The organism is Pseudomonas sp. GL-RE-26 (genome assembly GCF_019956275.1).
Taxonomy (GTDB): domain Bacteria; phylum Pseudomonadota; class Gammaproteobacteria; order Pseudomonadales; family Pseudomonadaceae; genus Aquipseudomonas; species Aquipseudomonas grandcourensis.
Window position 1 is genome coordinate 114,162 of record NZ_JAHBDI010000083.1, and the last position, 55,736, is coordinate 169,897.

Here is a 55,736-nt window from a genome sequence, read left to right on the forward strand (position 1 = left end):
CTGCCGAGGCTTGAGTGAATATTCGAGATCGGCCAGGGCCGGCAGACTGACGCTCAGCACCATCAACAGGATCCAGCGCATGCCACGCTCCTTGGGGTCACGCTCCTTGGGGTCAGAGGATCGACGCATCGAACTCATTGCCGCTGTTGTCCCGTAGCAGCAGGCGCGTTTGCCCTGCCCCCTCTATGTCGAAAGCCAGGTTGGGGTTTTCGCTGACCGCGGGAAACAGCTCCAGCCGGGCCAGCACTTGCTCGTTGTGGTCGCGCAGCTCGGCATGGTTGATGAAGAATTCCGGAATGCCGCTGACCATGCCGTTGTCCATGGGATGGGCTACCTGCAAACGCAAGCGGCTGAACTCGCCCCGGGGATAGCGACCGCCGAGCACCTCGCCGATGTGCTCCTCCCAGCCTGGTTGCGTACGTACCACGCTCGGCGCGGTGCAACCACCACCCGCGGCGTCAATCAGGGTCGAACCGACATGCCACACTCCGTCGCGGGTCAACACCGCCGCGCGCAAGGGCGTGGCCTGTTCGATGCGAATGCGCAACGACAGCCACGGCAAAACCGAATTCAGCGGCTGGAAGTCGACGATTTTCGGCAACGGGTTCAGCTCTGCCCAGGCGAGGATTTTCACCACATCGCCCTTGAACGCCCGGGCGTCGATTTCCAGCGGCACCTGCCGGGCATCTTCGGCAAACGGCGGCGCCAGCAGCTTGACCCGATCATCGAAAACGAACGGCGCATTACCCAGAAACTGCTGGTGATAGAAGGCCCACATCACCGATGGCACCGGGTCTTTGCCGGGATTGATAGCGCCAGCATGTGCCGCCAGGCTTAACCAGCAGGCCAACAGACAACTCCCTCGCCATTTCATCGCCTGCTCCTTATTGATACATCTCGGGCACGTCGTATTGCAGGCCGTAATGGCCGTAGATGGTCTTCACCGAGCCCTCGCGGATCAGGCTTTCCAGTGCCTCTTCCACGGCATAGGCCAGTTGCCGGTTGCTTTCGTGCACCGCCATGCCGATTTCCCAGAGCTGCTTGCCCATGTTCGGATAGGCATTCTCCGCCAGTGCCACTTGCGGGTCGGCCGCTTCATGGACCTGCCAGTCGATTTCGCCGCGCATGGCCATCACCGCATCGACCTCACCGGCCTTCATCGCGGCAAATGCCTGGGGCACGCCCGGATAGTGATGGGTCTTGCCGGCGAGCATGCCGTTGAACACCGAAGTCAGGTAGAACGACGGCACGCTGTCGACTTCGACACCAATCGGGTGATGCTCGAACACTGCGACGCTGGCGACCTTGTCCAGCCGCCGGCGATCATAGGCCACCTGCCATTGTTCGTTCTGGTACGGCCCGAACATCACTACATGGCCATTTTCCAGTTCGCCTAGTTCGTTACGCTTCTGCGCGTAGTCACGGTCATAAGGCACGCGCATCATCAGGTCGGCCAGTTGCTGGTTGTGCAAGGCACTGGCACGCCAGATGTAATCGCGCAGATCGTCATCGAGCTTTTCCCCGGCCGGTGCCCAGATCAGTGTCAGGCGCACGCCGAGCGCCTTGGCCAGGGCCTCGGCGAGTTCGACATCGACACCCTGAGGCTTTCCGGCGCTTTCAAAGCTGTAGGGGGCGAAGTCCTTGTAGACCGCCACCTTCAGCTCCCCGGCGGCGATCATTTCGTCGTAGTTGCGAACCTGCGCCTGCGCCGCCTGGCAGCACAGCCACAGAGCGCTGATCAACACCGCGAGCAGGCGCATGGGTCACTCCTCGACGTGCACAGTGTCCAGATAAGTGCGCACCGCCCACAGGGCCTCCTGGCTCAGGTAGTCGGCCATCTTCGGCATGTACACCCGACCGTCGCGCACCGCGCCATGGCGCACCCGTTCGGCGAACCACTCATCGCCCGCCTCGCCGACATCGAGCATGCGCAAGTCGGGGGCGATACCGCCGGACTTGGCTTCCAGGCCATGACAGGCCGCGCAGTTCTGGGTGTAGGCCGAGGTGCCGATCTCCACTGCCTTGTCATGTTCCGGGGCGGTGCGATACGGGTTCACCGCGGCCCAGCCATCGGCATCGAGCTGCACACCGGCGTCCTTGATCGGGGTCAGCCCCGGGGTGGCCACGGCTTGTGGGACCACGTTGCCGTGGGCCCATACGGAACCTGCGCTGATCAAACTGACCAATAGCCCGGTCACGAGCAAGGCGTTGCGTTTTGTTTTCATTGTTATGCCCTCTGGATTGCACGCAAAACCTCTTGGCAGAGGCTATGGCAGCCATCTTAGAAACGGCATCGCACTCACCCCATGCTGCTTTGGTGGTCGCTACCTAGTCCCTTGGTAGTAAGGCGCTGGATGGACACCACCGGTACTTTCTGCATATTTCCTCAGCTTCACGGGCTACCTAAGCTGGCGCTACCTGTAATGGAGTGCCCTATGCGCCCGCTCATCCCTTACGCCCTGTTCTACCTGCTGGCGATTGCCTGCGCCGCCGGCCTGGCCACCCAGAGCCAGGCCGCCGATGCGCCCTTGCAGGTGCGGATCGGCTACCTGGGTTATCACCCCGACCCCGGCCCGCTGCTGTCCAACGTCATCCCCGAGCCCACCGATGCCGGGCTGCGCGGCGCCGAACTGGCGATCACCGACAGCAACAGCACCGGACGCTTTCTCAACCACGGCTACAGCCTGGTCAGCGCCAGCGTCGACAGTCCCGAAGCCTTGCTCGAAGCGGCAAAGGCGCAGCATGAACAGGGCCTGCGCCTGTTTGTGGTGAATGCCCCCGCGAGCAGCCTGCGCCAATTGAGTGCAGCACTGCCCGACAGCTTGCTGTTCAACGCCGGTAGCCCCGATGACAGCCTGCGCACCACCGATTGCCTGGCGAACGTGCTGCACACCTTGCCGAGCCGGGCGATGCTTGCCGATGCACTGGCGCAGTTTCTGGTGCTGCGCAAATGGCAGCGGGTGCTGCTGATTGTCGGCCCGACGCCGGACGATCAAGCCTATGCCGCCGCCCTGCGCCGCGGGGCCAAGCGCTTCGGCTTGCAACTGGTGGCGGAAAAAACCTGGAGTTTCGATAACGACCAACGCCGCAGCGCCCAGGCGGATATGCCGCTGTTCACCCAGACCGCCGAGTACGACGTGGTACTGGTGGCCGATGAACGCGGCGACTTCGGTGAATACGTGCCCTACCAGACCTGGTACCCGCGCCCGGTCGCCGGCACCCAGGGCCTGACCCCGGTGGGCTGGCACAAGACCGTGGAAACCTACGGCGCCGCGCAGCTGCAAAAACGCTTCGAAGCCCTGACCGGACGCTGGATGAATGACCGCGATTTCGCCGCCTGGATGGCCGTGCGCAGTATCGCCAGCGCCGTGAGCAAACTGCGCCAGGCCGAGCCGATGGCGATCCGTACGCTGGAAATCAGCGACCAGTTGCCCCTCGACGGTTTCAAGGGCCGCAAGCTCAGCTACCGGCCGTGGAACGGTCAGTTGCGCCAGCCGATTCCCATCGTCCAGCCCCGGGCGCTGGTCAGCACCTCACCCCAGGACGGCTTTCTGCACCCGTTCAACGAGATGGACAGCCTGGGCTACGACAAACCCGAGGTCAGCTGCCGTTTTCCCTGATCCGATAATCACAACAACAAGGAATCCGCCATGCGCCGCACCCTGCTCTCTTGCACTTTGCTGCTCGCCGCTGGCCATGCCGTTGCCAGCACTGCCTGGGTCTCCAACGAAAAGGACAACAGCCTGAGCCTGATCGACCTGCAGACCCTGCAAGTCACCGACACCCTGCCCGTCGGCCAGCGCCCCCGCGGCCTGCTGCTGTCCCATGACAACAAGCTGCTGTACATCTGCGCCAGCGACTCTGACCGGGTCCAGGTGATGGACGTGGCCACGCGCAAGATCATCAAGGAACTGCCCTCGGGTAAAGACCCCGAGCAATTTGCCCTGCACCCCAACAACCGCTGGTTGTACGTTTCCAACGAAGACGATGCGCTGGTCACGGTGATCGACACCGAGACCTCCAAGGTACTCGGCCAGATCAACGTCGGCGTCGAACCTGAAGGCATGGCCGTCAGCCCTGACGGCAAGTGGGCGGTCAACACCAGCGAGACCACCAACATGCTGCACTGGATCGACACCAGCACCCAGACCCTGGCCGACAGCACCCTGGTGGACCAGCGCCCGCGCTTCGTCGAGTTCTCCCCCGATGGCGCCCAGCTCTGGGCCTCGGCGGAAATCGGCGGCACCGTGACCATTCTCGATGTGGCCAGCCGCACCGTGCTCAAGACCCTGAACTTCCAGATCAAGGGTGTGCACCCGGACAAGGTCCAGCCGGTGGGCATCAAGCTCAGCGCCGATGGCAAGTACGGCTTCGTCGCACTCGGCCCGGCCAACCATGTGGCCGTGATCGATGCCAAGACCTTCGAGACTCTCGATTACCTGCTGGTGGGTCGACGGGTCTGGCAGATGGCGTTCACCCCGGATCAGAAGCAATTGCTGGCCACCAACGGCGTCAGCGGCGATGTCTCGGTGATCGATGTCGACAGCCTCAAGGTCAGCAAGTCGGTGAAGGTCGGGCGCTATCCCTGGGGTGTGGTGGTGACGCCATGAACGCCCTTGAAGTCAGTGATCTGAGTTTTGCCTACGGCGCCCGAGAGGCCTTGCGCAAGGTGAGTTTCAGCCTGGAGCCCGGGCGTTTCGCCGCGCTGCTGGGGCCCAACGGCGCGGGCAAGTCGACCCTGATTGCCCTGCTGACCCGGCTCTATGATCTGCAGCAAGGCGAGATCCGCATCGGTGGCTGCTCATTGCGCAGCGCGGCACGCCCGGCACTCAAGCAGATGGGTGTGGTGTTCCAGCAAAGCACCCTGGACCTGGACCTCAGCGTCGAACAGAACCTGCGTTATCACGCGGCATTGCATGGCCTGTCCCGGCGTCAGACCGACCTTCGGGTCGACGCCGAACTGGCCCGCCAGACCCTGACCGACCGCCGCCGCGAACGGGTACGCGAACTCAATGGCGGCCATCGTCGCCGGGTGGAAATTGCCCGCGCCCTGCTCCATGAGCCGCGCCTGTTGCTGCTCGATGAAGCCAGTGTCGGCCTCGACCCGGCGAGTCGCCTGGCGCTCAACCAGCACATCCGCAGCCTGTGTCGCGAGGAGAGCATCAGCGTGCTCTGGACCACCCACCTGCTCGACGAGGTGCAGCCTAGCGATGACTTGTTGATCCTGCATCAAGGCCGGCTGGTGGCCAGTGGGCAGGCCGATGCCCTGAGCCTGGAACACGGCGGTGACCTCGGTTCGGCCTTCACCCGCCTGACAACATCAGGAGCTGCCCAATGAACGCTTACTGGCAATGCTTTAGCGGTATCGTGCTGCGCGAGTGGCTGCGCTTTGTGCTGCAACGCACGCGGTTTCTCAGCGCCCTGGTGCGGCCGTTGCTGTGGTTGCTGGTGTTCGCCGCCGGTTTTCGCGCAGCGCTGGGAATCGCGATCATCGAGCCCTACGACACCTACATCCCGTACGAGGTCTACATCATTCCCGGGCTGGCCTGCATGATCCTGCTGTTCAACGGCATGCAGGGCTCACTGTCGATGGTCTACGACCGCGAGATGGGCAGCATGCGCGTGCTGCTGACCAGCCCCCTGCCCCGCACCTTTCTGCTGTGCAGCAAACTGTTGGCCACGTCGCTGATTTCGCTGTTGCAGGTGTATGCGTTCCTGGCGATTGCCTGGGTCTACGGCGTGCGGCCACCAGCCATGGGGCTGTTGCTGGCGTTGCCGGCCTTGCTGCTGGTGGCGTTGATGCTCAGCGCACTGGGCCTGTTGCTGTCGAACGCAATCCGCCAGCTGGAGAACTTTGCCGGGGTAATGAATTTCGTGATCTTCCCGCTGTTTTTCCTGTCATCGGCGCTGTATCCGCTGTGGAAGATGCGCGAAGCCAGCGAGTGGCTGTACTGGCTGTGCGCGGTGAATCCGTTTACCCATGCGGTGGAGCTGGTGCGTTTTGCCCTGTATGAACGCTTCAATCCGCTGGCACTGGCGGTGTGCACGGGGCTGACACTGCTGTTCGCGTTGCTCGCGGTACTGACCTTCAACCCGCAGCATGCGGCCTTGCGCAAGGCCGGGTAACAGGATGAAATTACTACTTTAGTACTGGTTTCCCTGTCTATCGTCGCATTCCCAAAGCCCCCCCGACTGGCATGTAATAGGTCCATAACTATAAGGACTGAACCCATGCCACGCGCCCGACGTTGCCTGTTGCGCCCTGCTTTCGCCGCCCTGTCGCTGAATCTGCTGCTGAGCACCGCGCAGGCCGACACAGCGCTGTTCTCCGCAGATGGCTATCGCATCGGCCTGTACCGCAGCCCGACGCCCGACCAGCTGCAAGGCGCAACCATCATCGACACCCCCGCCCTGCAAACCCTGCTCAATCAAACTCCGCACCCGGTGCTGATCGACGTCTACCGCCGTCAGTGGCTGCAAGGGCAATTCATCGAAGACCAGCCCCATGAAAACCTGCCCGGCAGCCATTGGCTGGCCAATACCGGGGATGGCGACCTGACGCCGCAATGGCAGGACTATTTCGCCACCAACCTGAAAAAGCTGACCGCCGGCGACCCGACGCAACCGCTGGTCTTCTACTGCCGCTCCGACTGCTGGTTGAGCTGGAATGCGGTCAAGCGCGCAGCCACCATGGGCTATAAGACTCTGTATTGGTATCGCGATGGCCTGGATGCCTGGCAAGCGGCCAATCTGCCGGTTTCGCCAGCCCGGCCCGAACCCTTTCCCTGAGCTTTACGCGTGCGTGTTGTTGCCACACCATAATCAAAATAATGAGGTGAAAGGCCATGTACAAAATCCTGATTGCCGACGATCACCCGCTGTTTCGCGAAGCCATTCACAACGTCATCAGCGACGGTTTTGCCGGCAGCGAAGTGATGGAAACCGCCGACCTGGACAGCGCCCTGGCCCTGACCCAGGAACACGATGACCTGGACCTGATCCTGCTCGACCTGAACATGCCCGGCATGCACGGGCTCAATGGCCTGATCAACCTGCGTAACGAAGCGCCGACCATTCCCGTGGTGATCGTCTCCGCCGAGCAAGACAAGCAGATCGTGCTGCAAGCCATCACCTATGGTGCGGTGGGTTTCATCACCAAGTCGTCACCCCGCACCCAGATGACCGATGCGATCCAGCAGATTCTCAATGGCAATGTCTACCTGCCTCCGGACATCATCCGCACCGGCAAAAGCAGCACCCACCGGCGGATGAACGACACCCCGAGCTTCCCGCCCGAACTGCTCCAGGCCCTGACCCGCAAGCAACTGCAGGTGCTGGAACGCATGACCAAGGGCGAATCGAACAAGCAGATCGCCTACACCCTGGAAATCGCCGAGACCACGGTCAAGGCCCACGTCTCGGCGATCCTGCGCAAGCTCAACGTGCACAACCGGGTGCAGGCGATCCTGAGTGCCGGGGATATTGATTTCGGGTCTTATCTGCGGCGTTGATTCAAGACCGCGGCGCCTCCATCGCGAGCAGGCTCACTCCTACAGGGACAGCGATGTACCTGTAGGAGTGAGCCTGCTCGCGATAGCGGTGGTGAAAACGTCGAGATATCAAGGCCGGTCGAGTAGATGACTCATCGCCGTCTTCAGCTTCATCGGCCGCACCGGCTTGTGCATCAGGGTGTGGCCCAGTTCGCGGATCTGCAGCTTGAGTTCATTGCTGTAGTTGGCGGTGATCATCATCGCCGGAATCGGTGAAGCACGACGGGCATTGATTCTTGCCACCGCATCGACACCGTTCTGATCGTTGTCCAGGTGGTAGTCGGCGATCAGCAGGTCGGCCTCGGCGTGGTAGTTGTCCACTTGCCGCGCCAGGTCCTCCTCCGACAGCGCCGTCACCACCCGACACCCCCATCCCTCCAGCAAGGTGCGCATGCCGGCACAGATGGTCGCGTCGTTGTCCAGCACCCATATCCGCGCACCCCGCAGGCGCTCAAGCATCGGCTCGCTCATCTGCAACGCCGGCGGCGGTGTCGGCGCGGTGGCGCTCAAAGGCACTTCGACCGAAAACATCGAGCCCCGGCCCGGCCACGAGCGCACATGAATGGGATGCCCGAGGATGCCGGCGATCTTCTCGACAATCGCCAGGCCCAGGCCCAGACCGCGATCCTGATCGGGGCGCTGCACATCGCCGCGCTTGAACTCCTGGAAAATCTCCTCCAGGCGATGCTCGGCAATGCCCATGCCGCTGTCCCAGACTTCGATCGTCAGGCACTGATGATGCCGCCGGCAACCGAGCACCACGCGACCACTGTAGGTATAGCGAATCGCATTGCTCAGCAGATTGCGCAGAATCCGCGCCAGCAGCTGGATGTCGCTGCGCACCAGCGCCGAACAGCCGATGAAGTGCAGTTGCAGGCCTTCACTGCGCGCCACCTGGGTGTATTCGGCGGCCAGGTTGTCCAGCAGTTCACTGAGGGCGAACGGCGCAATGTCGGCCTTGATCACCCCCGCATCGAGCTTGGAAATGTCCACCAGGGTGCCAAGCAGGTTCTCCACGTCTTCCAGGGAATTGCTCACGTTGCGCACCAGAATCTCGCTGGACATCGGCTCGCGCCGTTCCAGCAAGGCACTGGTAAACAGGCGCGCGGCATTCAACGGTTGCAGCAGGTCGTGGCTGACGGCGGCGAGGAACTTGGTCTTCGACAGGTTGGCCTGCTCGGCTTCCTGCTTGGCTTCGCGCAAGCGTGACTCGACCAGCCGACGCTCATCGATCTCGCGCAACAACTGATCGTTGAGGGTGGTCAGTTCCGCCGTGCGCTCGCGTACCCGCAGCTCAAGGTTCTGATACGCCTGATGCAGCGCCTCGGCGGTGCGGCGGCGTTCAGTGATGTCGCGGATCAGCACGAAAATCCCCACCACCTCGCCACTGGCCAGACGGTTGGGCACATAGGAGCGCAGCATGTAGCGCTCCTGGTTGTTGACGTTGGTTTCGGCGAACTCGAAGGTCACGCTCTCGCCGGCCAGCGCCCTGGCCACGTAGGACTCCAGGCGCTGGTAATGCTGCTCGCTGTGCACTTCGCGCAGGCTCTGGCCGAGCATCACGCCGCGGGGCCAGCAGTACCATTCTTCGTAGACCTTGTTGGTGAACTCGTAGACCAGGTCGGCATTGAGGTAGGCAATCAATGCCGGTACGTGATCGGTGATCAGGCGAATCCAGTGTTCGCTTTCACTCAGCGCTTCGGCGTGCTGGTAGCGTTCGGTGATGTCGGTGAAGGTGTTGACGAAACCGCCGGTGGGTAACGGATGGGTGCGGATTTCCAGGACCCGGCCATCGTACAGGCGCTGTTCGCACTCGCGGACCGGTCGCCCGTTGCTATCGCGGCTGGCCGGGGTCAGCAGGTTCAACTCGCTGTCGGCGATCACTTCGGCAAACGGGCGATGGGCAGCCACCGGCGCCAGACCGCTCAACTCCAGGAAACGCCGGTTCCACAACTCCAGGATGCCTTCGGCGCTGACCATCGCCACCCCTTGGGACAGGTTGTCGACCGCCCGTTGCAACAGGTGCGACTTCTGCGCCACCGCCTGCTCACGGCGCATGGTTTCGCTGAGTTTGACGTCGGTAATGTCGGTGAACAGGATCACCCGCCCCCCTTCCTGGGTCGGCCGCTCGCTGACCTGCAGCCAGCGCCCGTTCTGCAGGCGGTACAGCAGGTTTTCGTCGGCATGCCCCCGAGGCTCTTCGGTGAACAGGCCGTTGTTCATCATCAATCGCTTGACCTCGGTCAGGCGCATGCCGGCATTGATCCGCACCCGGCTGTTGCTCCAGAACGCCTTGAAGCGACTGTTGAACAGTACGATGCGCTGCTCTGCATCGAACAGCACGAAGGCGTCGGAAATGCTTTCGATGGCATCGATCAGGTGTTGATGCGCCGTTTCCGCGCGCAGGCGGGCTTCGCTGAGCAGATGATTACCGGCCTTGAGTTCGGCCATGGCCTGGTTCAGGGCATCGGTGCGTTCGCGCACTTGCTCGGCCAGCACCACCGAATGCTGGAATGCCGCGTACGGATCGTTGCCGCGGGTCCCCCCGGACTCGACCCGTTCGATCAGCGCGCCATTGATGCGTTGCAGTTTATGGTTTTCCAGGCGCAGCCTGGCCAGTTCGGCCTGCAGCTCAGCGATGTCCTGGGGCACGGCCTCGGGCAATGGCAACGCCGGTGAAGGTCTGGTTGATGTGCATGCCATTGAACTGTTCTCCATAGGTGTTGAAACCCATCACCCGTTGCTCACGCAAAAACGTGCCGATCTGATCAAGACTGCCGTCGTCTTCGAGTTCCAGACGCCGCAGGAAACAGTCACAACCGATGGTCAGCAGCAAATCGCCCAGGCGTTCCTGCAACCCCTCGAACAGGCTCTGCAGGTTCGGCAGCATCGGCCCCGGGGTCATGGCGGTGAGGACGATGCCGTTTTCCACGGCGCAGTAGAAACTCAGGCTCAGGTCTGGATGCACCTGCTGGATGGCCCGCACGTAGTACTGCTGGTTGATCCGCACCGCCAACGGGTGCGCGGCGAAGACCCGGTGATCGAGCTGCGCCACCGGCACGCCGATGTGCCGGGCGTACTCGGCGGCGGCCGGCTCGGCATTGAGTTCGAAGACCCGGCGCAAGGTGCTGTCGGCCCCGGTGACCACCAGCTTTTCGGCGCGGGGCAGCACGTGGTGGGTGGTGAACACTTCGAAATCCAGCCAGGTATTGACCAGCACCACCACGGCCGCGCCGCTGTGGAACTCGCCATCGAAGTACACATGGGTATGGGTCAGGTAGTTATCGTCGCCGGCCGAGCCGCCGAAATGCGGAATGTCGCCCAATGCCGCGCTCAAGGCGGCCAGGACCATTTCTTCGCGGCTGGACAGGCCATCGAGCAGGGTCAGGGCAAAGCTGTTGCCCTTGATCGGTGCCAGGGTGTTGCTGCGACAGCCACTGACCAGGCGCTCGACCATTTGCTGGGCGTCGATCAGGCTGAAGTGCTCCATCTGGTCGATCAGCTCGACCGCGATGGAAAAGTGCCGATGATCAAAGCCGACCGCTGTCACGCAATTGCGTCCGTAGCCCAGCGGGGTTATTTCTCCGGCGCTGGTGCAACCCGCCAGGCGAATGCCGCCGAAGCTTTGCTCCAAGGCCTGGCCCAGCGCCTGCAAGTCGTACTCGGCGGAACAGAAGAACAGCACGAACCCCAGGTGCGGATGCAACAACTGTCGTGCCAGTTCCTGCGCGACCTGCCGGGCATCGGTGGCCTGGGACATTGCGCTGACGACGCCATTGCTCTGCTGCATCCTTACCTCCCGCAGGTGCGTGTGTATGAGGCACGAGTGTACGAAGTCTGCGGGGTGCGACGAATGCTACTTGGGTAGCGGGTAGCCGCTTCGATGGGATGAGACGGTTGGCGACCCTCGCCGCGATGCGCACGGCCAGGGCCACCTCCCGGGGTTACCAGGTCAGCACCGCGCCCACGGCAAAGGTGTCGGTGTTTTCGTTCTGCTCGTTGGTGTCGTGGCCGTTGATTTCGAACTGGTTGTACTCGGCCACCAGCTTGAGGTTGTCGTTCACGTCATGGAACAACGCGATGCCGCGGGTCTCGTAGTCCGCGCCGCTGCCGACCACGCCGTTGCCATCGTCATTGGTCTTGCCGTAGGACAAGGCCAGGCGGTTCTTGCCCAGTTTGTAGGAGCCCTGCAACAGGTAGCCGTCGCTGTCGACGTTGCGCAGGGTCGGCTCGCCGGCATTGTTGGTGAAAAACGGGTTGATGCCCTTGGCCTGGAAGCCGGACCCGGTGAGGGACAAGCCGCCCATCTTCGCCTGCACGCCATAACCGACACCTTTGGAGGTGACGGTCTCGACCGTGGAATCGGTGTTGTCCGAGGTCTGGTAGCTGCCGTTGACCCAGCTGTAGATCTTTGCCCCGGCCAGGTCGAACTGATAGGTGACTTCGCTCTCGGTACGCGGGTTTTCCTGATAGGCCTTGCCCGTCGGGCTGCTGTCGTTGGTGTCCACCGGGTCCATGATGCCGACCGCCACGCGCAGTCCGTCCATCACCGGGGTGCGATAGGTGATCTGCGAGGTCGGGAACGGGTACGGGTAACCGGTGCCGATGTTGCCGAACGACACCCCGCCGCCATCCACCAGCCCCAACGTATCGCTGACCTGACCGTAACCGGCGAGCATTTCGTCGAGCAGGATGTTGGAGCGGGCGAACAGCCCGAAGTCCTTGCCGATCAGCACTTCGCCCCATTCCGGGTTGGCCACGGTGCCGTAGAACTGCCGCACATCAATGGCGGTGTCGGTGCCGTTGGTTTGGCTGTCGTTGATGGTGACCCAGAACGAGGCACGGGCGCCGAGCTTGAGATCGTCTACCTGCTTGCCCATGTTGAACCCCAGGTAGTTGGGCAGGAACCCCATCTTGACCCGGGCCTGTCGACGGTCGAACTGATCGCCGGCGCGGTCGACATCGCTGTTCACGTAGAAGGCGTTGATGTAGCCGTCGGTGGAGAACGTGGTCTGGTCCTTGTCGTACAGCATGATATCCGCCTCGGCCACCTGGCTCAGGCCAAAGGCAGACAGGCTGGCGATAATGGCAGGCAGAAAACGATGCGTGACGTTCTTATTGTTGTGCATGGCGCGCTCCGAAACGGGGGACTGAGTGTCGGAGGCGATTATCGAAACCAGACCGGCGGCGCCATACGCTGCCTTGGGGCTGGTTTTCAGGTGCTTTGGATGGGCCGGCGGTGCGCGACCACTATGGCGTAAGACCGCTGGTCGGCGAGGCTCGCCACTTAGGGTGTAGGCCTGTGGACCCCAGTGGCGTCCACAGGAACCGGTACCGGCTAGGCGTTGGCCCGAAACAGCATGTAGGCGGCGACCACGACGCAGATGCTGGCGAACCCGACCTGCAACGCCCGCGCCGGCACCCGGGCGCAGAGCTTGCGACCGATGATCATGCCGACGATGCTGGAGACGATGAAGGCAATGCCCGAACCGTCGATGCGCACCCCGGCATGGAAGGCGCCGATCACACCGATGGCAGAAATCAGGCTGATCACCATCAGCGACGTGGCAACGATCCCACGCATCTGCACGTCGGTCAGCTGCTTGAAGGCCGGGACGATCAGAAAACCACCGCCCACCCCCAGCAATCCTGAGACTACGCCAGTCACCGCCCCGAGCGCGGCGAGGGTCGCGGTGCATTTGGCGGTCCAGGAAAAGCGCCCGGTCTGTTGATCGAGCATGCAGTTCTTCTGGCCCCAGTTGGCCTGACCGTGATCGCTGGGGCCCCCGTCCTTGCGCTCGCGGCGCAACATCCGCCCGGCCACCACGACCATCAGCAGGCTGAACAGGATCATCAGGATTTTTTCCGGCAACTGGTGGGCAAAGTAGATGCCCACCGGCGAAAACACCGCTCCGAGCGCGGCGATCAGCAGCGCCGCGCGATAACGCACCAGGCCATGGCGCAAGCCGTCGATGGCACCCACCGCTGCCGCACTGCCCACTGCAAACAACGCCACCGGAGCGGCCTGGGTCATGCTCCAGCCCAACCCCAACACCAGCGCCGGGACCGCAAGGATACCGCCGCCGGCGCCAGTCAAGCCGAGCACCAACCCCATCACTACACCAAACAGACTTGCCAGCAACATAGGGAGTTCTCAGTCGACCTTGGTCACACGTGTCAGCCACTCGCGGCCCTTGAGCATGCCGTTCCAGTAGAACCACGGTAGCAGTGTCGCCTTCAGCCACCACGCCGAGCGGCGCGGGATCGTCGGGTCAAGGGGAAAGGTCGGCAGCAACTTGCCCGCGTACCCGAACTCGGCAAGGATCACCTTGCCCTTCTCCACCGTCAGCGGGCAGGAGCCATAGCCGTCGTACTTCAACGGCAGCGGCTGTTGCTTGCGCAAGGCCAGCAGGTTTTCGGCCACCACCACGATCTGCTTGCGCACCGCCGCGGCGGTTTTCGCATTGGTGGTGCCGCAGATATCACCCAGCGCGAAGACGCCGGGATAACGCGGATGCTGCAGGCTGTGGGGGTCGACTTCGCACCAGCCGGCGGCGTCGGCCAGCGGACTGCGGGCAACGAAATCCGGGGCCACCTGAGGCGGCACGACATGCAGCAGGTCAAAGGACTTTGCCTGGCGCGTGACATTGCCATCGGCATCCCTGACGTCGAACCACGCGGTTTTCGCCGGGCCGTCGACCTTGACCAGGTTCGAGTTGAACGCCAACCGGGCTTTGTACTTCTCGATGTACTTCATCAGTGGCGGGACAAAGGTCGCCACCCCAAACAGCGCCGCGCCCGCGAGATTGAATTCGACGTCGATGTTGTCCAGCACACCGGTCTTGCGCCAGTGATCGCAGGACAGATACAGCGCCTTTTGTGGCGCTCCGGCACATTTGATCGGCATGGCCGGCTGGGTGAACAGCACCTTGCCGCCGCGCAATTTCTGCACCTGATCCCAGGTGTAGGTCGCGTGCCGGTAGCTGTAATTGGAAGTCACGCCGTGCTGGCCGAGGGTGTCCTCCAGTCCTTCGATTTTCTCCCAGGCCAGGCGCAGGCCGGGGCAGACCACCAGGTTTTGATAGCTGACCGTGCGCGCGTCACCGAGGGTGAGTTGGCGCTTGTCGGGATCGATGCCCGTCACGGCAGCCTGCAGCCAATGAGCCCCGCGCGGCATCACCGACGCCATCGGCCGCACGGTGTTTTCCACGTTGTAGGCACCACCGCCGACCAGTGTCCAGGCCGGTTGATAGTAGTGCCGGGAGTCGGGTTCGATCACGGTGATGTTCAGATGCGGGCTACGCTTGAGCAGGCTGGCGACAAAGCCGATGCCCGCCGTGCCGCCGCCGATGACCACGATATCTGCACTGATGGATGGGCCCCAGTGTTGATCGTTCATTGCTTGTTCCTTTTGCTGCACGCAAGGATTGATGCTAGTCGAAACGAAATCTCATTGGATTGGTGTGCTGGCTTGCATTCAGGGTTGAATCCAGCTTTTTAGCACCGCCCCGCAATAAAGCCCGGAGAGGGTTTTCATCACCTGGATCACTTCGTGACTGGCGAGACCGTAAAAAATGTACTTGCCTTCACGACGGGTGGCGACCAGTCCTTCATCGCGCAGGATCCCCAATTGCTGGGACAGGGTCGGTTGGCGCACGCCGGTCATTTTTTCCAGCTCGCCTACGTTGCGTTCGCCCTGAGTCAGCTGGCACAGGATCAACAGGCGATCCTCATTGGCCAGGGCCTTGAGCAGCGCACAGGCCTTGGAGGCCGAGGCGCGCAGTTGGGCGACTTCACATTCGGTCAGAATGGATTGCATTTGCAGGATGCCTTCAATGTCACTTAAGCTGTAAACATTATGTTTAAATATATAATGTTGCAACCCACGGCTGAAATTTCGCCGTCTTGCTTTTCCTACCCTGCACAGGTTCGTGTCCATGCCCGCGCTGATTGAAGCTTTCCTCGACCCCGCCTCCTCGACCTACAGCTACGTGGTCTACGAGGCCGATGGCGGGCAGTGTGCGATTGTCGATCCGGTGCTCGACTACGACGCCGCCGCCGGGCGTACCGCGACCACCCAGGCCGACAGGATCATCGCCTTCGTCCGCGCCCGTCAGTTGCAAGTGCAATGGCTGCTGGAAACCCACGCCCATGCCGATCACCTGTCCGCCGCGCCGTATCTGCGTAGGGAGCTTGGCGGCAAAATCGCCATTGGCGAGTCCATCAGCAAGGTCCAGGACGTGTTCAAGGCGCTGTTCAATCTGGAGCCATCCTTTCGCGTCGACGGTTCCCAGTTCGATCAGCTGTTCGCCCCCAACGAATCGTTCATGATCGGCAACCTCAAGGCGACCGCCCTGCACGTGCCCGGCCATACCCCGGCGGACATGGCCTACCTGATCGACGCAGATGTAATTCTGGTGGGCGATACGATGTTCATGCCCGACGTCGGCTCTGCCCGTTGTGACTTCCCCGGCGGCAATGCCAACCAGATGTTTGCCTCGATCCAGAAACTGCTGGCCTTCCCCGCCAGCGTGCGCCTGTACGTCTGCCACGACTACCCGCCCGAGGGACGCGCGTCCGAATGCATGACCACCGTCGGTGAACAGCGCAAACACAACATTCACGTACGCGACGGTATCGACGAAAACGCCTTCGTGGAAATGCGCACCCGGCGCGATGCAGGGTTGGGGATGCCGACACTGTTGCTGCCGGCGATCCAGGTGAACGTACGGGCGGGGAATTTGCCGCCAGCCGAGGACAACGGCGTGACCTACCTGAAAATCCCGATCAACAAGCTCTAAAGGCTGCGATCTTTTGACCTTCAATTACCCAGGGTCAACCCATTGGCCGGCAACGGCAGCGCGGTCTTGTATCGCACCTGCTTGAGCGCAAAGCTCGACCGGATGTTCGCCACCCCCGGCACCTTGGTCAGAAAGTCCATCATGAAGCGTTCCAGCGACTGGATGGTCGGCACCAGCACCCGGATCAGATAGTCCGGGTCGCCGGCCATCAGGTAGCACTCCATCACTTCGGGGCGATCGGAAATCGCCTCTTCGAAATGCTGCAACGCCTCCTCCACCTGTTTCTCCAGGCTGACGTGAATGAACACGTTCACATGCAGCCCCAGCAGGTCGGCATCAAGCAGCGTCACTTGCTCGCGAATCACCCCCAGTTCTTCCATGGCCTTGACCCGGTTGAAGCACGGGGTCGGCGACAGGTTCACCGAACGCGCGAGGTCGGCGTTGGTGATGCGCGCATTCTCCTGAAGGCTGTTGAGAATGCCGATGTCGGTACGGTCCAGTTTGCGCATGAGACAAAACCACCTGTTTTTTGTGTTTATGCAGGTTTTTTATCTGCAAATGATCTTTAGCGCAACGAAACAGAGAGAAATATTCTTCTTGGCCGGGCCTATGATTGTTGTAGGACAAGATTTCTTCTACCGAACGAAATCTGTCAGCTCACTACAAGAAATTCACAAGATCGAGCGTAGAAGCCATGACCCAAGCGTATGAACCGCTGCGCCTGCACGTCCCCGAACCCTCGGGCCGTCCCGGCTGTAAAACCGACTTCTCCTACCTGCATCTGACCGATGCCGGCACGGTGCGCAAACCCCAAATCGACGTTGAACCGGCTGACACGGCTGACCTGGCCCGTGGCCTGATTCGCGTGCTCGACGACCAGGGCAATGCCCTCGGTCCCTGGGCCGAAGGCGTCTCTAGCGAGATCCTGCGCAAGGGCATGCGTGCCATGCTCAAGACCCGCATCTACGATAACCGCATGGTGGTCGCCCAGCGTCAGAAAAAGATGTCGTTCTACATGCAGAGCCTTGGCGAAGAAGCCATCGGCAGCGCCCAGGCCCTGGCCCTGAACATCGACGACATGTGTTTCCCGACCTACCGCCAGCAAAGCATCCTGATGGCCCGCGACGTTCCGTTGGTCGGCCTGATCTGCCAGCTGCTGTCCAACGAGCGCGATCCGCTCAAGGGGCGTCAGTTGCCAATCATGTACTCGGTCAAGGAATCCGGTTTTTTCACCATCTCCGGCAACCTCGCCACCCAGTTCGTGCAAGCCGTGGGCTGGGGCATGGCCTCGGCGATCAAGGGCGACACCAAAATCGCTTCGGCGTGGATCGGCGACGGCGCCACCGCCGAGTCGGACTTCCACACCGCCCTGACGTTCGCCCACGTGTACCGCGCGCCGGTGATCCTCAACGTGGTCAATAACCAGTGGGCGATCTCCACCTTCCAGGCGATTGCCGGTGGTGAAGCGACCACCTTCGCCGGTCGTGGCGTCGGTTGCGGCATTGCCTCCCTGCGGGTTGATGGCAACGATTTCTACGCGGTCTACGCCGCCTCTGCCTGGGCCGCCGAACGCGCACGCCGCGGCCTCGGCCCGACCATGATCGAATGGGTCACCTACCGCGCCGGCCCGCATTCGACCTCCGATGATCCGTCGAAATACCGTCCGGCCGATGACTGGAGCCACTTTCCGCTGGGTGATCCGATCGCGCGCCTCAAGCAGCACCTGATCAAGACCGGTCACTGGTCCGAAGAGGAACACACCGCGGTCAGCGCCGAGCTCGAAGCCGAAGTGATCGCAGCACAGAAAGAAGCCGAACAGTACGGCACCCTCGCCGGCGGCCAGATTCCGAGCGCCGCGACCATGTTCGAAGACGTCTACAAAGAGATGCCGGAGCACTTGAAGCGCCAGCGTCAAGAGTTGGGGATCTGACATGAACGATCACAACAACAATATCGAGCTGGAAACCGCCATGACCACGACCACCATGACCATGATCCAGGCCCTGCGCTCGGCCATGGATGTGATGCTTGAACGTGACGACAACGTCGTGGTCTTCGGCCAGGACGTGGGCTACTTCGGCGGCGTGTTCCGCTGCACCGAAGGCCTGCAGAACAAGTACGGCACCTCCCGGGTGTTCGACGCGCCGATCTCCGAAAGCGGCATCGTCGGTGTCGCCGTGGGCATGGGCGCCTACGGTCTGCGTCCGGTGGCCGAAATCCAGTTCGCCGACTACGTGTACCCGGCCTCCGACCAGATCATTTCCGAAGCCGCCCGCCTGCGTTATCGCTCGGCTGGCGAATTCACCGCACCGATGACCCTGCGCATGCCATGCGGCGGCGGCATCTACGGCGGCCAGACCCACAGCCAGAGCATCGAGGCAATGTTCACCCAGGTCTGCGGCTTGCGCACGGTGATGCCGTCCAACCCGTACGACGCCAAGGGCTTGCTGATTGCCTCCATCGAAAACGATGACCCGGTGATCTTCCTCGAGCCGAAACGCCTGTACAACGGCCCGTTCGACGGCCACCACGACCGCCCGGTAACCCCGTGGTCGAAGCACCCCGCCGCGCAAGTGCCGGACGGTTACTACACCGTACCGCTGGACGTCGCTGCGATCACCCGTCCGGGCAAGGACGTCACCGTGCTGACCTACGGCACCACCGTGTACGTATCGCAAGTCGCTGCTGAAGAAAGCGGCGTTGACGCCGAAGTCATCGACCTGCGCAGCCTGTGGCCGCTGGACCTGGAAACCATCGTCAAATCGGTGAAAAAGACCGGCCGTTGCGTGGTGGTGCACGAAGCGACCCGTACCTGCGGCTTTGGCGCCGAACTGGTGTCGCTGGTGCAAGAGCATTGCTTCCACCACCTGGAAGCGCCGATCGAACGCGTCACCGGTTGGGACACCCCCTACCCGCACGCGCAAGAGTGGGCGTATTTCCCAGGCCCGTCCCGAGTGGGCGCGGCGTTGAAACGGGTCATGGAGGTCTGAATGGGCACGCACGTCATTAAAATGCCGGACATTGGTGAAGGCATTGCAGAAGTTGAATTGTCGGTATGGCACGTCAAGGTCGGCGACATGGTCGTCGAAGATCAGGTGCTGGCCGATGTCATGACCGACAAGGCGATGGTCGATATCCCGTCGCCGGTGCATGGCAAGGTCATCGCCCTTGGCGGCCAGCCGGGCGAAGTCATGGCGGTTGGCAGTGTGCTGATCAGCATTGAAGTCGAAGGCGCGGGTAACGTTAAGGAGTCGGCGCAACCGGCTCCCGTTAAAGAAGCCCAGGTGGCCACACCTAAAGTTGAAGCCGTGGCTGAAAGCAAACCGGTTGCTGCCCCGGCGCCGAAAGCTGCCGTCTGCCAGGGCCCGATGGTTGCTCGCCAGGCCGATGAGCGCCCGCTGGCCTCCCCGGCCGTGCGCAAGCATGCGCTGGACCTCGGCATTCAATTGCGCCTGGTGCGTGGCAGCGGCCCCGCCGGCCGTGTACTGCATGAAGACCTCGACGCCTACCTGGCCCAGGGTCAGTCGAACGCTTCGGCACCGGTGGCGGCTGCTTACGCCCAACGTACCGATGAACAGCAGATCCCGGTGATCGGCATGCGCCGCAAGATCGCCCAGCGCATGCAGGACGCCACCCAGCGTGCTGCCCACTTCAGTTATGTCGAAGAAATCGACGTCACCGCCGTGGAAGAACTGCGCGCGCACCTCAACGAAAAACACGGCGCGACCCGCGGCAAGCTGACTTTGCTGCCGTTCCTGGTCCGTGCCATGGTCGTCGCCCTGCGCGACTTCCCGCAGATGAACGCCCGCTACGACGACGAAGCCCAGGTCATCACCCGCCTTGGCGCGGTGCATGTGGGCGTCGCGACCCAGAGCGACGTTGGCCTGATGGTGCCGGTGGTGCGTCACGCCGAAGCCCGCAGCCTGTGGGACAGCGCAGCGGAAATCGCTCGCCTGGCCACTGCCGCGCGCAACGGCAAGGCCAGCCGCGACGAGTTGTCCGGCTCGACCATCACTCTGACCAGCCTTGGCGCCTTGGGCGGCATCGTCAGCACGCCGGTGCTGAACCTGCCGGAAGTGGCGATTGTCGGCGTGAACAAGATCGTCGAACGGCCAATGGTGATCAAAGGCCAGATCGTGATCCGCAAGATGATGAACCTCTCCAGCTCCTTCGATCACCGCGTGGTCGACGGCATGGACGCGGCGCTATTCATCCAGGCCATCCGTGGCTTGCTCGAACAACCCGCTACCTTGTTTGTGGACTGATTTTTGTTGGAGAGCACCATGCAAACTTTGAACACCACTCTGCTGATCATCGGCGGCGGTCCTGGCGGTTATGTGACAGCGATCCGTGCCGGCCAGTTGGGCATCCCGACCATTCTGGTGGAAGGCCAATCGTTGGGCGGCACCTGCCTGAACATCGGCTGCATTCCGTCGAAGGCACTGATTCACGTCGCCGAGCAGTTTCACCAGACGCAGCACCACCATCAGCTTTCGGCCCTGGGCATCAGCGTTTCGGCGCCTTCCCTCGATATCACCAAGAGCATTGAGTGGAAGGACGGCATTGTCGATCGCCTGACCACCGGCGTTGCCGCGTTGCTGAAAAAGAACAAGGTCCAGGTCGTTCAAGGCTGGGCCAAAGTGGTTGACGGAAAAACCGTGGATGTCGGCGACACGCGCATCCAGTGCGAGCACCTGGTGCTGGCCACCGGTTCGAAAAGCGTGAACCTGCCGATGTTGCCGATTGGCGGGCCGATCATCTCGTCCACCGAGGCCCTGGCGCCGACGTCCGTACCCAAGCGCTTGATCGTGGTCGGCGGTGGCTACATCGGTCTGGAGCTGGGCATTGCCTATCGCAAGCTCGGCGCCGAGGTCAGCGTGGTGGAGGCGCAGGAACGCATCCTGCCGGCCTACGACGCCGAACTGACCCAGCCTGTGCACGACGAACTGAGAAAACTCGGCATAAAGCTTTACTTGAAACACAGCGTGCAAGGCTTTGATTCAAAAGAAAATACATTGCAGGTATTGGCCCCGAACGGCGCGACCCTGAACCTAGAGACCGATCAGGTGCTGGTGGCCGTCGGTCGCAAGCCGAACACCCAGGGCTGGAACCTCGAAGCGCTGAACCTGGACATGAACGGTTCGTCGATCAAGATCGACCACCGCTGCCAGACCAGCATGCGCAACGTGCATGCCATCGGTGACCTGAGCGGCGAACCGATGCTCGCCCACCGGGCCATGGCCCAGGGCGAGATGGTCGCCGAGCTGATCAGCGGTAAATCCCGCGAGTTCAACCCGACCGCCATCGCCGCCGTGTGCTTCACCGACCCGGAACTGGTGGTGGTCGGCAAGACCCCGGACGAAGCCAACGCCGCAGGTTGGGACTGCATCGTGTCGAGCTTCCCGTTCACCGCCAATGGCCGGGCGATGACATTGGAGTCGAAAAGCGGCTTCGTGCGGGTGGTCGCCCGTCGGGACAATCATGTGATTGTCGGCTGGCAGGCGGTGGGCGTTGGCGTGTCGGAGTTGTCCACGGCGTTTGCCCAGAGCCTGGAGATGGGCGCACGCCTGGAAGACATCGGCGGCACCATCCATGCGCATCCGACGCTGGGTGAGGCGGTGCAGGAAGCAGCGTTGCGGGCGTTGGGGCATGCGTTGCATCTGTAAGCAGATCGACCGGAGGCCAATTGTGGCGAGGGAGCTTGCTCCCGCTGGGCGGCGAAGCCGTCCCAACCGGACCACCGCGGTCTTTCAGAAGTACCGCGATGTCTGGTTTTACCAGTGCTACGCACTGGAACGGGAGCAAGCTCCCTCGCCACAGGATTTCGAACGATGAGGGATCGGCGGCTTTTTTCATGAGCAGGCTAAGAAATCTGTCCGTCACCCGATAGTCTGGGCTGCGATTTAGCCCAAGAATGAAGTATTGTTGTCCCCATCCAAAAAACGTCAGAAGCCTTGAACCGTTTCGGCGGTTGTTCAGTGATAGAGGGTGTCATGGGTAACGAAAGCATCAATTGGGACAAGCTGGGTTTTGACTACATCAAGACCGACAAGCGCTATCTGTCGTACTTTCGCAATGGCGAGTGGGACAAAGGCACCCTGACCGAAGATAACGTGCTGCACATCAGCGAAGGCTCTACTGCCCTTCACTATGGCCAGCAATGCTTCGAAGGGATGAAGGCCTATCGTTGCAAGGACGGCTCGATCAACCTGTTCCGCCCGGACCAGAACGCCCTGCGCATGCAGCGCAGCTGCGCCCGCCTGCTGATGCCGCAGGTGGAAACCGAGCAGTTCATCGAAGCCTGCAAGGAAGTGGTCCGCGCCAACGAGCGTTTCATTCCGCCGTACGGCACTGGCGGCGCGCTGTACCTGCGTCCGTTCGTGATCGGCGTGGGTGACAACATCGGCGTGCGTACCGCCCCCGAGTTCATCTTCTCGATCTTCTGCATTCCGGTTGGCGCCTACTTCAAGGGCGGCCTGACCCCGCACAACTTCCTGATCTCCAGCTACGACCGCGCCGCGCCACAAGGCACCGGTGCCGCCAAGGTCGGTGGCAACTACGCCGCCAGCCTGATGCCGGGCTCCCAGGCCAAGAAAGCGCATTTCGCCGACTGTATCTACCTGGATCCGCTGACCCATACCAAGATCGAGGAAGTCGGTTCGGCCAACTTCTTCGGGATCACCCACGACAACAAGTTCGTGACCCCGAACTCGCCATCGGTACTGCCGGGCATCACCCGTCTGTCGCTGATCGAGCTGGCCAGGTCCCGCCTGGGTCTGGACGTGGTCGAAGGTGACGTGTTCATCGACAAGCTCTCCGACTTCAAGGAAGCCGGTGCTTGCGGTACCGCTGCGGTGATCACGCCGATTGGCGGCATCAACTACAACGACCACCTGCACGTGTTCCACAGCGAAACCGAAGTCGGCCCGATCACCCAGAAGCTCTACAAAGAGCTGACCGGCGTGCAAACCGGCGACATCGAAGCGCCAGCGGGCTGGATCGTCAAGGTTTGACCTGACGCCAGACGCACAAAAGCCCCCCATCGGGTGACCGATGGGGGGCTTTTTGTTTGCATTGTACTGACAAACCCACCACTCCCCCCCCTGTGGGAGCGAGCTTGCTCGCGATGACGGCATTGCATTCAATACAGAAGCATCCGGAATACACCTATTGTCAGTCAGCGAATGTTCCCGAACTCCACCGAACCTGCCGTCATTTGCGAAACTTTGACATTACCCTCAACCACCAACGGCAATTCGATTCCAAACCGCCTTCCAAACTCTTTGCGCCCCAACCCCGTCAACGCCAACGCCCGACTGTCCAGATCCTGGGTCACCCACTTGCGCTTGAGCGCCGTTTGCAGCAACGCCGCGCCCAGCGACCCGCCCAGATGTGGCCGGCGCATGCTCCAGTCCAGGCACGGGCAGGCAAAGCGGCGGCGCAAGGTGCTCAAGTCCTGTACCTCGATCCCGAGCCCTTGAAACATTGCCGTACCACTGTCGCTCAAGCGATAGGCCTGTTCATCGGTTTCCTCCAGCCAGCCCGCTTCAAGCAACCGGTCATGCAACAGCACCGCCAGGGTTCCCGCCATGTGGTCGTAGCAGGTGCGGGCAAATTGCAGGCGATCCGGGGTCCGCGCCCGGAAGCCCGGCGCGGTGTTCTGGCCGATCACCATCAGTACCTCCAGGGCCTGGGCCACGCGTTTGTCCGCCAGGCTGTAATAGCGATGACGTCCCTGGACGTGCAGCCGCACCAGCGCCAGCTCCTTGAGTTTGGCCAAGTGGGCACTGGCGGTCGACGCGCTGACTTCGGCCACCGCCGCCAGTTCGGTGCTGGTCCGGGCGTGGCCGTCCATCAGCGAACAGAGGATTTTCGTCCGCGCCGGCTCAGCGATGGCTGCCGCCACCTGCGAGACACCGATGTCGTGATGTTCTGCGCTCATATTTCGCTCCCGGACGAATCAAAGCCCTTTCGGACTGGAGATAGTAGCAACTCTTTCCAACAACAAAAGGCTGTGACCCATGGACCCGATCATCGCTGCGACCCATGCCGATCCTTATCCCTACTACGCACAACTGCGTGCCAACGGTGGACTGGCTTTTCATCCGGGGCTGAACCTGTGGGTGGCCAGCAGCGCCCGGGCGGTGGCCGCCGTGCTGGCGCACCCCGATTGCCACGTTCGACCGGCGCAGGAGCCAGTCCCCAAGGCGATCGCCGACGGCATGGCCGGCCAGGTGTTCAGCCAATTGATGCGCATGAATGAAGGTGAACGCCAGCGTTGCCCACGGTCGGCGATTGCGCCGGGGCTGGAGTTGATCGATGCGCGGGAAGTCGAGGCCCTGGTCAGCGCCCGATTGATCACCGCGGATGCCGCTGGCCTGTACAACGCCATGTTTCGCGGACCGGTGTGCGTGGTGGCGGCGTTGTTGGGGTTCACCCCGGCCCAGGGCCGCGCCATCAGCGAGTTGACGGCGGATTTCGTCGCCTGCCTGTCGCCCTTGAGCGACGCGGCACAATTGACCGCCGCCAACGCTGCCGCCGAACAATTGAGCGGTTACTTCATCGAATTGCTCGACGATCCGCACAACCACAGCCCTTTGCTGGCAGGCATCCGCCAACGTTTCGCAACCGGCGCGCCGCAAACCCTGATCGCCAACCTGATCGGCCTGCTCTCCCAGACCTTCGAGGCCACTGCCGGGCTGATCGGCAACGCCGTGCTGGCATTGATTCAACATCCGTTGTTACGCGGCGAATCAATCCCTGTCGAAGACCTGATGGCCGAAGTGCAGCGCTTCGACCCGCCGGTACAGAACACCCGCCGCTTCGTCACCGCCCCCTGCGAGATTGACGGCGTGAGGCTGAACGCCACCGACGTGATCCTGGTGCTGCTGGCCTCGGCCAATCGCGACCCGCAGCTCAACGACAACCCCGACACCTTCCTGCTCGACCGCCCGAACCGGCGCAGCTTCACCTTCGGTGCAGGGCGCCATCAATGCCCGGGGCAACGCCTGGCGTTGAGCATTGCCGGCGCCACGCTCAGGCAGTTTCTGGCGATGAGGCCGGCACTGGAGCAGCTGAAGTGGCAATACCGCCCATCCACGAATGGACGGATTCCGCTGGTCAGTGACTGACCGCAAGCCGCTCAAGCCGTGCGGTATTCAACGGTCAAATGAGACAGTTCATGGACCGGCGCCAGGCGTTCGCGAATGCTGTCGGCACTGACATTGGCCGCGGCCACAACGCTGACAATCGCGGCCCGCGCCTGGGGGCCAACCTGCCAGACATGCAGATCGCTGATGCGCACATCGTCCGATGACTCCAGCAGTTCACGAATTTCATCGGCAACGTGCTCATCCGTGACATCGAGCAACACCGCAGCGCTGTCACGCATCAATCCAACGGCCCACTTCGCGATCACGATGGCGCCCACGATGCCCATCACCGGGTCCAGCCACACCCACCCCAGATAGCGCCCGGCCAGTAACGCGGCAATCGCCAGCACCGAGGTCAAGGCGTCGGCCAACACATGGACATACGCCGAGCGCAGGTTGTTGTCGTGATGGTGATGATGGCCGTGGTCATGGCTATGTCCGTGATCGTGGCCATGATGGCCGTGGTCGCCAGCCAGCAAAAAGGCACTGGCGATGTTCACCGCCAGCCCCACCACCGCAATCACCGTCGCTTCGGTGAATGCCACGGTCGTTGGCTGAAACAGGCGATAAACGGACTCACCGGCAATGCCGATCGCCACTAGCCCCAGCACCATGGCCGAGGCAAAACCGGCGAGATCCCCGACCTTGCCGGTGCCGAAGCTGTAGCGCGCGTTGTTGGCATTGCGTCGTGCGAATCCATAGGCCGCCGCCGCGATGCCCAAGGCCCCGGCATGGGTGGCCATGTGAAAACCATCGGCCAGCAGGGCCATGGAACCAGTGATGTAACCGGCAGCAATTTCACCAATCATCATCACGAACGTCAGCGCCACCACCCATAAGGTGCGTCGGGCGTTTTCATCATGGGATGCGCCGAGAAACACATGATCATGGGCAAAACGCGAAGCCTGGGGTGTCTGTTTCATGGAATTCAGGCCTCTATTTGGCATAACGGCGGATGGCCAGCAACAAGTCTTCCACGCCCTGGGCGCGCTCTTCATCGCTCAAGTCCGGATGGGCCACGTGCTCGCGGGCATGGGCGTCGATGAACTGCTCCAGCAGACCATTGACCGCGCCCCGGATGGCGGCGACCAGGTGCAGGGTCTTGGCGCAATCGGCATCGGACTCAAGCGCTCGCTCTACGGCCTCCACCTGCCCGGCAATCCGTCTGACCCGCTTGATCAAGTCATCTTTATGTTCGTGAATGTGCGACATACCTATACCCCCTACCCCTATATGGCGCGTATGTTCGCCGATAGAGCGCAGCCTGGCAAGTCACAACCCGATGACAGGTCGGGTTGATATCGATATTCGCCAGCCGGTCGGCAGGCCGTCCGCTAAAGGTTGGGGCTCAACACCCCAACTGCCCGACCCGCTCTGCATCCGGCCAGAACAACGCCGCCTGCCCCACGCGCAACCCCTGTTGATCGATCAGCGTCCACACCTTGCCTTCATGAATCATGAAGGCACTACCCTGCCGATCCACCCGATAGCCGCTGTAACCGTGGGCAATGCCATGGGCCGTGACCTGCTCCAGCAGGGTCTGGCGCACCGCGCGGTCCAGTGGCGAGGCGCTGAAGCGTGACGGCATGCCCAGAAATTCCGGGCGCGGGTACTTGAAGCAGGTCAGCGCCTGTTCATTGGCGTAGAAGAACAGAGGGTCGTCCTCCGTGCCGTGGGCCAGCAAGCTGTAGGGCGCGTGGGCGTGCAGCCAGAGCAGGCGTTCAGGCCCGCTCAGCGCCTGCGGTGCTGGCAGGGGTTCACCGGTCCAATGCCGATAAGACTCGTCCAGCAGTTCGATGGCCGTGGCGTATTCGTTGATTGGCAACCCGCCTTCTCCTCTTCAGATCGTGGTTTCAAGTCCGGTTCAGCCTATCCAAAGCGACCTGGAAAGTCCCGCCGCCCGGCCGATTAGTTACACCGTGTTAAAACAGTCATGACCGGCAGTGCGTTTATCCCACCGACCTTTCTCCATAAAGTCAGCCTGATCATGGTGAACAACGAGGCTCGATCGATGCAGACCCAACTGGACAAGTCCCTGAGTGTTTTTGCGCGGGCAGACCTGCTGCAAGGTCCCACCCCCATCCAGCGGGCTGCGCGACTCGAACAGCAGCTGGGCCTGGACAAGCAGGGTATCGGCCTGTTTCTCAAACGCGACGACCATATGTTGATCGGCGCGGGCGGCAACAAGCTGCGCAAACTTGAATTCCATATTGGCGCGGCGCTGCAAGCCGGGGTCGATACGATCATTACCGTGGGAGGTATCCAGTCCAATCATGCGCGCCTGACCGCCGCGGTGTGCGCCCGGCTGGGCATCGACTGCGAGCTGTTCCTGACCCGGGCCGTCGCCAAGGCCGAGGTGGATTACGAACTCAATGGCAACGTGCTGCTCGACCAACTGTTCGGCGCACAGATGCAGGTGTTTGCCGGCGGTACCGACTCACTGGCCAAAGCCGAGGCCAGGGCGGCGCAGCTTCGGGATTGCGGGCGCAAGGTCATGGTTCTGCCGACCGGTGGCTCGACCCCTTTGGGCAGCCTCGGCTACGCTCGCTGCGCAGCGGAAATCGCCCGGCAAGAGGCGGAGCTGGATCTGACGTTCAACCAAGTGGTGGTCCCCAATGGCAGCGCCGGGACCCATGCCGGGCTCGCGGCGGGTTTCCAGTTGCTTGGACGGGGTACGTCGGTGGTCAAGTCGTTCTCGGTGTTGTCCGACCAGGACTCATCAGCGGCGAGAACCCTGCAATTGACCCGCGAGACACTGGCGCTCCTGGGCAGCAGCGCCGAGGTGCAAGCTGCCGGGATGGTGATTGATGGCAGCCAGCTGGGCGCCGGCTATGGTTTGCCAACCGCCGCCATGCAGGACGCGGTACGCCTGATGGCCCGTGCCGAAGGCCTGCTGGTCGACCCGGTGTACTCCGGCAAAGCCTTTGCGGGATTGCTGGCCGACTTGCAGCAAGGGCGATTCGCCACCGGGGACAACGTGCTGTTCGTCATGACCGGCGGCACACCTGGCCTGTACGCGTACCGGGAAACCTTTCAGGCCTGAGGGTCAATCATCCCGCGTCAGCACTTCCAGCAATTCAATTTCGAAGATCAGGTTCGAATTCGGCGTGATCTTGCCCATGGTGCGCTCGCCATAGGCAAGGTGCGCCGGCACCAACACCTTGCGCTTGCCACCGACCTGCATGCCAATGATGCCCAGGTCCCAGCCCTTGATGACCCGCCCGGTGCCGATCACGCACTGGAAGGGTTTGCCCCGGCTGTAGGAAGAGTCGAATTCGGTCCCGTCCTCCAGCCAACCACGGTACTGGGTGGTGATCAGCGCGCCTTTTACGGCGGCTTTTCCGTCACCCACCTGAAGATCGATTACCTGAAGCTCGTCATTCATTGAATTCACTCGTATGCTCTCTCGCCCTCAAGGGCCTGATGGGCGCCGTTTTCCCAGATTTGCTCGCGATTGGCAACCATTGCCGCCTCCCGCGCGGCGTTCAAAGCGGTTTGCTGAACTAAAATAATCAACAATTACCCTACGGTTCACCGCCCTGATGGCCATCCCCGAATGATCCTGCTCTGGACCAGCGTCATCCTTGGTTCAACGACGCTCACCCTGATCGTCGCGCTGGTCTGGCGCGAACGTTCGCTGCAAAAGCAACTGGCCGAATATCGCAGCATCGTCACCCGCCTGTCCGAAGGCCAGAGCATCCATCAGGACGGCGACGCCGAGCGCTTCAAACGCAGCCAGTACTTTGCCCGCATCGGCACCTGGGATTGGGATGTCGACACCGACCGGTTGTACTGGTCAGATGCGATTTTCGGCATGTTCGGCTTCAAGATCGGCGAAGTGACGCCCTCCTACGCCCTGTTCTGCTCCTGCGTGCATCCGGACGACCGGCCCAGGGTTCGGGCCGGCGAACTGCGTTGCCTGGAAACCGGCGAAAACCATGACGAGGAATACCGCGTGGTCTGGCCCGACGGAACGATCCGCTGGCTGCGCGAAACCGGCAACGTGGTCAAGAACGACCACGACGAAACGGTCAAGATGATGGGCGTGGTACGCGACATCACCGAAGAAAAGGCCTCGGCCAACTACCTCAAGCACCTGGCCCATTACGACCCGTTGACCGGCCTGCCCAATCGCCTGGTGCTCGAAGAACGCCTGTCCGAAGCGCTGGAGCTGGCGCGCACCAGTGCCACGCGGGTGGCGCTGGTGTTTGTCGACCTCAATGGTTTCAAGGCCATCAACGACCGCTATGGTCATGCGGCCGGCGACCGCGTGCTGGTCACGACCGCCACCCGGCTCAAGCGCATTCTGCGCGGCACCGACACCGTCGCCCGGATCGGCGGCGACGAATTCGTGGTCATTCTCCAGGACCTGCCCCAGGGCAATAGCCTTCAAGACGAAGCGCGCAGCATCTGCCAGAAAATCTTCGTCGAACTCTCCCCGCCCGTCACCATCGGCAACGACCAGCGCCACATCGGCACCAGCCTCGGCGTCGCGGTGTTCCCCGATCATGCGTCGAGTATCGACCGTTTGCTGCACATTGCCGACCTGGCGATGTATGAGGCCAAACGCAGCGGGAACAATCAATATCGGCTGGGCACCGAGAGCGTTGCGCGGGCGCATAGCGAATAGCGCTTCGTCGACGGGAGCCTGTACCGGTAACTGCACGAGCAAGGCCACGAATGCATTGATCCGCTTCACGCATCAATGCATGCCAACAATGCAATTAACATATCGATGCCCCTGCTCCACTATCCGCCCCAATAAGAACCGTGCGCCGCGTCCAGCCGGCGCACGTCATAAAAGCGGTGGAGTATTTATCGATGACAGCCTCAATCCCGCGCGGACGCTCTCGCGCCAGTGCCATTTTCCGGGTCACCTCGGGCAACTTCCTCGAACAGTTCGACTTCTTCCTTTTCGGTTTCTATGCCACGCAGATCGCTGCCGTGTTCTTTCCGGCCAGCAGCGAATTCGCCTCGCTGATGATGACCTTCGCCGTGTTCGGTGCAGGCTTTTTGATGCGTCCGTTGGGCGCCGTGGTGCTGGGTGCCTATATCGATGATGTGGGTCGACGCAAAGGGTTGATCGTGACCCTGTCGATCATGGCCAGCGGCACCATCCTGATTGTGCTGGTGCCCGGTTACGAAACCATCGGTCTGTTCGCCCCGGCCCTGGTGCTGATCGGGCGGCTGCTGCAGGGCTTTTCCGCCGGTGCGGAACTGGGCGGCGTGTCGGTGTATCTCGCCGAGATCGCCACACCCGGCCACAAGGGCTTTTTCACCAGTTGGCAGTCGGGCAGCCAGCAAGTGGCGATCATCGTCGCCGCCGCGCTGGGTTACGCCTTGAACCAGTGGATGGCGCCGAGCGTGATTGCCGATTGGGGCTGGCGGATTCCGTTCTTCGTCGGCTGCATGATCGTGCCGTTCATCTTCCTGCTACGCCGCAACCTGGAGGAGACCGAAGAGTTCGCCACCCGCAAACACCGCCCGAGCATGGGTGAGGTGTTCCGCACCCTGGGGCAAAACTGGCTGACCGTGTTCGCGGGCATGATGATGGTCGCCCTGACCACCACCGCGTTCTACCTGATCACGGTGTACGCGCCGACCTTTGGTAAAACCGTGCTGCACCTGAGCACGTCCGATGCGCTGCTGGTGACATTGCTGGTGGGCGTTTCGAATTTCATCTGGCTGCCGATCGGTGGCGCCCTCTCGGACCGCATCGGTCGACGTCCGGTGTTGATCGCCATGGCCTTGTTGGCCATCGCCACCACTTACCCGGTGCTGACCTATCTGGTGAACGCGCCCAGCTTCATCCACATGCTGCTGGTGCTGTTGTGGCTGTCGTTCATCTACGGCCTGTACAACGGCGCGATGATTCCGGCGCTGACGGAGATCATGCCCGTGGAAGTCCGGGTGGCCGGTTTCTCCCTCGCCTATAGCCTGGCCACGGCCGTGTTCGGCGGGTTCACCCCGGCGATGTCGACCTTGCTGATCCAGTACACCGGCGACAAGGCGGCGCCGGGTTACTGGATGAGCTTTGCAGCACTGTGCGCGCTGTGCGCCACGCTCATGCTCTATCGCCGCGCCTCGAATCATCTGCAACCGGTGGCGTCGTGAACCGGCCCTTCATCGAGAACATGACCATGAAAAAAACCTTCAATCTTGCCGCCCTCGCGTTGCTGGTCAGCCTGGGCTTGAGCAGCATTGCCCAGGCTGAAGAGATCCGCGTGATGACCTCCGGCGGCTTCACGGCAGCCTACAAGATCCTCGGCCCGAAATTCGCCGCTTCCACCGGCAACACCCTCGACACCGCGCTCGGTCCCTCCATGGGCAAGGCCCCCGAAGCGATTCCCAATCGCCTGGCCCGGGGTGAGCAAGCCGACGTGGTGATCATGGTCGGTTACGCTCTGGACGATTTGATCAAGCAGGGCAAGGTCGACCCGGCTTCCCGTGTCGAACTGGCGGATTCGCGCATTGGCCTGGTGGTGCGTGAAGGTGCGCCGAAACCGGATATCAGCAACGTCGAGGGCCTGAAAAAGACGCTGCTCGACGCCAAATCAGTGGCCTACTCCGACAGCGCCAGCGGCGTGTACATCGAGCAGCAACTGTTCAAGCGCCTGGGGATCGAAGACCAGCTCAAGCCCAAGTCGACCATGGTGGCGAAAATCCCCGTGGGTTCGGTGGTTGCCACTGGCGACTATCAACTTGGCTTCCAGCAGGTCAGCGAATTGTTGCCGGTGCCGGGGGTCAGTTTCGTGGCGAAGATTCCGGAGTCTGTGCAGTCGGTCACCCGGTTTGCCGCCGGCATCCCGGTAGGTGCCCGGCACCCGGCCGAAGCCAAGGCTTTACTGGACTACATGGCCTCGGCCCAGGCTCAACCGGACGTGAAAGCAACCGGACTGGACTCGGTCAGTCGCTGACCGACGGCTACAGGACTTTCATCTCCACCACCAGCCGTTCCAGCTCCAATGCCGCCGGGGTCAGGGTTCGCCCCCGGCGCTTGATCAGACCGACGCTGCGCATCACCTGCGGATCGGTCAACGGCACCCGCGTCAGGATCGGATGGTCCGCCGCCGGCATCGCCATCAGCGGCACCGCCGCCACGCCCAACCCGGCCTCCACCAGCCCGATCATGGTGGTCACGTGACGGGTTTCGCAGATGCTCGGCCGCTGCGGCACCACGCCGGTCAGTGCCTGATCCAGCAGAAAACGGTTGCCCGAGGTTTTATCCAGCGAGATGTAGTCCTGCTGATAGAACTCGTCCCAAGTGACACTGCTTCGCCCCGCCAGCGGATGATCGCGCCGGCACGCCACTACATACCCCTCTTGCACCAAGGGCTCGAAATCCACTTCGGCTTCCAGCGTGCCCATGAAGCTCAGGCCGAAATCCGCTTCGCCATTGACCACCGCACTCAATACGTCGTGGGCGCTGGAGTCCAGCACCTTGACCTTGATCCGTGGAAACTGCCGGTGATAGTGCGCGATCACTCGCGGCATGAAGTAGTAAGCCGCCGAGGGTACACAGGCGACCGTGACATGGCCGAGTCGGGTCGAAGCGACTTCGCTGATGCCCAGCAATGCCACGTCCAGATCATCCAGCAGGCGCTCGACGCTGGGCATGAAACCCCGTCCAGCCTGGGTCAGGCTGACCTTGCGCGTGGTGCGTTCGAACAGCCGCACGCCGAGGGCGTCTTCGAGCTTTTCGATGCGCCGGCTCAAGGCTGGCTGGGATATCCGTACCGTATCGGCGGCCTTGCGGAAGCTGCCCTGCTCGACCACGGCGCGGAAGGCCTGCAGATCGTTGAGGTCGAAGTTGATCGCCATGGGGTCTACTCGAGAGGGACAGTTTGATTGATCAGCTAATTCTATAAATGTAACCAATTAATGCAAATTGTAACATCTGAGCCCGAGCGTTTTGCTGACGCCGAAGGGCCCAGCCTTTATTCTTGTCACCCCCGCTGTACCGAGTCCGGAGTTTTCTCATGCCCCATGAAGGCAACCTGCTACAAACCGCTGTCGTGTTTCTGATGGCGGCCGTTCTCATCGTTCCCTTGGCCAAGCGCCTGCAACTGGGGGCGGTTCTGGGCTATCTGTTTGCCGGGGTGATCATCGGCCCGTCGGTGCTGGGCCTGATCGACAATCCGCAAAGCGTCGCGAACATTTCCGAACTCGGCGTGGTGTTGCTGCTGTTCATCATCGGTCTGGAACTGTCGCCGCGACGCTTGTGGGTGATGCGCAAGTCAGTGTTCGGCGTGGGCCTGGCGCAAGTGCTGCTCACTGGCACGGTGATTGGCGTGGTAGCGCTTTGGCTGTTTGGCCAGCCGTTGAACACCGCGATCGTCCTGGGCCTGGGCCTGGCGTTGTCGTCCACGGCGTTCGGCCTGCAAAGCCTGGCTGAGCGCAAGGAACTGACAAGCCCCCACGGGCGGCTGGCGTTCGCGATCCTGTTGTTTCAGGACATCGCCGCGATCCCCTTGATCGCCATGGTGCCGTTGCTTGCCGGTGGCGATCACAGCACGACCGCCAGCGAAAACCTGAACCACGGCCTGCAAGTGCTGGCCAGCATCGCCGTGGTGGTGATCGGCGGGCGTTATCTGCTGCGGCCGGTGTTTCGCGTGGTGACCAAGACCGCGCTGCCAGAGGTCTCCACCGCCACGGCGTTGCTGGTAGTGATTGGCACGGCATGGCTGATGGAGCTGGTCGGAATATCCATGGCCCTGGGCGCCTTCCTCGCCGGCCTGCTGCTGGCGGACTCCGAGTATCGCCATGAACTGGAAGCCCAGATCGAGCCGTTCAAGGGTCTGTTGCTCGGGCTGTTTTTCATCAGCGTCGGCATGGGCGCGAACCTGAGCCTGTTGCTGAGCATGCCGATGGCGGTGCTGGGCCTGACCCTGCTGCTGATCGCGATCAAACTGCCGCTGCTGTTCCTGGTCGGTCGCCTGGCCGGGGGCTTGAAAAAGGTCAGTGCGATCCGCCTGGGCATCGTGTTGGCGGCCGGTGGTGAATTTGCCTTTGTGGTGTTCAAGATTGGTCGCGACCACGGGCTGTTCGCCACGGAGCTGTATGACTTGCTGGTGCTGACCATCACCCTGTCCATGGCCGTGACGCCACTGTTGCTGCTGCTTTGCGCACGCCTGGTCAGCCCGAAAGTGCAACCGGTGGACGTACCGGAGAAGTTCCGCGAAATCGACGCCGACGCGCCACGGGTGGTGATCGCCGGCATGGGTCGCATGGGGCAGATCGTTGCGCGGATATTGCGCGCGCAGAACATCAAGTTCGTGGCCCTCGACACCTCGGTGGAAACCATCGAACTGTCCCGCAGCTTCGGTGGCGTGCCGGTGTTCTACGGCGACCCGATGCGCCCGGAAATCCTCAACGCGGCCAAGGTCGGGGAAGCCGAGTATTTCGTGATCGCCACCGACGACCCGGACACCAACATCAAGACCGCCGAACTGGTGCGCAAGCTCTACCCGCACATGAAAATCATCGCCCGAGCCCGTAACCGCCAGCATGTACACCGGTTGATGGACGTCGGCGCCCACGCCGTGCGCGAAACCTTTTATTCGAGCCTGGAAATGAGCCGGCAAACCCTGATCGGCCTGGGATTGACCCAGGCCCAGGCGGATGCGCGGATCAAACGCTTCAAGCAGCACGACGAAGAGGTGCTTGAAGCCCAGCATGCGGTGTATGACGACGCCGTGAAAGTGATGCAGACGGCGCAGGAAGCGCGGGTCGAACTGGGCAGGTTGTTCGAGTCGGATCAACTGCAGGAGCAGGCGGGCACAAAATGAGGTGAATATGAGGGCCTGCTCGCGATGAACGATAACGCGGTGTGATGGATCAACAACAATTGCCAGGGAAACACCATGACTGACCAACAATCTCCGGCCCTCAAGGAAATCTTCAACGTCGAGCGCCTCCAGCACATCGCCAGCGAAATGACCGCTGTCTATCCGCCATTCGAAGCCTGGCGCTTCCTGAAGCTGGCCCAATCCGGCCTGGCAGACCTCAGCGTCATGCAGCGCATGGCCCGGGTCAGTGAGTGCCTGCACGCCGTGCTGCCCCTGGACTACGAGGCATCGCTGCAGGTGCTGCGCGCCCTCGCCCCGCGCCTGAACAGCGGCTTTGTCGGCATGTGCCTGCCGCACTACGTCGCCAGCTACGGCGCCCATGCGTTCGATCAGTCGATGGACGCGCTGAAGTACTTCACCGCATTTGGCTCTTCGGAATTCGCAATCCGTCACTTTCTGCGCAGTGACCTCGATCGCTCGCTCAAGCTGATGCATGCCTGGTCGCTGGACGACAACGAGCATGTACGGCGCCTGGCCAGCGAAGGATGCCGGCCACGCCTGCCCTGGTCATTCCGGCTGGAGCCCATCCAGGCCGATCCGGCACTGGCCGCGAACATCCTCGACAACCTCAAGGCCGACACCAGCCTGTACGTGCGCAAATCCGTGGCCAACCACCTCAACGACATCACCAAGGATCATCCCGACTGGGTGCTCGGCCTGATCGAAGGCTGGTCGCTGGACAACCGGCATACCGCATGGATCGCCAAGCACGCCCTGCGCAGCCTGATCAAACAGGGCAACCAGCGGGCACTGGCGATCATCGGTGCGGGCGGCAAGCCCGAAGTCGAGATCGTCGATGTGAAAGTCGAACCGCCGGTGATTGGCCTGGGAGAAAAGATTACCCTGTCGTTTGCCGTCAGATCCACGGTAGAAAGCAGCCAGCGCCTGGTGATCGACTACGCCATCGATTACGTCAAGGCCAACGGCAGCACCTCGGCGAAGGTGTTCAAACTCAAGGCGCTGACGCTGCCGGGCAACGCCGTCGAAGCCGTCAGCCGTGGCCAGCAGATCAAGGAACTCACCACCCGCCGGCATTATGCGGGGCGCCATGCTGTGCATGTCATGGTCAATGGCGAACGGCTGGCCAGCACGGCGTTTGAGATTGTTGGTTAAGCCGTAGGATCAATTCTGGATGGACCGCCGCCATCGCGGGCAAGCCCGCTCCCACAGGGATCTGCTGTGCTACACAGTTGGTGTGAACAGCACAAAAACCTGTGGGAGCGGGCTTGCCCGCGATAGCGTCAGCTCAGGCACCGAGGGAAACTGCCCCCTGCAACAACCCCTGCTCCCGCTCACACAACTCCACCACATAATCCCACAACACCCGCAACCGCACCGACTTGTGCAGCTCCCGGCGGGTGCTGATCCAGTAGCTACGCTGGATGCTTTCGTCCGGCAGCAATGGCACCAGACCGGGATCGGCACTGGCCATGTAGCACGGCAGCACGGCAATCCCCAGACCTGAGCGCGCTGCCTGTTGCTGGGCGATCACGCTGGTACTGTGAAACACCACCCGCGGGTTGCGGCAGAAGCTGTTGAGGAACATCAGTTCCTGACTGAACAGCAAATCATCGACATAGCCAATCCACGCATGGCGCCCGAGGTCCTCGCGACTGCGCAACGGCGGTGAACGGTCGAGGTAGTCCTGGCTGGCATAGAGCGCCAGGCGATAGTCGGTGAGTTTACGAGTGACCAGCATGTCGGCGGCCGGGCGTTCGAGGTGGATGCTGATTTCCGCCTCGCGGTTGAGGATGCTGACAAACCGCGGCACCGCCACCAGTTCCACCTCCAGCCCCGGATAGCGCTCGAACAAGCCGTTCATGCGACTGGCCAGGAACATGATGCCCAGCCCTTCCGTCACCCCAACGCGGATCTTGCCCAGCGGCGCGGTGGACTGGGTGATTTCCTCCTGGGCCAGCAGCGCCACGTTCTCCATCGCCTCGGCGTGTTTAAGCAACGCCTCGCCTGCCGGGGTCATCTCATACCCCTGGGCATGCTGGACGAACAACGCCGTACCGAGGCTCTTTTCGATGGCCTCGATGTGCCGCGCCACGGTGGCATGGGTGGTGTTCAAGCGCCGGGCAGCCGTGAGCAAACGCCCGCTGCGCTGCAATTCGAGAAAAAACCGCAGGTCATTCCAGTCGAACATGAAGCGTCCTTGTTCTTTGCCGTTCGGGATGCTGTTTAAAAACGCACAGCGGCTGCGCAAAAACTAACATTCTTTTGACGAAAGCTAACAACTAGGATGACAGACAACAAGAACAACAACGCGAGGTCAGGGATGCAGACTTCCCTTGATGAATACGATTACATCGTGGTCGGGGCCGGGCCGGCCGGATGTCTGCTGGCCAATCGTTTGTCGGCCAATGCGCAACATCGCGTGTTGCTGCTCGAGGCCGGTGGTCGCGACAACTACGCGTGGATTCACATCCCCGTGGGCTACCTGTTTTGCATCGGCAACCCGCGCACCGACTGGTGCTTCAAGACCGAAGCGCAACCGGGCCTGCAAGGCCGCGCCCTGAGCTACCCGCGCGGCAAGGTACTGGGTGGCTGCTCCTCGATCAACGGCATGATCTACATGCGCGGCCAGGCCGGCGACTACGACCGCTGGGCCGCCGACGGCAACCCTGGCTGGAGCTGGCAAGAGGTGTTGCCGCTGTTCAAGCAGAGTGAAAACCACTTTGCCGGTGCCGCCGAATTTCATGGCGTCGCGGGCGAATGGCGAGTTGAACGCCAGCGCCTGTCATGGCCGATTCTCGACGCTTTCCGCAGTGCCGCCGAACAAAGCGGCATCGCCAGCATCGATGACTTCAACCAGGGCGACAACGAAGGTTGCGGCTATTTCCAAGTCAATCAGAAGGCCGGCATCCGCTGGAACGCGTCCAAGGCCTTTCTCAAACCCATTCGCCAGCGTCCCAATCTCACCGTGCTGACCGGTGTCGAAGTCGACCGCGTGCTGCTGGACAATGGCCGCGCCTCGGCGGTCAGTGCCCGCTGGCAAGGCCAGGCGAAAACCTTCAAGGCGCGCAAGGAGATCGTCCTGTGTGCCGGCTCGGTCGGTTCGCCCAGCATCCTGCAACGCTCCGGTATCGGCCCGCGTCCACTGCTGGAGCGGCTGGGTATTGGGGTCGCCCATGAGCTACCCGGCGTCGGTGGCAACCTGCAGGATCACCTGCAACTGCGGCTGATCTACAAGCTGGAAAATGCCCGCACCCTGAACCAGATTGCCGGCAGCCTGTGGGGCAAGATGGGCATGGGCCTGCGCTACCTGTATGACCGCAGTGGCCCGCTGTCCATGGCGCCGAGCCAGTTGGGCGCCTTTGCCCGCTCGGGGCCGGAGCAGACGTCAGCCAACCTCGAATATCACGTGCAACCGCTGTCGCTGGAGCGCTTTGGCGAACCGCTGCATGCCTTCCCGGCGTTCACCGCATCGGTCTGCGATCTGCGCCCGCAAAGCCGTGGCCGGGTGGAAATCCGCTCCGCCGATCCGCAAGAAGCCCCGCTGATCCAACCCAATTACCTGAGCCACCCGGAGGACCTGCGGGTCGCCGCCGACGCCATCCGCCTGACCCGGCGCATCGTCGCCGCCCCGGCACTGCGCGCCTTCAATCCGGTGGAATACCTGCCCGGTGACAGCCTGCAAAGCGAAGAACAACTGCACGAAGCCGCCGCACGGATCGGCACCACGATTTTCCATCCGGTGGGCACCTGCCGCATGGGCAATGACGCCGACGCCGTGGTCGATGCGCAACTCAAGGTCCACGGCATCCCCGGCCTGCGCATTGCCGATGCGTCGATCATGCCGCGCATCACCTCGGGCAACACCTGCTCGCCGACGCTGATGATTGCCGAGAAGGCTGCGCAGATGATCCTCAACCCTTCTGTAAACACATCACCTGTGGGAGCGGGCTTACTCGCGAAGGCGGTGGATCATTCACATTGATGTTGAATGACACGACGCTTTCGCGAGCAAGCCCGCTCCCGGACCGCATCAGATTCACGGACATCGAGCATCACCCCTGCAAGGAACACGCAACACCAGTGGAACAACAAAAACAATCACTGTGAGGGATACCGGTATGTCAGAGAACGTTCAAACCCTGGAAGCCGTGCGCAGCGCGGGCACCAGCCAGGAAACCCAGAAAGTCATCTTCGCCTCGTCCCTCGGGACGGTCTTCGAGTGGTACGACTTTTTCCTCTATGGCGCCCTCGCGGCGGTGATCAGCAAGCAGTTCTTCGCCGGGGTCAACGACACCACGGCGTTTATCTTTGCCCTGATGGCCTTCGCCGCCGGCTTCATCGTCCGGCCGTTCGGCGCGCTGGTGTTCGGGCGGTTGGGGGACATGATCGGGCGCAAGTACACCTTCCTCGCCACCATCATCCTCATGGGCCTGGCGACGTTCTGCGTTGGGCTGCTGCCGACCTACGCCAGCATCGGCATCGCCGCGCCGATCATCCTGGTGGTGCTGCGCATGCTCCAGGGCCTGGCCCTGGGCGGTGAATACGGCGGCGCCGCGACCTATGTCGCCGAGCACGCGCCCGTCGGCAAGCGGGGCTTCCACACCAGCTGGATTCAGTCCACCGCGACTCTGGGCCTGCTGCTGTCGCTGCTGGTGGTGTTGGGCTGCCGCTACTTCACCGGTGACCAGTTCGAAGTCTGGGGCTGGCGCATTCCGTTCCTGTTTTCCATCGTGCTGCTGGGCATCTCGACCTGGATTCGTATGAGCCTGCATGAGTCGCCGGCCTTCGTGAAAATGAAAGAAGAAGGCAAGCTGTGCAAACAACCGATTCGCGACTCCTTCGGCAAATGGGAAAACCTCAAGGTGGTGCTGATCGCGCTGTTCAGCATCAATGCCGGGCAAGCGGTGACCTTCTACGCCGCGCAATTCTATGTGCTGTTCTTCCTCACCCAGTTCCTGAAAATGGACCCGGCGGTGGCCAATGGACTGCTGATTGTCAGCGTGACCATCGGTGCGCCGTTCTTCATCTTCTTCGGCTGGCTGTCGGACAAGGTCGGGCGTAAACCGGTGCTGATGATCGGCCTGCTGCTGGCCACCGCGCTGTACTTCCCGATCTTCAAGACCCTGGCCCACTACGCCAACCCGGCCATCGACCAGGCCAGTCGCCAGGCACCGATCACCGTGATGGCCGACCCGGCCACCTGCACCTTCCAGTTCGACCCGGTGGGCAAGGCGAAATTCGACAGCCCGTGCGACAAGGTCAAGACCTTCCTGGTCAAGCAGGGTCTGCCATACCAGAGCGCAGCGGCCCCGGCCGGCAGCGGCGTGCAGGTCAGCGTCGGTGACGTGAAGATCGATGGTTTCGACGAAGCCGCCCTGCGCGGTGCCGTGACCCTCGCCGGTTACCCGCAACAGGCTGACATGCAGCAGATCAACAAACCGATGATCGTGGCGCTGATCGTCGCGCTGATCATCATCTCCGCGATGTGCTACGGCCCGCTGGCGGCGTTGATGGTCGAACTGTTCCCGACCCGCATCCGCTACACCTCGATGTCCCTGCCCTACCACATCGGCAACGGCTGGTTCGGCGGTTTCCTGCCGACCGTATCGTTCGCGTTGGTGGTGTACACCGGGGACATCTTCTACGGGCTGTGGTACCCGGTGGTGATCACCGGGGTGAGCCTGGTGGTGGGGATGATTTGTCTGCGCGAAACGCGCAACGTGGATCTCGACAAGAACTGAGGCAATGCCTGTCGACGAGGGAGCTGGCTCCCTCGTCGCGGCGATCAACCCCGATCAGACCTCGGCATCAAGCAACTCGAACTTCACTTGATCCGGATAGAACGCCAGGTATCCGCGGATTTGCTCCACCGACACCTTGGGATCCTCGTAACTCCACACTGCGTTGGCACTTTCATGCCCCGGCACCTGCAGGCTGAAATAGCTGGCATCGCCCTTGTACGGGCAATAACTGGTGTGGTCGGTGCGGGCGAAGTACTTCTCGTCGATGTCCTCTCGCGGCACGTAGTACACCGGCGGGTAGTTGGCCTCCAGCAACACCAGTGCTCGCGCCGAGGCGGCCACTTGAATGCCGTGAAATCTCACCAGCAGACAGCCAGGCTGCTCGGCGATGGTGATGACAGGACTAGGACCGGAGCTTTTCATGGAAAACGTTCCTCATGACGGTGATGGACCTGCAAATCGATGTGGGAGCGTGGCTTGCCCGCGATGGGCTACGCAGCAGCCCCAAAACCTGAAACCTCGATTTATCAGGTATAACCCAAGTTTTACCCTCGCGACTGCTTCGCAGCCGAACGGGAGCGACATACAAAGCTGTACATCCATACAGATAAAGATTGCTCCATCGCTCATCAAGCGCCATTCTGTGCACCCCTGACACATAGATCGACGATGGTGGTTATGCGGCTGTACCTCTGTGAAAAACCTTCCCAGGCCAAAGACATTGCGGCAGTCCTAGGCGCCCGGCGCCGGGGCGATGGCTGCTGGCTGGGAACAGACATCACGGTGACCTGGTGCATCGGCCACCTGCTGGAAACAGCACCGCCGGATGCCTACGACGCGCGCTACAAGCGCTGGGTGCTGGCCGACCTGCCGATCATTCCCGAAAAATGGAAAATGACCGTCAAGCCGCGTACCGCCAGCCAGTACAAGGCGGTCAAACGCCTGCTCGGCGAAGCCTCCGAACTGATCATTGCCACGGACGCCGACCGCGAGGGCGAGATGATCGCCCGGGAACTGGTGGAGCATTGCCGCTATCGCGGACCGATCCGCCGCCTCTGGCTGTCGGCGCTGGACGATGCGTCCATCCGCAAGGCCCTCGCGGCCCTCAAACCGGGGAACGAAACCTTCAGCCTCTATCACTCGGCCCTCGGGCGTTCCCGGGCCGACTGGCTGATCGGCATGAACATGAGCCGGCTGTTCACCCTGCTGGGGCGCCAGTCCGGCTATCAAGGCGTGTTGCCGGTGGGCCGGGTGCAAACGCCTACCTTGCGCCTGGTGGTGGATCGCGATCGCAGCATCGCCGACTTTGTGCCCGTCCCCTATTGGGCCATCGACGTGCAACTGCTGCACAACGGCACCGCATTCACCGCTCAATGGCGCGCGGCATCGGAGCTTTGCGACGATCAGGACCGCTGCCTGAACCAGGCGCTGGCACAACAAGCGGCGGCCGCCATGAGCGGCGCGGCCAGTGCGCGGGTGATCAAGCTGCGCACCGAACGAATGCGCGAAGTGGCCCCGCTGCCGTTCGATCTGGGCACCCTGCAGGAGGTCTGCTCGAAGAAGCTCGGCCTCGGCGCCCAGGAAACCCTCGACATCGCCCAGGCGCTCTACGAAACCCACAAAGTCATTACTTATCCGCGCAGTGATTGCGGCTACTTGCCCCTCAGCCAGCACAGCGAGGCACCGGCCATTCTGGCGGCATTGCGCCAGGCCGATCCGGCGTTGAACGCCTTGCACGATCACCTTGATCCGCAACGGCGCTCACGGGCCTGGAACGATGCCAAGGTCAGCGCGCACCACGGCATCATCCCCACGGCTGCGGCAAAAAATCTCGAACGCCTGGCGGGCAAACAGCGTGCGGTCTACACACTGATCCGCGCCCGATACCTGGCGCAGTTCCTGCCCAATCACGAATACGATCGCACCCAGGCCGACTTCGACTGTGCTGGAGAGGGCCTGCGCGCTGTCGGCAAGCAGATCATCGAGCCGGGCTGGAAACGCGCCCTGCCCGAAGCACTGGCTCCGGCCAAGGGGCGCGAAGCCCCGGCGCCACAGACTTTGCCCAACCTGGCCGAAGGCATCGATTGCGCAGTGGCCGGCGTGCAATTCAAGGACCTGTGGACGCAACCGCCAAAGCCGTTCACGGAAGGCGACCTGATCAAGGCCATGAAGAATGTCGCCAAACTGGTGCAAGACCCGCTGCTCAAGCAAAAGCTCAAGGACACTACCGGCATCGGCACCGAAGCGACTCGCGCGTCGATCATTCAGGGCCTGCTCGACCGTGGTTATCTGGTCAAGAACGGTAAGGCCCTGGCCGCCACGCCGGCCGCGTTCAGCCTGATCGACGCCGTACCGCGGGCCATCGCCGATCCGGGCACTACGGCGATCTGGGAGCAAGCCCTGGACATGGTGCAAAGCGGCGAAATGAGCCTGGAAGAGTTCGTCACCAAACAGGCGGCGTGGATGAGCAAGCAGGTCAGCCGCTGCGCCGGGCTGAGCCTGACCATCAGCGGCCCACCGCCCGGCGGCTCCGCCGCAGCCCCATGGAAGAAGAAACGCAAGAGCACCCCACGCAAACCAGCAAGCGGCACCAAGCGCAGGGCAAAGCCGGCAAGCAATACTTAAACCCGCCACCGAACCCTGTGGCGAGGGAGCTTGCTCCCGCTGGACTGCGCAGCAGGCCCAATGATTTTGTTTGAAAGCGAGAGCCGCTTCGCGACTCAACGGGAGCAAGCTCCCTTGCCACAGGGTCGTGCGACGCCGGCCATAATCAATGGTGTCCCTTGGCCGATCAGGAGCCACTTCGTATGCCTTCGATAGAACTGCACGCCGCCCAACGCGATGAACTGGAAACCATCGAGAACCTGATGCAGTTCTACACCTACGACTTCAGCGAATGGTTGCCGCTGAAACTGGGCGAATACGGTTTGTTCAACATCCTGCCCATGCCCGACTACTGGCGAAACCCGGCCACCCGGCCATTCCTGATCAAGGTCGACAGTGAACTGGCCGGCTTCGTGAGCGTGGATAACCAGGTCCATCTACCCGGTGCCGACTACAACATCGGCTATCTGTTTGTCAGTCGACGCTTCCGTGGCCGGGGCGTCGCGCGATTTGTCGTTTCCACCCTCTTGAGCCGATTCCCCGGTCAATGGCAGATTTTCCACATCGAGGCGAACCAGCCGGCACGCCTGTTCTGGGCCGCCGTGATGCCGGGGCTCAACGTTGACGGTTTCACCTTGCATCAGCAGGTGGTTGACCGTTATCCCTGCACTTTTTACCGCTTTGAGTGTCCGTCCTTGTCGTCCTGACCGACACACCTTCGACTCCGCCTGCTAATTCCCAACAGCTTTGTCCGACAATATGTAGTGACTGAAAATATTCACTACAAAACCGTTGACGCCTCCGATTTGCCCTTGCATGATGCAGACGTCTCCCCGATCGGGAGTACAGGCAACACGTTTGAGCAAGCTCGTCTGACCGCCGAGCTGTTTTTCCCGGATACACGCTGCCCACAAGGCAGATTGAAGAAGCTGACCTGGCCTGAACGTCCAGTACAAGGGCGAGAAGACTTGGCGAGCAATCCTCATGAAGCTTGTGGCCGACCCTGAAAATGTCGGCAGTGGCCTTAAGGTTTTCGCCGCTTCTCTTCGTTGTGACGCTATTGCGTAGCAGTTATTCAACACGACTACATGCAACAGACGCAGGACCCCGCCCGATAAGGCGGTCGAACGCTGACGTCCTGGTTTCGGTGCCAGGGATCAACTAACCGATGGGCTACCTGTATTAGCGAATCAACTTTGAAAGATCACCAATTGGTCAAGGGGTTTATGATGAATCTGAACAATCAACCAACTATCGATGAACTGGCTCGTATCTTCGCTGCAAAGAAAGACAGCCACGACAACCATATTCTCTGGATCAGCAAGTGTGGCCAGGTTCATATCGACTGCCTGTCGCCGCACGCCCATGAAGCAGAGTTCGACCAGAACAACCAGAACCTGCTGGCCCGACTGAAGATGTACCGTCGCGGCCAGGGCTATGTCGGCAAAAAAGCCGCAGCCGACAAGGACTTCATCGGTAATGTTCTACAAACCCTGAAACAGGCCTGGGCCTCGATGCAGAACCAGAACGAAGTTCGGGTGATTGACCGGTTCTACTAATTGAAATGAGTCATTACTGACTTATTGATAAACAAGGCCTGCTCCCGATAAGGAGCAGGCCTTTTTTATGTTGGAGCGAAAACCAGATGTGGGAGCGAGCCAGCTCCCGCAGGGTTCAGCGTTTGACGCCCAGATCGACCTGGGTCATGCGGCTACGGATGGTGAACACGCCATCACCGGAGAGAATCGCACTGCGAGCAAACAGGCGCCCGCTCTCCCAGTTCGAAAGCCCCAGTTCCGGCTTGTTCAACGCGTACTGGCCGTCGACCCAACGGGTGATGCCATTGCCGACAAAAGGCGCGTTGACCGCGTTGTAGAAACGCTCCTGAGCCTCGGCACTTTCACTGATCAAGGACACCGTGAATTGCGGGCTGTAGCGATTGAACAAGGCAATGGCATCGTCCAGGTCGTCGACGATCTTCAGGCTGACTTCCGGGGTTTCTTCCCACTCCCATTCACGGCCCAATTGGTCTTCCGGCAACGGCTCGGCCTGCGCCTCGCTCTGATAGCCTTCGGTGCGGTACACCTGGACCGTTGCAGCCAGCCAGTCTTGCGGCAGGTGCGGCTCGCTGCCTTCGACGATGTGCAGCTTGCAACCCTGCCCCCGTGCGGTACCGGCCTGTTTGAGTGCGTCGAGGAACAGCGGCACCAGTTCAGCGGCACGGTCGCGGTGAATCAGGCAGACGTTCAGTGTGTTGCAGACCTTGCGGTCCAGGGAGTTGCGCACCACGGCGGCAAAACGCTTGGCGTCGGCATCGGCGTTAGCGATCAGCCACGCGCCACCGGTGCCGTGCAGGCTGACCGCCGTGCCGGCCTGCTGGGCGATGCTGCCCAACTGGCTGACGGCGCGACCCGAACCACGGGCCACCGCCAATGACAGGCGCCGGTCAGCGAACATCGCCCAACCGGCGGCGTGGTTGACACTTTCCACCAGCGACACGGCACCGGCCGGCAAGCCGGCGTCGCTCAGTGCAGGGTTCAGTGCATGGGTGACGATCGCCTGGGCCGTGCCCAACGCATCACTGCCGATGCGCAGCACGGCGGTGTTGCCGGTGCGCAATACACCGGCCGCGTCGGCAAACACATTCGGCCGGCCTTCGAAGACGAACGCGACGATGCCCAGCGGCGAGACCACTTGCTCGACTTTCCAGCCATCGTGCTCGACGCAACTGATCACTTTGCCACGGCTGGCCGCTGCATCACGCCACGCGCGCAGGCCGGCGATCATGTCGCGACGCATGCGCTCATCGGCCAGCAACCGGGTGGTCGAGCGACCGCGCGCCTTGGCCCGTTCGATGTCGGCCAGGTTGGCGGCTTCGATCAAGGCCCAGCATTCCGGGGTTTCCAGGCGTTGGGCGAACAGGTCGAAGAAGGCGCTGATGGCTTGATCGGACACCGCCGACAGCGCGGTGAATGCCGCCTGGGCGCGCTCGATCGCGACGTTGGCCGCTTGCTGGTCCGCCACGGGGATCAGCAGCAACTCACCACTGACCTGCTCCACCAGCAGGTGGTCACCGGGCTGGAAGCGTTGCGCCAGTTCGGGGCTGACGACAGTGACACGATTACCGGCGAAAGGGATTGGCGTGCCAGCGACTAGACGTTCGAGCGCGAGGGACATGAAGCGGTATCACCATGCTGTGGGCGGTCGGAAAATGTATAGCAATTTCCCTGTGGGAGCGAGCCTGCTCGCGAAGAGGCCATTCCATCCAACATCAATAGCGTCTGACACTCCACCATCGTCGAATCGCCGCCCGGAGCAGGCTCGCTCCCACAGGGGTACCGGTTACGTATCTCAATGTATACAGCCCCGCCCCAGACACACCCCGCACTCAAAACCCCGCCACAACGACACACCGCAGATACACCCCATTGATGAAATACGCCTGTCGATTGGCCACGCCGATCAAAGCGCTCAACTCACGGGGCATGCCGTTGCCCCGCCTCCCTGACCTGAAAGAGAGCAACGTCCATGAGCACCTCCATTTCTTCGGCCGTCAAAGGCCTGCACCTGAACCTCGACCGTGCCGGCGACTGGGTTGCCCCCCTGGCGCTGCGGGTGTTCCTCTCCTGGGAATTCCTCGAATCCGGCCTGGAGAAATTCAACGGCCAGAACTGGTTCACCGATATCCAGGCGCGCTTCCCGTTTCCGTTCGACCACCTTCCAGCGACGCTGAATTGGGAGCTGTCGATGTGGGCCGAACTGATCTTCGCCGTAACCTTGCTGGTGGGCCTGGGCACACGCTTTTCGGCGTTGAGCCTGATGGTGGTGACCCTCGTCGCAACCGCCGCCGTGCATTGGCCCGCCGACTGGCACAGCCTCAGTGAACTCGCCCAAGGCTATGCCATCAGCAACAAGGGTTACGGCAACTTCAAGCTGCCTTTGATCTACCTTGTGGCCCTCACGCCGCTGCTACTGTCGGGTGCCGGTAAGTTCAGCATCGATGCGTTGCTGGCGCGTTTCATCTGGCGGCGCTGAAACGAAAGTTGCAACGCAGACAAACAAAAAGGGGACTTCCATAAAGTCCCCTGTTTTTTTGCCCGGAACTAACCCATCACTTCTTCCAGCCCGATCTGTACGGCCAGTTTCGGATGCGCGCTGCGTTCATGCACTTGGGATTGCGGGGTGCGGTCGATCAGCAGGCTCAGCAGTTCCGGGCGGCTGTAGTGGCCGCGGGAATCCATCATGCGCTTGCGCTTGTCGATCAGGCCCATGTCGAGGTCGGCGATCACCTCGCCCTCACCTTCCTGCAACGAACCCAGGACCGTGCCATCCGGGCTGATGATCGCGGTATAGCAACCGCCGGAGATCGGGCCGATGGCGCAACCGGTGTCGGCCATGATCTGCGCCTGTTGTTCGGGGTACAGCCACGCCGTCGAGTTGACCACAAAGCACGCGGCCTCCAGGGCATGCTGGCGAATGCTGACTTCCATTTGCGCGGCGAACTGGGGACCGGCAAACGACCCCGGGTACATCGCCGCATGGATCTGTTCGCCATCGGCCATCAAGGCATAACGGGCCAGCGGGTTGAAATGCTCCCAGCAGGCCAGTTGCCCGATGCGCCCGACCGCGCTGTCGACGGCCCGCAGGCCGGAGCCGTCGCCCATGCCCCAGATCATGCGCTCGTGGTAGGTCGGGGAAATCTTGCGGCGACGCTGGATCAGCGAGCCGTCGGCATCGAACAGCAACTGCGTGTTGTACAGCGTGCCGCCATCGCGCTCGTTGACGCCGATGGACACGACCATGCCCGCTTGCCTGGCCGCAGCGCCGATGGCATCGGTGGCGGCCGAAGGCACGGTGACCGCCTGGTCCAGCAGCTTGAGGTGTTCGGCGGCCATTTCGAACGGTGACTGCACGTAGGAAAAGTACGGGTAGTACGGCACGACGGTTTCCGGGAACACGGCGAATTGCACACCCTGTTCGCCGAGTTCGAGAATCTTCTGCACCACTTTGTCGACGGTGCCTTCACGGCTGTAAAGAACAGGGCTGATTTGTACGGCGGCGGCTTTGACGAGGGTCATGGCGGTGATCTCATTGAGGGATACGTTTCAACAAGATCAAGATTACGCATATAATAAAAAGGCTTGAATGTCGTATACACCACCTTTCAGGACATCATGATTCAGCCCCGATTGGCACGCTGGATCACCTGCGGCGGCTGCCCGAACGCCCGAATAAATGCGCGGCGCATACGTTCCCGGTCACCAAAGCCGGTGTCCGTCGCCACCACATCGATGGAGTGCCGCCCGGTTTCCATCATCAACCGCGCCGACTCGACCCGCAGGCTTTCGATGGCCTTGGCCGGAGACTGGCCGGTTTCGGCATGAAACACCCGGCTGAATTGCCGAGGGCTGAGATTGGCCGCGCTGGCCAGTTCTTCGACTGACAGCGCGGACTTGAGATTCTGCTTGGCGTAGTTCAGCGCGGCCTGTATGCGATCGGTCTTGGGGGCCAGTTCCAGCATCACCGAAAACTGCGACTGCCCGCCCGAACGCCGGTGATACACCACCAATTGCCGCGCTACCTTGCGTGCCACGTCGGCGCCCAGATCGTTCTCCACCAGCGCCAAAGCCAGATCCACGCATGCGCTCATGCCGGCAGCCGTCCACAGGTGGCCGTCATTGATGAAGATCCGGTCTTCCTCGACCTTCACGTTCGGGTACGCCTTGCGAAAGGCCGGCACATGCGCCCAATGGGTGGTCGCCCGCCGACCATCGAGCAACCCCGCCTCCGCCAAGGCAATCGCCCCCGTGCAAATCGAACCCAGACGCCGGGTGCCATGACTGGCACGGCGCAAAAACTCCAGCATGCCTGGCGTGGTCGGGCGGATCAGGTTGTCGCCCAGCACCAGCAGCGTATCGAACCCGCGCTGGTCGAACGCTTCGGTCTGCACAGCAAAACCGGCGGACGTTTGCACCAGGCCGCCCGGCTCGGACAGCAAGGCAATGCGGTACAACGGCTCGTCACCGGCACTGTTGGCCAACTCGAAGGCGGCACACATGGCCAGGCCCAGAACCTGGAAACCGGGGTAAACAATGAGTCCGATCTGGTGCATGGCAATATGACCATAAACGTGGCATGCCTGAAGTTCAGGCCAGAGACTTGTACTCTAACCCGAACAGCAGGCGCCGGACATCAGGCTGGAGCACCTCGCGCATTGGCGGATGGCGACGGATAATCAACTGGTTTCCATCCCACCGAGGAATTGAAGGATGTCACTGACTCTTTATTTCCATCCGCTCTCGTCGTTCTGCCACAAAGCGCTGATCGCTCTGTATGAACTGGAAATCGAGTTTGAAAAAAGGATCATCGACCTGGGCAACGAGGCTGACCGGGCCGAGCTACAAGCACTTTGGCCACTCTGCAAATTCCCGGTGATCCGCGATCACGACCGCCAACGGGACGTACCCGAGTCGAGCGTGATCATTGAGTACCTGGACCGGCTTCATCCCGGCCAGGCACGCCTGATTCCGGATGATTGGCAAGCCGCGTTGGAGGTGCGCCTGTGGGACCGTTTTTTCGACCTGCATGTCCAGGTGCCGATGCAGAAGATCGTCGCTGACCGAATCTATGCCGCAAACGGCGACCTGACCCGCGAACGTGCTGCGCTGATGACGGCGTACGGCATGCTTGAACGCCAGTTGGCCGCAAACACCTGGGCAGCCAGCCCCGCCTTCAGCATGGCCGATTGCGCCGCTGCTCCGGCGCTATTCTACGCCAGCACCCTCGTACCCTTTCCTGACGATCATCGCCACTTGAGTGCTTATTTCGACAGGTTGATCCAAAGGCCCTCGGTCAAGCGGGTGATCGACGAGGCAAGACCGTATTTTTCCTTGTATCCGTTTGCCGAGGCTATCCCGGAGCGCTTTCGGTAGCGGTAGATGGGCGAACGGGAGGCAAAAAAACAACGAATCGACGAATAATAACCGTCGGTCGAGTGTTATCTGATTATGTGGGAATAAAAAATGGCAGGGGCGGCTGGATTCGAACCAACGCATGGCAGGATCAAAACCTGCTGCCTTACCGCTTGGCGACGCCCCTGTATCTGTTGCGATGAGTGCCTGGCACTCGCTTTCTTGAGTGGCAACAAGACCTGTTGCCTGCTCTCGCGACTGGCTCCCTGAGGGCCGCTGCAAGAGTGGGCGCAAATTTACCAACATTTTCCTCATATGGGAAGCCCAAACAAAAAAAATTGTTCATTAAAACAGACGCTTAGTGTCGAGCCGAATCTCGGGGTGCTATCGGCGCACTTTCACCCCGAACAGCTCTGCTACGCTTTTCCTAACTCGAATTGAATCGGGAATCGTTTACGCAACACCCTTCCCTTGCCATTTGAGGGCGCCAAAAGTGAAAGGCAAATTAATGGGGGCCGCTGCAACCCTTCTGGTTCTCGGGACCGCGATTTATGGGTTGAACACTTGGGAACACATCCAGGACCAGCGGCAGGAAGCGGTCTGCAAGGCCGCCCGGGAGCATCTCAATGGACTGGAAACCCAGGCACGAGCCTTTGCCTCCGGGTTGACGGTCGAAGCCTATGCCGAAGCCGAAAAAGCCGAGGCCGGCCAGTTGGTTCTGGCGCTCGATACCGCCAAGAATGAAGCCGAAGTCGATGCCGTCATCGACAGGCACGCCGCTGCCATCGAGGCGCAGATATCCGCCGAGAACGCTGAGGTTCAATCCCGAGGCGAACAACCCTTCCTCGGTCAGGAAATGAAAAAGCAACGCATCCCCACCGACGTCAAACAGGAATTCAAACGAGCTGAGAAAGCCGTCGCCGACACCTGCGGATAGTGTCGCCCGCCAGCTCCAGGCTTGTCGCCAGCGTCCAGACTTCAGCAAAAGCGGTTTCAAGCTGGAACAGGCGAGTGCGCCGTTGCGACGCACTCGCCGGTCACTCAGTGCGGCGCGCGCGGGATGGTCTTGAGCAGGTCTTCGGGGCTGATGTGACCGACCACGCTGCCCGGTTGCGGCAGGTTGAGGATGTGGCCTTTCATCTTGCCGATGATGTGCATCTCGCAAGGCTTGCAGTCGAACTTCAACGTCAGCACTTCATCGCCGTGGATCAGTTGCATCGGCGCAACCTTGGTGCGCACGCCAGTTACACCTTTGGCCTGTTTCGGGCACAGGTTGAAGGAGAAACGCAGGCAGTGCTTGGTGATCATCACCGGCACCTCGCCGGTTTCCTCGTGGGCCTCGTAGGCCGCGTCGATCAGCTTGACGCCATGGCGGTGATAGAAGTCCCGGGCCTTCTGGTTGTAGACGTTGGCCAGGAACGACAGGTGCGAATCCGGGTACACCGGCGGCGGCGTGGTTTCGGCCTTGCGGCTGCCCCGCGGGTGAGCCGCGATCCGCGCCTCGGTCAAGGCTTCAATCACTTCGCGGCGCAATGCCTTGAGCTGCGAGTTCGGGATGAAGTACGCCTGCGGCGCGTCCAGCTTGATGTCGATGGCGTGGTACTGCGTGGTACCCAGTTGGCCGAGCAAATCCTGCAATTGCTCCAGCGCCTGTTCCGGCTTGTTGGCTGCGCCGAACGGGCCAGCCAGGGTGACGCTGGCGCTGATGCCCTCTTCGCTGGTAGCGGTCAGTTCCAGCTGGTCTTCACGCAGGCGAGCGACCCAGTTCAGGGCAATGCGACGCTCGGCGGAGGTCTTTTGCAGCGCCTGTTGCCAGTTGTGATCGAGGTTGCGATTCAGCAGGTGGTTGGGGCGCAGCTTGTACATCCCCTCCGGCATCTCGTTGGGCTCGACGCGATAGCGATAACGCTTCTCGCCGTCCTCCTCGAATTCGCCTTTGGGTTCGGCGATGTTGGCGCGAAAACCCACCACTTCACGCTTGACCAGCACGTTGAGGCCGTCGCCGTTGGACAGTGGCTCGTGCGTCACGACCTGCATGTCACGCTTGGCGACTTTCTCGACTATACCCACCGGAAGACCGGTGAAGGTCGGCGAGTCAAAGGCGCCGATATCGATCTTGCGGTCAGTGACGAAGTAATCGGTGCTGCCACGGTGGAAGGTTTTTTCCGGGTCGGGCAGGAAGAAGTGCGCGGTGCGGCCGCTGGAGGCGCGGGCCAGGTCCGGGCGGTCTTCGAGCACGGCGTCGAGGCGCTGGCGGTAGTAGGCGGTGATGTTTTTCACATAGCCCATGTCCTTGTAGCGGCCTTCGATCTTGAACGAGCGCACGCCGGCCTCGACCAGGGCGCGGATGTTGGCGCTCTGGTTGTTGTCCTTCATCGACAGCAGGTGCTTTTCGTAAGCGATCACCCCACCCTTCTCGTCCTTGAGGGTGTACGGCAGACGGCAGGCCTGGGAGCAGTCGCCACGGTTGGCGCTGCGCCCGGTTTGCGCGTGGGAAATGTTGCACTGACCGGAAAACGCCACGCACAACGCGCCATGGATAAAGAACTCGATGGCCGCGTCGGTTTCATCGGCGATGGCGCGGATCTCCTGGAGATTCAGCTCGCGGGCCAGCACCAGTTGCGAGAAACCGGCCTGATCGAGGAACTTCGCCCGTTCCAGGGTGCGGATGTCGGTCTGGGTACTGGCATGCAGCTCGATCGGCGGAATGTCCAGCTCCATCACCCCCAGGTCCTGGACGATCAGCGCATCGACGCCGGCGTCGTACAACTGGTGGATCAGCTTGCGGGCCGGCTCCAGTTCGTTGTCGTGCAGGATGGTATTGATGGTGGTGAACACCCGGGCGTGGTAGCGACGGGCGAACTCCACCAGTTCGGCGATATCGCTCACTTCGTTGCAGGCGTTGTGGCGGGCGCCGAAGCTCGGGCCACCGATGTAGATGGCATCGGCGCCATGCAGAATGGCCTCGCGGGCGATGGCCACATCGCGGGCAGGGCTGAGCAATTCCAGGTGATGTTTGGGCAAAGACATAGTTTTTTTAGTCAGGCTTGTCACGGTCGAGGCGTGCATTGTAGCGGCGAAACGCCTGACCGGCACCCGTATGCTGCCAGGTGGTGGCCTTGGGCAGATCTGCCCTGCCTGAATCCTTGTAGGAGCGAGCTTGCTCGCGATGGACGTTAACGATGACGCGGGCATTCTGTATGCACGCGTCGCCCTTATGTTCATCGTCGGAACGCCGCCCGGAGCAAGCTCGCTCCTACAGTATTGTGTGTGTGTTGCTTCGATCAGGCCTTGGCCGCCATCGCGGTCACTTCCACGCGCATGCCTTCAACCGCCAACGAGGCAACCCCGACAGCGGCGCGCACTGGCCATGGCTTGGCGAAGTAGCGCTTGTAGACTTCGTTGAACGCGGCGCGGTCGGCCATGTCGGTGAGGTAGATGGTCAGGTGCATCACGCGGTCCATGGAACTGCCGGCACGCTCCAGCGCGACCTTCAGCGCTTGCAGGGTGCATTCGCTTTGCAGGGTGATGTCGCCCAGTTCCAGGCTGCCGTCGGCGCGGGTGGGGATCTGTGTGGAGACCAGCACACCGCCGAAACCGACGACGTCGGAGGAAATCGAATCCGCATCGGGATCGGGTGTAAAGGTCAGGTCGTGGTTTGCCATGGGGACTCTCTTGCTGGATGGGGGTGAGGCAGGTGCCTTTTGGCCCACCAGTTTACAGGGCCATGCCCGGGTGTGCGACGGCAGGCCCTGGCAGATCAACAAGCAATCAGCACCGAGCCCTGATCAGAAGGTCTTGCTGGCACTGACCACCACCGTGGCAGTGCACACATCGCCATAACCGTAGTAGCTCGTGCACTCATGCGTGGACAGGTCGGTGTCGACGTAGGCCAGCGCCCAGTCGACTCCCACAGCGCTATGGGTCAGCCTGGCTTCCCACTCGTGATAGGCGCCACGGGTAGCGCCGTTGCCGGCAATGAACACGTCATCCTTGAAATCGAATCGGCCATAGCGCACCTCCAGCCCCGTGTCCGCCGGTAGCGCGTAGCTGTAGCCCAGCCAGGTGTAGAGCGTGTCCTGGTCCTTGCCCACGAAAGTCTGCAAATCGTTGGAGTAGTAACTGGCGAACTTGAAGCCATAGGCTTTGACGATGGCGTAGACCTCGCTCTGATTGAAATCGGATTGCCTGGCGTAGGTGTACTTGAGGTAGCCCAGGTCGAGGCTGACGTCATCGGTGATCTGCTTGTAGAAGCCTGCGTAGAAATCCTGCTCCAACCGGGTTTTATAGTTCAGGCCGAAATCGACATTGGAGGTCCAGACCCCGGCGTAGGCGCCGCTGCTGTGCAGCAATGTGGCGTCCAGTTGCGCCGCCGGGTCGCCCAAAGTCAGGGACAAACCACGGCTGCGGTAGTCGCTGACTACCGCCGGTTTGAGCATCAGTTGAAAGTCATCGTTCAGCGTAATGGCGTGGGCGGCCAGCGGCAAAAAAGTGCGGGCGACAAACAGGGTCAATGCAGGGCGATGCATGTTTCAGGTCCTTTCTTATTATTGAGTCGGCAAGGCTTCGCCCTCCCCTTGCCGGCAGGGCAAAGGGTGGGCGAACAGGGGGGAGTTACGGGCGGCTGTAGACTTCGCGGCCGGCGAAGTAAGTCTTCAACACTTGGGTGTCGGCCAGTTGCGTTTCAGGCGCGCTGAACACATCGCGGTCGACAACGATCATGTCGGCCTGCTTGCCTGGGGTCAGCGAGCCGATCTGCTGTTCCAGGCCAATGGTTTTCGCGGCGTTGCGGGTGTAGGCGTAGAACATGGTTTCGCGGTCGATGGCTTCTGCCTGGTTCAGCACACCCTTGGGGCCTTTACGGCTGATGGCTTGCCCGATCGCTTTCCACGGATCCGGTGTCGACACCGGCCAGTCGCTGGCCCCGGAGATCGTCGCGCCGTTCTTGAGCAACGAACGCGCCGGGTACATGAACTGGAACTGCATGGCATTGATGTAAGGCTGCAGCAGATCGATGCTCAGCTCGTCTGCCGAGGCCCAGTAAAGCTGCATCGATGCGATGACGTTGAGCGGCTTGAACCGGGTGAATTCCTTGGGGTTGACCATCTGCAAGTGGGTGATGGAGTGGGCCACGTTGTTGTGCCCTTCGCGACGCGCCTGCTCGATGC

53 protein-coding genes and 1 tRNA gene (2 of these 54 cut by a window edge) are annotated in these 55,736 nt (G+C 61.7%); 27 read left to right on the plus strand and 27 right to left on the minus strand.

The annotated features are described in order from the left end of the window. The 4 genes in view from KGB07_RS28170 to pedF are tightly spaced (at most 31 nt apart) and all read right to left on the minus strand, a layout consistent with a single transcriptional unit that may run on beyond the window. On the minus strand, positions 1 to 81 hold the start of the coding sequence (locus KGB07_RS28170; protein WP_223467376.1) for a quinoprotein relay system zinc metallohydrolase 1. Its footprint begins 855 nt before the window's first position; only the first 81 of its 936 coding nucleotides appear in the window; the start codon lies at positions 79 to 81; its stop codon lies off the left edge, out of view. Positions 82 to 112: 31 nt separating this feature from the next. Beyond that, entirely contained in the window at positions 113 to 874 is a 762-nt protein-coding gene (locus KGB07_RS28175; protein WP_223467309.1) for a quinoprotein dehydrogenase-associated SoxYZ-like carrier, read from the minus strand. 10 nt (positions 875 to 884) lie between these two features. Further along, positions 885 to 1,760, minus strand: a complete 876-nt coding sequence (locus KGB07_RS28180; RefSeq protein WP_046037295.1) for a substrate-binding periplasmic protein — start codon at positions 1,758 to 1,760, stop codon at positions 885 to 887. A 3-nt stretch (positions 1,761 to 1,763) separates the two neighbouring features. Next, on the minus strand, positions 1,764 to 2,225 hold the full coding sequence (gene pedF / locus KGB07_RS28185) for a cytochrome c-550 PedF (protein ID WP_046037296.1): 462 nt from the start codon (positions 2,223 to 2,225) through the stop codon (positions 1,764 to 1,766). 210 nt (positions 2,226 to 2,435) lie between these two features. On the opposite strand from pedF, the gene KGB07_RS28190 reads away from it, so the two are divergent. From KGB07_RS28190 to KGB07_RS28215, 6 genes are all read left to right on the plus strand, one after another. Further along, on the plus strand, positions 2,436 to 3,620 hold the full coding sequence (locus tag KGB07_RS28190; protein ID WP_046037297.1) for an ABC transporter substrate-binding protein: 1,185 nt from the start codon (positions 2,436 to 2,438) through the stop codon (positions 3,618 to 3,620). 30 nt (positions 3,621 to 3,650) lie between these two features. Further along, on the plus strand, positions 3,651 to 4,610 hold the full coding sequence (locus tag KGB07_RS28195; protein WP_046037298.1) for a YVTN family beta-propeller repeat protein: 960 nt from the start codon (positions 3,651 to 3,653) through the stop codon (positions 4,608 to 4,610). After that, a complete protein-coding gene (locus tag KGB07_RS28200; RefSeq protein ID WP_223467311.1) occupies positions 4,607 to 5,338 on the plus strand; it encodes an ABC transporter ATP-binding protein in 732 nt (243 codons plus the stop codon). The genes KGB07_RS28195 and KGB07_RS28200 overlap by 4 nt, the downstream gene beginning before the upstream one ends. Then, positions 5,335 to 6,126, plus strand: a complete 792-nt coding sequence (locus KGB07_RS28205; protein ID WP_223467313.1) for an ABC transporter permease — start codon at positions 5,335 to 5,337, stop codon at positions 6,124 to 6,126. Before KGB07_RS28200 ends, KGB07_RS28205 begins: the two co-directional genes overlap by 4 nt. 105 nt (positions 6,127 to 6,231) lie before the next feature. Further along, complete coding sequence (locus KGB07_RS28210; RefSeq protein WP_046037301.1) at positions 6,232 to 6,789, plus strand: PQQ-dependent catabolism-associated CXXCW motif protein; 558 nt, start codon at positions 6,232 to 6,234, stop codon at positions 6,787 to 6,789. A gap of 56 nt (positions 6,790 to 6,845) precedes the next feature. Continuing rightward, entirely contained in the window at positions 6,846 to 7,511 is a 666-nt protein-coding gene (locus tag KGB07_RS28215; RefSeq protein ID WP_223467315.1) for a response regulator transcription factor, read from the plus strand. A 108-nt stretch (positions 7,512 to 7,619) separates the two neighbouring features. Here KGB07_RS28215 and nahK read toward each other — a convergent pair whose 3' ends face one another. From nahK to KGB07_RS28245, 6 genes are all read right to left on the minus strand, one after another. Beyond that, positions 7,620 to 10,214 carry a hybrid sensor histidine kinase/response regulator NahK/ErcS' gene (gene nahK / locus KGB07_RS28220; RefSeq protein WP_046037304.1) on the minus strand — a complete coding sequence of 865 codons (2,595 nt, stop codon included), beginning with the start codon at positions 10,212 to 10,214 and terminating at the stop codon, positions 7,620 to 7,622. Continuing rightward, positions 10,183 to 11,340, minus strand: coding sequence for a nitric oxide-sensing protein NosP (nosP, locus tag KGB07_RS28225; RefSeq protein ID WP_046037305.1), 1,158 nt, complete (start codon positions 11,338 to 11,340; stop codon positions 10,183 to 10,185). The genes nahK and nosP overlap by 32 nt, the downstream gene beginning before the upstream one ends. Positions 11,341 to 11,494: 154 nt before the next feature. Further along, positions 11,495 to 12,679, minus strand: a complete 1,185-nt coding sequence (locus tag KGB07_RS28230; RefSeq protein ID WP_046037306.1) for a porin — start codon at positions 12,677 to 12,679, stop codon at positions 11,495 to 11,497. Positions 12,680 to 12,888: 209 nt separating this feature from the next. Beyond that, positions 12,889 to 13,695, minus strand: coding sequence for a sulfite exporter TauE/SafE family protein (locus KGB07_RS28235; protein WP_223467317.1), 807 nt, complete (start codon positions 13,693 to 13,695; stop codon positions 12,889 to 12,891). A gap of 9 nt (positions 13,696 to 13,704) precedes the next feature. After that, positions 13,705 to 14,949: an FAD/NAD(P)-binding oxidoreductase gene (locus tag KGB07_RS28240; RefSeq protein WP_223467319.1), complete on the minus strand. Its 1,245-nt coding sequence runs from the start codon at positions 14,947 to 14,949 to the stop codon at positions 13,705 to 13,707. A 78-nt stretch (positions 14,950 to 15,027) separates the two neighbouring features. Beyond that, on the minus strand, positions 15,028 to 15,369 hold the full coding sequence (locus KGB07_RS28245; RefSeq protein WP_046037309.1) for an ArsR/SmtB family transcription factor: 342 nt from the start codon (positions 15,367 to 15,369) through the stop codon (positions 15,028 to 15,030). Between the two features lie 118 nt (positions 15,370 to 15,487). On the opposite strand from KGB07_RS28245, the gene KGB07_RS28250 reads away from it, so the two are divergent. Next, the gene (locus tag KGB07_RS28250; RefSeq protein ID WP_223467321.1) at positions 15,488 to 16,351 is read left to right on the plus strand and encodes an MBL fold metallo-hydrolase; all 864 of its coding nucleotides are present in this window, start codon (positions 15,488 to 15,490) and stop codon (positions 16,349 to 16,351) included. Between the two features lie 20 nt (positions 16,352 to 16,371). On the opposite strand, the gene bkdR is transcribed toward KGB07_RS28250, so the two are convergent. Further along, positions 16,372 to 16,860, minus strand: a complete 489-nt coding sequence (gene bkdR / locus KGB07_RS28255) for a Bkd operon transcriptional regulator BkdR (RefSeq protein ID WP_007976593.1) — start codon at positions 16,858 to 16,860, stop codon at positions 16,372 to 16,374. Positions 16,861 to 17,045: 185 nt separating this feature from the next. Between bkdR and KGB07_RS28260 the strand changes: the two genes are divergently transcribed. The 5 genes from KGB07_RS28260 to KGB07_RS28280 all read left to right on the plus strand — a co-directional run bounded on the left by KGB07_RS28260 (position 17,046) and on the right by KGB07_RS28280 (position 23,364). After that, on the plus strand, positions 17,046 to 18,281 hold the full coding sequence (locus KGB07_RS28260; RefSeq protein WP_046037314.1) for a 3-methyl-2-oxobutanoate dehydrogenase (2-methylpropanoyl-transferring) subunit alpha: 1,236 nt from the start codon (positions 17,046 to 17,048) through the stop codon (positions 18,279 to 18,281). 1 nt (position 18,282) lies between these two features. Then, a complete protein-coding gene (locus KGB07_RS28265; protein ID WP_015095444.1) occupies positions 18,283 to 19,341 on the plus strand; it encodes an alpha-ketoacid dehydrogenase subunit beta in 1,059 nt (352 codons plus the stop codon). Further along, positions 19,342 to 20,616, plus strand: a complete 1,275-nt coding sequence (locus KGB07_RS28270) for a dihydrolipoamide acetyltransferase family protein (protein ID WP_046037317.1) — start codon at positions 19,342 to 19,344, stop codon at positions 20,614 to 20,616. Between the two features lie 18 nt (positions 20,617 to 20,634). Next, positions 20,635 to 22,017, plus strand: coding sequence for a dihydrolipoyl dehydrogenase (gene lpdA / locus KGB07_RS28275; protein ID WP_223467323.1), 1,383 nt, complete (start codon positions 20,635 to 20,637; stop codon positions 22,015 to 22,017). A 327-nt stretch (positions 22,018 to 22,344) separates the two neighbouring features. After that, positions 22,345 to 23,364, plus strand: coding sequence for a branched-chain amino acid aminotransferase (locus KGB07_RS28280; RefSeq protein ID WP_046037319.1), 1,020 nt, complete (start codon positions 22,345 to 22,347; stop codon positions 23,362 to 23,364). Positions 23,365 to 23,528: 164 nt separating this feature from the next. Here the strand turns inward: KGB07_RS28280 and KGB07_RS28285 are convergent, their stop codons facing one another. Beyond that, positions 23,529 to 24,293, minus strand: a complete 765-nt coding sequence (locus KGB07_RS28285) for an ArsR/SmtB family transcription factor (protein WP_223467325.1) — start codon at positions 24,291 to 24,293, stop codon at positions 23,529 to 23,531. A 79-nt stretch (positions 24,294 to 24,372) separates the two neighbouring features. Here KGB07_RS28285 and KGB07_RS28290 point away from each other — a divergent pair, with 79 nt between their 5' ends. Further along, positions 24,373 to 25,482, plus strand: coding sequence for a cytochrome P450 (locus KGB07_RS28290; RefSeq protein ID WP_223467327.1), 1,110 nt, complete (start codon positions 24,373 to 24,375; stop codon positions 25,480 to 25,482). Between the two features lie 11 nt (positions 25,483 to 25,493). Here KGB07_RS28290 and dmeF read toward each other — a convergent pair whose 3' ends face one another. From dmeF to KGB07_RS28305, 3 genes are all read right to left on the minus strand, one after another. Then, on the minus strand, positions 25,494 to 26,426 hold the full coding sequence (gene dmeF / locus KGB07_RS28295) for a CDF family Co(II)/Ni(II) efflux transporter DmeF (RefSeq protein WP_046037322.1): 933 nt from the start codon (positions 26,424 to 26,426) through the stop codon (positions 25,494 to 25,496). A 13-nt stretch (positions 26,427 to 26,439) separates the two neighbouring features. After that, positions 26,440 to 26,715 (minus strand): metal/formaldehyde-sensitive transcriptional repressor, encoded by a 276-nt coding sequence (locus KGB07_RS28300; RefSeq protein ID WP_046037323.1) that lies wholly within the window; start codon positions 26,713 to 26,715, stop codon positions 26,440 to 26,442. Positions 26,716 to 26,851: 136 nt separating this feature from the next. Beyond that, complete coding sequence (locus tag KGB07_RS28305; RefSeq protein ID WP_080925230.1) at positions 26,852 to 27,328, minus strand: MEKHLA domain-containing protein; 477 nt, start codon at positions 27,326 to 27,328, stop codon at positions 26,852 to 26,854. Positions 27,329 to 27,514: 186 nt separating this feature from the next. Here KGB07_RS28305 and KGB07_RS28310 point away from each other — a divergent pair, with 186 nt between their 5' ends. Further along, the gene (locus tag KGB07_RS28310) at positions 27,515 to 28,546 is read left to right on the plus strand and encodes a D-cysteine desulfhydrase family protein (protein WP_223467329.1); all 1,032 of its coding nucleotides are present in this window, start codon (positions 27,515 to 27,517) and stop codon (positions 28,544 to 28,546) included. Between the two features lie 3 nt (positions 28,547 to 28,549). On the opposite strand, the gene KGB07_RS28315 is transcribed toward KGB07_RS28310, so the two are convergent. Then, positions 28,550 to 28,888 (minus strand): FKBP-type peptidyl-prolyl cis-trans isomerase, encoded by a 339-nt coding sequence (locus KGB07_RS28315; RefSeq protein WP_223467331.1) that lies wholly within the window; start codon positions 28,886 to 28,888, stop codon positions 28,550 to 28,552. Between the two features lie 171 nt (positions 28,889 to 29,059). On the opposite strand from KGB07_RS28315, the gene KGB07_RS28320 reads away from it, so the two are divergent. The 3 genes from KGB07_RS28320 to KGB07_RS28330 all read left to right on the plus strand — a co-directional run bounded on the left by KGB07_RS28320 (position 29,060) and on the right by KGB07_RS28330 (position 32,420). Then, on the plus strand, positions 29,060 to 30,133 hold the full coding sequence (locus tag KGB07_RS28320) for a sensor domain-containing diguanylate cyclase (protein WP_046037325.1): 1,074 nt from the start codon (positions 29,060 to 29,062) through the stop codon (positions 30,131 to 30,133). Between the two features lie 191 nt (positions 30,134 to 30,324). Beyond that, positions 30,325 to 31,617, plus strand: coding sequence for an MFS transporter (locus KGB07_RS28325; protein ID WP_046037327.1), 1,293 nt, complete (start codon positions 30,325 to 30,327; stop codon positions 31,615 to 31,617). Between the two features lie 26 nt (positions 31,618 to 31,643). Beyond that, positions 31,644 to 32,420, plus strand: a complete 777-nt coding sequence (locus KGB07_RS28330) for a substrate-binding domain-containing protein (protein WP_046037437.1) — start codon at positions 31,644 to 31,646, stop codon at positions 32,418 to 32,420. Between the two features lie 7 nt (positions 32,421 to 32,427). Here KGB07_RS28330 and KGB07_RS28335 read toward each other — a convergent pair whose 3' ends face one another. Then, positions 32,428 to 33,324: a LysR family transcriptional regulator gene (locus tag KGB07_RS28335; RefSeq protein ID WP_046037328.1), complete on the minus strand. Its 897-nt coding sequence runs from the start codon at positions 33,322 to 33,324 to the stop codon at positions 32,428 to 32,430. A 158-nt stretch (positions 33,325 to 33,482) separates the two neighbouring features. Here KGB07_RS28335 and KGB07_RS28340 point away from each other — a divergent pair, with 158 nt between their 5' ends. Together KGB07_RS28340 and KGB07_RS28345 are read left to right on the plus strand one after the other, a co-directional pair. After that, positions 33,483 to 35,291: a monovalent cation:proton antiporter-2 (CPA2) family protein gene (locus KGB07_RS28340; RefSeq protein ID WP_046037330.1), complete on the plus strand. Its 1,809-nt coding sequence runs from the start codon at positions 33,483 to 33,485 to the stop codon at positions 35,289 to 35,291. A gap of 75 nt (positions 35,292 to 35,366) precedes the next feature. Continuing rightward, complete coding sequence (locus KGB07_RS28345) at positions 35,367 to 36,464, plus strand: DNA alkylation repair protein (protein WP_223467333.1); 1,098 nt, start codon at positions 35,367 to 35,369, stop codon at positions 36,462 to 36,464. 133 nt (positions 36,465 to 36,597) lie between these two features. Here KGB07_RS28345 and KGB07_RS28350 read toward each other — a convergent pair whose 3' ends face one another. Beyond that, positions 36,598 to 37,500 carry a LysR family transcriptional regulator gene (locus KGB07_RS28350; protein WP_223455997.1) on the minus strand — a complete coding sequence of 301 codons (903 nt, stop codon included), beginning with the start codon at positions 37,498 to 37,500 and terminating at the stop codon, positions 36,598 to 36,600. A gap of 132 nt (positions 37,501 to 37,632) precedes the next feature. Here KGB07_RS28350 and KGB07_RS28355 point away from each other — a divergent pair, with 132 nt between their 5' ends. Both KGB07_RS28355 and KGB07_RS28360 read left to right on the plus strand, forming a co-directional pair. Continuing rightward, positions 37,633 to 39,294, plus strand: coding sequence for a GMC family oxidoreductase (locus tag KGB07_RS28355; RefSeq protein WP_046037335.1), 1,662 nt, complete (start codon positions 37,633 to 37,635; stop codon positions 39,292 to 39,294). Between the two features lie 136 nt (positions 39,295 to 39,430). Further along, complete coding sequence (locus KGB07_RS28360) at positions 39,431 to 41,053, plus strand: MFS transporter (RefSeq protein WP_223467334.1); 1,623 nt, start codon at positions 39,431 to 39,433, stop codon at positions 41,051 to 41,053. A 54-nt stretch (positions 41,054 to 41,107) separates the two neighbouring features. On the opposite strand, the gene KGB07_RS28365 is transcribed toward KGB07_RS28360, so the two are convergent. Beyond that, entirely contained in the window at positions 41,108 to 41,476 is a 369-nt protein-coding gene (locus tag KGB07_RS28365; protein WP_008046975.1) for a DUF427 domain-containing protein, read from the minus strand. A 255-nt stretch (positions 41,477 to 41,731) separates the two neighbouring features. On the opposite strand from KGB07_RS28365, the gene KGB07_RS28370 reads away from it, so the two are divergent. From KGB07_RS28370 to KGB07_RS28380, 3 genes are all read left to right on the plus strand, one after another. After that, the gene (locus KGB07_RS28370; RefSeq protein ID WP_263290511.1) at positions 41,732 to 43,678 is read left to right on the plus strand and encodes a DNA topoisomerase III; all 1,947 of its coding nucleotides are present in this window, start codon (positions 41,732 to 41,734) and stop codon (positions 43,676 to 43,678) included. Between the two features lie 182 nt (positions 43,679 to 43,860). Further along, a complete protein-coding gene (locus KGB07_RS28375; RefSeq protein ID WP_046037340.1) occupies positions 43,861 to 44,364 on the plus strand; it encodes a GNAT family N-acetyltransferase in 504 nt (167 codons plus the stop codon). Between the two features lie 522 nt (positions 44,365 to 44,886). Next, positions 44,887 to 45,216 carry a hypothetical protein gene (locus tag KGB07_RS28380; RefSeq protein WP_032829393.1) on the plus strand — a complete coding sequence of 110 codons (330 nt, stop codon included), beginning with the start codon at positions 44,887 to 44,889 and terminating at the stop codon, positions 45,214 to 45,216. A 115-nt stretch (positions 45,217 to 45,331) separates the two neighbouring features. Here KGB07_RS28380 and KGB07_RS28385 read toward each other — a convergent pair whose 3' ends face one another. Then, complete coding sequence (locus tag KGB07_RS28385; protein WP_223467338.1) at positions 45,332 to 46,834, minus strand: aldehyde dehydrogenase family protein; 1,503 nt, start codon at positions 46,832 to 46,834, stop codon at positions 45,332 to 45,334. 351 nt (positions 46,835 to 47,185) lie between these two features. On the opposite strand from KGB07_RS28385, the gene KGB07_RS28390 reads away from it, so the two are divergent. Beyond that, positions 47,186 to 47,692 carry a DoxX family protein gene (locus tag KGB07_RS28390; RefSeq protein WP_046037347.1) on the plus strand — a complete coding sequence of 169 codons (507 nt, stop codon included), beginning with the start codon at positions 47,186 to 47,188 and terminating at the stop codon, positions 47,690 to 47,692. 68 nt (positions 47,693 to 47,760) lie between these two features. On the opposite strand, the gene KGB07_RS28395 is transcribed toward KGB07_RS28390, so the two are convergent. Together KGB07_RS28395 and KGB07_RS28400 are read right to left on the minus strand one after the other, a co-directional pair. Further along, positions 47,761 to 48,735 carry a nitrilase-related carbon-nitrogen hydrolase gene (locus KGB07_RS28395; protein WP_046037349.1) on the minus strand — a complete coding sequence of 325 codons (975 nt, stop codon included), beginning with the start codon at positions 48,733 to 48,735 and terminating at the stop codon, positions 47,761 to 47,763. Positions 48,736 to 48,836: 101 nt separating this feature from the next. Continuing rightward, positions 48,837 to 49,769 (minus strand): GlxA family transcriptional regulator, encoded by a 933-nt coding sequence (locus KGB07_RS28400; RefSeq protein WP_046037351.1) that lies wholly within the window; start codon positions 49,767 to 49,769, stop codon positions 48,837 to 48,839. A gap of 157 nt (positions 49,770 to 49,926) precedes the next feature. On the opposite strand from KGB07_RS28400, the gene KGB07_RS28405 reads away from it, so the two are divergent. Continuing rightward, positions 49,927 to 50,589 carry a glutathione S-transferase family protein gene (locus KGB07_RS28405; RefSeq protein ID WP_046037353.1) on the plus strand — a complete coding sequence of 221 codons (663 nt, stop codon included), beginning with the start codon at positions 49,927 to 49,929 and terminating at the stop codon, positions 50,587 to 50,589. A 91-nt stretch (positions 50,590 to 50,680) separates the two neighbouring features. On the opposite strand, the gene KGB07_RS28410 is transcribed toward KGB07_RS28405, so the two are convergent. After that, positions 50,681 to 50,755, minus strand: a tRNA-Gln gene (locus KGB07_RS28410). A gap of 321 nt (positions 50,756 to 51,076) precedes the next feature. On the opposite strand from KGB07_RS28410, the gene KGB07_RS28415 reads away from it, so the two are divergent. Next, positions 51,077 to 51,505 (plus strand): hypothetical protein, encoded by a 429-nt coding sequence (locus tag KGB07_RS28415; RefSeq protein WP_046037354.1) that lies wholly within the window; start codon positions 51,077 to 51,079, stop codon positions 51,503 to 51,505. A gap of 104 nt (positions 51,506 to 51,609) precedes the next feature. Here the strand turns inward: KGB07_RS28415 and KGB07_RS28420 are convergent, their stop codons facing one another. The 4 genes from KGB07_RS28420 to KGB07_RS28435 form a co-directional block, all read right to left on the minus strand. Continuing rightward, positions 51,610 to 53,598, minus strand: a complete 1,989-nt coding sequence (locus tag KGB07_RS28420) for a peptidase U32 family protein (RefSeq protein WP_223467340.1) — start codon at positions 53,596 to 53,598, stop codon at positions 51,610 to 51,612. A gap of 254 nt (positions 53,599 to 53,852) precedes the next feature. Beyond that, positions 53,853 to 54,233 carry a RidA family protein gene (locus KGB07_RS28425; protein ID WP_008021538.1) on the minus strand — a complete coding sequence of 127 codons (381 nt, stop codon included), beginning with the start codon at positions 54,231 to 54,233 and terminating at the stop codon, positions 53,853 to 53,855. A gap of 123 nt (positions 54,234 to 54,356) precedes the next feature. Continuing rightward, complete coding sequence (locus KGB07_RS28430; RefSeq protein WP_223467342.1) at positions 54,357 to 55,097, minus strand: TorF family putative porin; 741 nt, start codon at positions 55,095 to 55,097, stop codon at positions 54,357 to 54,359. Between the two features lie 85 nt (positions 55,098 to 55,182). Further along, positions 55,183 to 55,736 carry the end of an amidohydrolase gene (locus tag KGB07_RS28435; protein WP_046037363.1) on the minus strand. Its footprint extends 1,186 nt past the window's final position, so 554 of the gene's 1,740 nt are visible here — the last part of the coding sequence; its start codon lies off the right edge, out of view; it ends in the stop codon at positions 55,183 to 55,185.

Excerpts from the sequence above, each read along its gene's own strand:
- KGB07_RS28280 (WP_046037319.1), top strand. The coding sequence starts at position 22,345 with ATGGGTAACGAAAGCATCAATTGGGACAAGCTGGGTTTTGACTACATC.
- KGB07_RS28425 (WP_008021538.1), bottom strand. The coding sequence starts at position 54,233 with ATGGCAAACCACGACCTGACCTTTACACCCGATCCCGATGCGGATTCG.
- bkdR (WP_007976593.1), bottom strand. The coding sequence starts at position 16,860 with ATGCGCAAACTGGACCGTACCGACATCGGCATTCTCAACAGCCTTCAG.
- nosP (WP_046037305.1), bottom strand. The coding sequence starts at position 11,340 with ATGCAGCAGAGCAATGGCGTCGTCAGCGCAATGTCCCAGGCCACCGAT.
- KGB07_RS28415 (WP_046037354.1), top strand. The coding sequence starts at position 51,077 with ATGGGGGCCGCTGCAACCCTTCTGGTTCTCGGGACCGCGATTTATGGG.
- KGB07_RS28315 (WP_223467331.1), bottom strand. The coding sequence starts at position 28,888 with ATGAATGACGAGCTTCAGGTAATCGATCTTCAGGTGGGTGACGGAAAA.
- KGB07_RS28265 (WP_015095444.1), top strand. The coding sequence starts at position 18,283 with ATGAACGATCACAACAACAATATCGAGCTGGAAACCGCCATGACCACG.
- KGB07_RS28250 (WP_223467321.1), top strand. The coding sequence starts at position 15,488 with ATGCCCGCGCTGATTGAAGCTTTCCTCGACCCCGCCTCCTCGACCTAC.
- KGB07_RS28355 (WP_046037335.1), top strand. The coding sequence starts at position 37,633 with ATGCAGACTTCCCTTGATGAATACGATTACATCGTGGTCGGGGCCGGG.
- KGB07_RS28370 (WP_263290511.1), top strand. The coding sequence starts at position 41,732 with ATGCGGCTGTACCTCTGTGAAAAACCTTCCCAGGCCAAAGACATTGCG.
- KGB07_RS28230 (WP_046037306.1), bottom strand. The coding sequence starts at position 12,679 with ATGCACAACAATAAGAACGTCACGCATCGTTTTCTGCCTGCCATTATC.
- KGB07_RS28335 (WP_046037328.1), bottom strand. The coding sequence starts at position 33,324 with ATGGCGATCAACTTCGACCTCAACGATCTGCAGGCCTTCCGCGCCGTG.
- KGB07_RS28385 (WP_223467338.1), bottom strand. The coding sequence starts at position 46,834 with ATGTCCCTCGCGCTCGAACGTCTAGTCGCTGGCACGCCAATCCCTTTC.
- KGB07_RS28320 (WP_046037325.1), top strand. The coding sequence starts at position 29,060 with ATGATCCTGCTCTGGACCAGCGTCATCCTTGGTTCAACGACGCTCACC.
- KGB07_RS28195 (WP_046037298.1), top strand. The coding sequence starts at position 3,651 with ATGCGCCGCACCCTGCTCTCTTGCACTTTGCTGCTCGCCGCTGGCCAT.
- KGB07_RS28395 (WP_046037349.1), bottom strand. The coding sequence starts at position 48,735 with ATGACCCTCGTCAAAGCCGCCGCCGTACAAATCAGCCCTGTTCTTTAC.
- KGB07_RS28245 (WP_046037309.1), bottom strand. The coding sequence starts at position 15,369 with ATGCAATCCATTCTGACCGAATGTGAAGTCGCCCAACTGCGCGCCTCG.
- KGB07_RS28290 (WP_223467327.1), top strand. The coding sequence starts at position 24,373 with ATGGACCCGATCATCGCTGCGACCCATGCCGATCCTTATCCCTACTAC.
- KGB07_RS28300 (WP_046037323.1), bottom strand. The coding sequence starts at position 26,715 with ATGTCGCACATTCACGAACATAAAGATGACTTGATCAAGCGGGTCAGA.
- KGB07_RS28210 (WP_046037301.1), top strand. The coding sequence starts at position 6,232 with ATGCCACGCGCCCGACGTTGCCTGTTGCGCCCTGCTTTCGCCGCCCTG.
- KGB07_RS28205 (WP_223467313.1), top strand. The coding sequence starts at position 5,335 with ATGAACGCTTACTGGCAATGCTTTAGCGGTATCGTGCTGCGCGAGTGG.
- KGB07_RS28190 (WP_046037297.1), top strand. The coding sequence starts at position 2,436 with ATGCGCCCGCTCATCCCTTACGCCCTGTTCTACCTGCTGGCGATTGCC.
- KGB07_RS28330 (WP_046037437.1), top strand. The coding sequence starts at position 31,644 with ATGAAAAAAACCTTCAATCTTGCCGCCCTCGCGTTGCTGGTCAGCCTG.
- KGB07_RS28390 (WP_046037347.1), top strand. The coding sequence starts at position 47,186 with ATGAGCACCTCCATTTCTTCGGCCGTCAAAGGCCTGCACCTGAACCTC.
- KGB07_RS28310 (WP_223467329.1), top strand. The coding sequence starts at position 27,515 with ATGCAGACCCAACTGGACAAGTCCCTGAGTGTTTTTGCGCGGGCAGAC.
- KGB07_RS28405 (WP_046037353.1), top strand. The coding sequence starts at position 49,927 with ATGTCACTGACTCTTTATTTCCATCCGCTCTCGTCGTTCTGCCACAAA.
- KGB07_RS28240 (WP_223467319.1), bottom strand. The coding sequence starts at position 14,949 with ATGAACGATCAACACTGGGGCCCATCCATCAGTGCAGATATCGTGGTC.
- KGB07_RS28285 (WP_223467325.1), bottom strand. The coding sequence starts at position 24,293 with ATGAGCGCAGAACATCACGACATCGGTGTCTCGCAGGTGGCGGCAGCC.
- KGB07_RS28260 (WP_046037314.1), top strand. The coding sequence starts at position 17,046 with ATGACCCAAGCGTATGAACCGCTGCGCCTGCACGTCCCCGAACCCTCG.
- KGB07_RS28345 (WP_223467333.1), top strand. The coding sequence starts at position 35,367 with ATGACTGACCAACAATCTCCGGCCCTCAAGGAAATCTTCAACGTCGAG.
- KGB07_RS28375 (WP_046037340.1), top strand. The coding sequence starts at position 43,861 with ATGCCTTCGATAGAACTGCACGCCGCCCAACGCGATGAACTGGAAACC.
- pedF (WP_046037296.1), bottom strand. The coding sequence starts at position 2,225 with ATGAAAACAAAACGCAACGCCTTGCTCGTGACCGGGCTATTGGTCAGT.
- KGB07_RS28340 (WP_046037330.1), top strand. The coding sequence starts at position 33,483 with ATGCCCCATGAAGGCAACCTGCTACAAACCGCTGTCGTGTTTCTGATG.
- KGB07_RS28235 (WP_223467317.1), bottom strand. The coding sequence starts at position 13,695 with ATGTTGCTGGCAAGTCTGTTTGGTGTAGTGATGGGGTTGGTGCTCGGC.
- lpdA (WP_223467323.1), top strand. The coding sequence starts at position 20,635 with ATGCAAACTTTGAACACCACTCTGCTGATCATCGGCGGCGGTCCTGGC.
- KGB07_RS28380 (WP_032829393.1), top strand. The coding sequence starts at position 44,887 with ATGAATCTGAACAATCAACCAACTATCGATGAACTGGCTCGTATCTTC.
- KGB07_RS28350 (WP_223455997.1), bottom strand. The coding sequence starts at position 37,500 with ATGTTCGACTGGAATGACCTGCGGTTTTTTCTCGAATTGCAGCGCAGC.
- KGB07_RS28420 (WP_223467340.1), bottom strand. The coding sequence starts at position 53,598 with ATGTCTTTGCCCAAACATCACCTGGAATTGCTCAGCCCTGCCCGCGAT.
- KGB07_RS28175 (WP_223467309.1), bottom strand. The coding sequence starts at position 874 with ATGAAATGGCGAGGGAGTTGTCTGTTGGCCTGCTGGTTAAGCCTGGCG.
- KGB07_RS28325 (WP_046037327.1), top strand. The coding sequence starts at position 30,325 with ATGACAGCCTCAATCCCGCGCGGACGCTCTCGCGCCAGTGCCATTTTC.
- KGB07_RS28430 (WP_223467342.1), bottom strand. The coding sequence starts at position 55,097 with ATGCATCGCCCTGCATTGACCCTGTTTGTCGCCCGCACTTTTTTGCCG.
- KGB07_RS28200 (WP_223467311.1), top strand. The coding sequence starts at position 4,607 with ATGAACGCCCTTGAAGTCAGTGATCTGAGTTTTGCCTACGGCGCCCGA.
- KGB07_RS28270 (WP_046037317.1), top strand. The coding sequence starts at position 19,342 with ATGGGCACGCACGTCATTAAAATGCCGGACATTGGTGAAGGCATTGCA.
- KGB07_RS28400 (WP_046037351.1), bottom strand. The coding sequence starts at position 49,769 with ATGCACCAGATCGGACTCATTGTTTACCCCGGTTTCCAGGTTCTGGGC.
- dmeF (WP_046037322.1), bottom strand. The coding sequence starts at position 26,426 with ATGAAACAGACACCCCAGGCTTCGCGTTTTGCCCATGATCATGTGTTT.
- KGB07_RS28360 (WP_223467334.1), top strand. The coding sequence starts at position 39,431 with ATGTCAGAGAACGTTCAAACCCTGGAAGCCGTGCGCAGCGCGGGCACC.
- KGB07_RS28215 (WP_223467315.1), top strand. The coding sequence starts at position 6,846 with ATGTACAAAATCCTGATTGCCGACGATCACCCGCTGTTTCGCGAAGCC.
- KGB07_RS28180 (WP_046037295.1), bottom strand. The coding sequence starts at position 1,760 with ATGCGCCTGCTCGCGGTGTTGATCAGCGCTCTGTGGCTGTGCTGCCAG.
- KGB07_RS28365 (WP_008046975.1), bottom strand. The coding sequence starts at position 41,476 with ATGAAAAGCTCCGGTCCTAGTCCTGTCATCACCATCGCCGAGCAGCCT.